Origin of the sequence: Streptomyces sp. NPDC048496 (assembly GCF_043200055.1) — a bacterium.
Classification (GTDB): Bacteria; Actinomycetota; Actinomycetes; order Streptomycetales; family Streptomycetaceae; genus Streptomyces.
This window is the reverse complement of the sequence record NZ_JBICXB010000008.1, coordinates 113553-170151: the sequence shown is the minus strand read 5'-3', so window position 1 is coordinate 170151 and position 56599 is coordinate 113553. Positions and strand designations below refer to the sequence as shown.

The window sequence follows — 56599 nt, the reverse complement described above, 5'->3', positions numbered from 1 at the left end:
TTGCCTCACGGCACGAGGGGTTTTTTGTTGCACCGGCACACCCCAAAACCCCGCAAAAACCCTCAGCTTCGAGAAGAGAATGCCGATGACCGAGCAGGCCACCGGGGCCCACCATCCGCAGCCGCGGGCCCGTAGCGGCGGATCGTCCCCCGCCACCGTTGAGCACGTCACGGGTGCGCAGTCCCTCATCCGGTCTCTTGAGGAGGTGGGGGCCGACACGGTATTCGGCATTCCCGGCGGCGCCATCCTTCCGGCGTACGACCCGATGATGGACTCCACCCGGGTCCGTCATGTGCTGGTCCGCCACGAGCAGGGTGCGGGCCACGCCGCCACCGGCTACGCGCAGGCCACGGGCAAGGTCGGTGTCTGCATGGCCACCTCGGGTCCCGGCGCCACCAACCTGGTCACCCCGATCGCCGACGCGCACATGGACTCCGTCCCGCTGGTCGCGATCACCGGCCAGGTCGCCTCGAAGGCCATCGGTACGGACGCCTTCCAGGAGGCCGACATCTGCGGCATCACGATGCCGGTCACCAAGCACAACTTCCTGGTCACCCGCGCCGAGGACATCCCGCACACGATCGCCGAGGCCTTCCACATCGCCTCCACCGGCCGTCCGGGCCCCGTCCTCGTCGACATCGCCAAGGACGCCCTGCAGGCACAGACCACGTTCAGCTGGCCGCCGACCCAGGACCTGCCCGGCTACCGCCCGGTCACCAAGCCGCACGCCAAGCAGATCCGCGAGGCTGCCCGGCTCATCACCCAGGCCAAGCGTCCCGTGCTGTACGTCGGCGGCGGCGTCATGAAGGCCGGCGCCACCGCCGAACTGAAGGTGCTCGCCGAGCTCACCGGAGCGCCCGTCACCACCACCCTGATGGCGCTCGGTTCGTTCCCCGACAGCCACCCGCTGCACGTGGGAATGCCGGGCATGCACGGTTCGGTCACCGCCGTCACCGCGCTGCAGAAGGCCGACCTGATCGTCGCCCTCGGAGCCCGTTTCGACGACCGCGTCACCGGCAAGCTGGACAGCTTCGCCCCGTACGCCAAGATCGTCCACGCCGACATCGACCCGGCGGAGATCGGCAAGAACCGCGCCGCCGACGTGCCGATCGTCGGGGACGCCCGCGAGGTCATCGCCGACCTCGTCCAGGCGGTCCAGGCCGAGCACACCGACGGTCACGTCGGCGACTACTCCGCCTGGTGGAAGGACCTCAACCGCTGGCGCGAGACCTATCCCGTCGGCTACGACCTGCCGGAGGACGGCAGCCTCTCGCCGCAGCAGGTCATCCAGCGCATCGGCGAGCTGGCCCCCGAGGACACGATCTTCGCGGCGGGCGTCGGCCAGCACCAGATGTGGGCCTCGCACTTCATCCGGTACGAGAAGCCCGCCACCTGGCTGAACTCCGGCGGCGCCGGAACGATGGGCTACGCGGTCCCGGCCGCGATGGGCGCGAAGGCCGGCATGCCGGACCGTACGGTCTGGGCGATCGACGGCGACGGCTGCTTCCAGATGACCAACCAGGAACTGACCACCTGCGCGCTCAACAACATCCCGATCAAGGTCGCGATCATCAACAACGGCGCGCTCGGGATGGTCCGCCAGTGGCAGACCCTGTTTTACAACCAGCGGTACTCCAACACCGTGCTGCACTCCGGCGCCGACACCGAGGGCACCCCGGCGAAGGGCACCCGGGTCCCGGACTTCGTCAAGCTGTCCGAGGCCATGGGCTGCTACGCGATCCGCTGCGAGGACCCGGCCGACCTGGACAAGGTCATCGCCGAGGCCAACTCCATCAACGACCGCCCCGTCGTGATCGACTTCATCGTCCACGAGGACGCGATGGTCTGGCCGATGGTCGCCGCCGGCACCTCCAACGACGAGGTCATGGCCGCCCGCGGTGTCCGCCCCGACTTCGGCGACAACGAAGACGACTGAGAGACAGAGAGAGACCGACTCCATGTCCAGCAAGCACACGCTCTCCGTCCTGGTCGAGAACAAGCCCGGTGTCCTCGCCCGGATCACGGCCCTGTTCTCCCGCCGCGGCTTCAATATCGACTCGCTCGCGGTCGGTACCACCGAGCATCCCGACATCTCCCGCATCACCATCGTCGTGAGTGTCGAGGACCTGCCTCTCGAGCAGGTGACCAAGCAGCTCAACAAGCTGGTCAACGTACTGAAGATCGTCGAACTCGAGCCCTCCGCTGCGATCCAGCGTGAGCTCGTCCTGGTGAAGGTCCGCGCCGACAACGAGACCCGCTCCCAGATCGTCGAGATCGTTCAGCTGTTCCGCGCCAAGACCGTGGACGTCTCTCCGGAGGCCGTCACGATCGAGGCGACCGGCGGCGCCGACAAGCTGGAGGCCATGCTCAAGATGCTGGAGCAGTACGGCATCAAGGAGCTCGTCCAGTCCGGCACCATCGCCATAGGGCGCGGCGCGCGCTCGATCACCGACCGTTCCCTGCGCGCACTCGACCGTACGGCCTAGCCGCCACCCCCCTCGCCGCTCGCATGGCGAGACCCGAAAACGTTTCTGACGCACCCCGCCGTACGGTGGGACGCAACACCTGCACACCAAGGAGAAGACCCAGTGGCCGAGCTGTTCTACGACGACGATGCCGACCTGTCCATCATCCAGGGCCGCAAGGTCGCGGTCATCGGCTACGGCAGCCAGGGCCACGCCCACGCGCTGTCGCTGCGTGACTCGGGTGTCGACGTCCGTGTGGGTCTGCACGAGGGCTCCAAGTCCAAGGCCAAGGCCGAGGAGCAGGGCCTGCGCGTGGTGACCCCGTCTCAGGCCGCCGCCGAGGCCGACGTCATCATGATCCTCGTCCCGGACCCGATCCAGGCCCAGGTCTACGAGGAGTCCATCAAGGACAACCTCAAGGACGGCGACGCGCTGTTCTTCGGCCACGGTCTGAACATCCGGTTCGACTTCATCAAGCCGCCGGCCAACGTCGACGTCTGCATGGTCGCCCCGAAGGGACCGGGCCACCTGGTCCGCCGTCAGTACGAGGAGGGCCGCGGTGTTCCGTGCATCGTGGCCGTCGAGCAGGACGCCTCGGGCAACGGCCTGGCGCTCGCCCTCTCGTACGCGAAGGGCATCGGCGGTACCCGCGCCGGCGTCATCAAGACGACCTTCACCGAGGAGACCGAGACCGACCTGTTCGGTGAGCAGGCCGTCCTCTGCGGTGGCACCGCCGCTCTGGTCAAGGCCGGTTTCGAGACCCTGACCGAGGCCGGCTACCAGCCGGAGATCGCGTACTTCGAGTGCCTCCACGAGCTGAAGCTCATCGTCGACCTCATGTATGAGGGCGGCCTGGAGAAGATGCGCTGGTCCATCTCGGAGACCGCCGAGTGGGGCGACTACGTCACCGGCCCGCGCATCATCACGGACGCCACCAAGGCCGAGATGAAGAAGGTCCTCGCCGAGATCCAGGACGGCACCTTCGCCAAGAACTGGATGGCCGAGTACCACAACGGTCTGCCCAAGTACAACGAGTACAAGAAGGCCGACAGCGACCACCTGCTGGAGACCACCGGCCGTGAGCTGCGCAAGCTCATGAGCTGGGTCAACGACGAGGACGCGTAAGTCCTTCGCCGCGGGGCGGGTCTTCGGACCCGCCCCGCGGCGTATCCATCGCAACACCGCTGGAAGAGGCGGCGTCGTACGTGTGTACAAGTCGTCCAGCCCCGTGTGGGTGATCCTTCCAACGGGGCGCAGAATGCGCCCTCGCGCATGACTACACTTCTGCACATACACGCGTCAGGCCCACAGTGTCGTGCGTCTTCCACGCGGCAAGCACCTCCACCGCCTTCGGCCGTCGGGACGGCCGTCCGCACTGGACCTGTGAGGACTCACGTGAGCTCGAAACCTGTCGTACTCATCGCTGAAGAGCTGTCGCCTGCCACGGTTGACGCGCTGGGCCCGGACTTCGACATCCGGCACTGCAACGGCGCGGACCGCGCCGAGCTCCTCCCCGCGATCGCCGATGTCGACGCCATCCTGGTGCGTTCCGCCACCAAGGTCGACGCCGAGGCCATTGCCGTCGCGAAGAAGCTGAAGGTCGTCGCCCGCGCGGGCGTCGGTCTGGACAATGTCGACGTGTCCGCGGCCACCAAGGCCGGCGTGATGGTCGTCAACGCCCCGACCTCCAACATCGTCACCGCCGCCGAGCTGGCCTGCGGTCTGCTGGTCGCCACCGCGCGCAACATCCCCCAGGCCAACACCGCCCTCAAGAAGGGCGAGTGGAAGCGCTCCAAGTACACCGGCGTCGAGTTGAGCGAGAAGACCCTCGGTGTCGTCGGCCTCGGCCGCATCGGTGTCCTGGTCGCGCAGCGCATGTCGGCCTTCGGCATGAAGATCGTCGCGTACGACCCCTACGTGCAGCCGGCCCGCGCCGCGCAGATGGGCGTCAAGCTCCTCCCGCTGGACGAGCTGCTCGGCGTCTCCGACTTCATCACCGTGCACCTGCCCAAAACCCCTGAGACGCTCGGCCTGATCGGCGACGAGGCGCTGCACAAGGTGAAGCCCTCGGTGCGGATCGTCAACGCCGCGCGCGGTGGCATCGTCGACGAGGAGGCGCTCGCCTCCGCCCTCAAGGAGGGCCGCGTCGCCGGCGCCGGTCTGGACGTGTACACGAAGGAGCCCTGCACGGACTCCCCGCTGTTCCAGTTCGACCAGGTCGTCTGTACCCCGCACCTCGGTGCCTCCACCGACGAGGCCCAGGAGAAGGCGGGCATCGCGGTCGCCAAGTCCGTGCGCCTCGCGCTGGCCGGTGAGCTCGTGCCGGACGCGGTCAACGTCCAGGGCGGCGTCATCGCCGAGGACGTACGTCCCGGGCTGCCCCTCGCCGAGAAGCTCGGCCGTATCTTCACCGCGCTCGCGGGCGAGGTCGCGGCCCGCCTCGACGTCGAGGTGTACGGCGAGATCACCCAGCATGACGTGAAGGTGCTCGAGCTCTCCGCGCTCAAGGGTGTCTTCGAGGACGTCGTCGACGAGACCGTGTCCTACGTCAACGCCCCGCTCTTCGCCCAGGAGCGCGGTGTCGAGGTCCGCCTCACCACCAGCTCCGAGTCGCCGGACCACCGCAATGTGGTGACCGTGCGTGGCACGCTCGCCGACGGCGAGGAGGTCGCGGTCTCCGGCACGCTGGCCGGACCCAAGCACCTGCAGAAGATCGTCGCGATCGGTGAGCACGATGTGGACCTGGCGCTCGCCGACCACATGGTCGTCCTGAGCTACGAGGACCGTCCCGGCGTCGTCGGCACGGTCGGCAGGATCCTCGGCGAGGCCGGGCTGAACATCGCGGGCATGCAGGTCTCACGCGCGGACGTGGGCGGCGAGGCGCTGGTCGTGCTCACCGTCGACGACGACGTCCCGCAGGTGGTGCTCAGCGAGATCGCCGAGGAGATCGGCGCGACCTCGGCCCGTTCGGTGAACCTCACCGACTGATTCCGCCGCCTTCTCAGAGCCTGTCGGGTGACCTTCGATCGGAAAGCGGACGCGGTCTGGTGCGTGCGATTCCAAGGCGCTGGGATGGCCTTGTAGCGGAGCTACTAGGGCATTTTGGCAACGCGGGAAGCGTGCGTGCCAGGGCGTGGCCGCCCGATCAGAGGTCACCCGACAGGCTCTCAGCCGCACCCGGCATACGGGCGTCCTGAACGGACGTCTGTATGCCGGGTGCGCTGCTGTCGTGGGGCGCCGTGAGCGTCCGCGCAGTTCGTCCTGACGCATCGCCGGCAAGGCGCCCAGCGTCAGGGGCGGCGGCGAGTCCGTCCCCACGGGCCTGGCCCGGTCATGCGTGGGACCGGTCAGACGGAGGGCGGCGGAAGGGCCCGGCACAGTGCCTCCAGGGCCGCGGGGTACGCATGGTCCGGCGGCGTCGCATAGCCCACGACCAGGCCGTCCTCGGCGGGCATCGTGGCGGCCTGATGCCGGAAGTCGGCGAGCGGGTCCAGAGCGAGTCCCTGCCAGGCCGCGGCCTTGACGGTGGAGCGCTCGGTGCCGGGCGGCAGCCGCAGAACGGCGTGCAGACCTGCCGCGACGCCGGTGGGCGTGATGTGCGGGGCGTGTTCGGCGAGCGCGGCGACCAGCTGGTCGCGGCGGCGCCGGTAGCGCTGCCGCATCCGGCGGATGTGCCGGTCGTAGTGGCCGGACTCGATGAACTCGGCGAGCGCGAGCTGGTCCAGGACGCTCGCCCAGCCCTCGCGTTCGCCCTTGGCGGCCAGTACGGCGTCGACGAGCTGCCCGGGAAGCACCATCCAGCCCAGCCGGACCGCGGGGGAGAGGCTCTTGCTGACGGAGCCGAGGTGGACGACGCGGTCCGGGTCGAGGCCCTGGAGGGCGCCGACCGGTTCGCGGTCGTAGCGGAACTCCCCGTCGTAGTCGTCCTCCAGGACCAGCCCGCCTCGGGTGCGCGCCCAGTCGACGGTGGCCGTGCGCCGCTGCGGGTGCAGTGGACCGCCCGTCGGGAACTGGTGGGCCGGGGTGAGCAGCACACTCCGTACGCCCGGCAGTGCGGTCAACTCGCCGGTGCGTGCCCCGTGTTCGTCGAGCGTCAGCGGGACCGTACGCACCGAGGCGGCAGCCAGCAGGGAGCGGTGGAAACCGAGCCCGTACGACTCCACCGCCAGCGGTCCGCGCAGCACCCCGCCGCCGAACAGCAGTCGCAGCGCGTGCGCGAAGCCGGAGCAGATCACGATCCGTTCGGGTGCACAGCGCACCCCTCGGGCGCGTGCCAGATAGCCGGCCAGCGCATGGCGCAGCTCGATCCGGCCCTGCGGATCACCGGGCCCGAAGGCGTCGTTCGGTGCCGCGTTCACGGCGCGGCGGGAGGCGGCCAGCCAGGATGTACGAGGGAAGGAGCCCGCGTCCGGCTGGCCCTGCCGGAGGTTGTGCACGGGAGGGGCCGGGCGGGTCGGCGCCCTTTTCGGCACGCGGATCGGGGCCACCGGGGCAGCGCGGTGCGCGACCCGGGTGCCGGAGCCCTGCCGGGCAGTCAGCCAGCCCTCGGCGACCAGCTCGGTATAGGCGTCGGCAACGGTGTTGCGGGCCAGGCCGAGGTCGGCGGCGAGCGAGCGGTAGGGCGGCAGCCGGGTGCCCGGGGTCAGCCTGCCCTCCCGTACGGCGTCCCGCAGCGCACGGATGAGAACGGTCCGGCGACTGCCGGGACCGGTCAGCTCCAGCAGCAGGTCGCTGCCGATCCGCTCCGCCGAATTGACCCACGATTCCGCCATGAAAATGCACCCTACGCGAGGTCGCCCGGCTCCGTAGCGTAGTGGTCATGACGAACAACGACGCAGTCGCCCGCACCCCTCGGATCAACTTCGCCAAGGCCGCGCCGAAGGCGTTCAAGGCCCTCATCGGCTTCGACGCCGCCGCCCGCCAGGACCTGGACCCCGCACTCGTCGAGCTGGTCCAGATCAGGTCCTCCCAGCTCAACGGATGCGCGTACTGCCTCCATATGCACACCACGGACGCCCGCAAGGCCGGTGAGAGCGAGGAGCGGCTGCACATGGTCGCCGTCTGGCCGGAGGCCGCGCACTTCTTCACGGAGAAGGAGCAGGCGGCGCTCGCCCTCACCGAGGCCGTCACTCTGGTCTCCAGAGGCGGCGTCCCGGACGAGGTCTACGCCCGCGCGGCCGCCCACTTCGGGGAGGCCGAACTGGCCGGGCTGCTCGCCCTGATCTTCACGATCAACACCTGGAACCGCATCGCGCTGAGCACGGCCAAGGTGGCCGGCGCGGACGAGCGGGTGGCGCACTGAGCGCGGCCGGGGCATACGGCCTCCCCCACGATAGGGAGAGGGCTCCCGACGCCCTGCGACCCCGCTTGCGGCGTTGTCGTCGGTCACCGACGCTCCGCGTCGACTCCCTCCTCCGCCTTGCAGTCGAAGCCGCACGACTCCGCTCGCCGATCCACTCCCTATCGCGGGGGGAGGCCGTTAGAGCCGGGCACCCTTCAGCGCCATGTGCAGCAGCAGCCGGTCCTCGCCGTCGTTGAGGTCCAGGCCGGTGAGCTGCTCGACCCGGGACAGCCGGTAGTAGAGCGTCTGACGGTGGATGCCCAGCTCGGCCGCCGTCCGGCTCGCCTGGCCCGCGCAGTCGAGGAACACCTCGGCGGTGCGGGCCAGCTCCGCGTGGGGCGGGGTGAGCAGCGTCCGGACGGTGAGGTCCGGGGCGGTGTCCGTGGTCGGCGGGAGGGAGGTCAGCAGACGGTACGGGCCGATGGCCGACCATTCGGCGACCGGGCCGAGGCGGGACTCCGCGGCCGCCGCGCGGGCCGAGGCCGCGGCCTCGTGCCAGGCCGAGGCCAGCTCCGGCAGGCCTCGGCGGGGGATTCCGATTCCGGCGGTCGCCGAGCGGCCCGCGGTGGTCCGCAGCCGGTCCGCGGCCGTGACAGCCGGGTCGAGCACGTCGGAGGAGCGCAGCCGGACCAGCGCGGCCAGCGACAGGGTGCCCGCCCGCGCCGGTGACGGGACGGTGGACAGCGCCGCAGCCGACGGCACCGTACGGGCCGACGGGGTCTCGTCCGGCCACGGCGTCACGCAGACCACCGTGTGCAGGCCGTCCGCGTCCGGGCCCAGCGCCTCCCGGAGCGCGGCGACCGCCATGTCGCGCTGCCAGCCCCGCCCGGCGGTGAGCACCGCGCCGAACTCCCGGGACAGGTCCGTGCCGGCCCGTGCCTCGTCGGAGAGCAGCGCCCCGATCCGGGCCGCCACGTCCATGGCCGAGGTCAGCTGCTCATCGGTCGGCCCGGGGTCCGCGTCGAGCAGCCATACGTAACCGAGCACGACACCCCGATGGCGTACCGGCAGACAGATCCGGCCCCGGAACACACCCGCCTCCGGGGCGGCGGGGATCCGGACCGGGCCGGTGGCGCGGGCGATACCGAAGCCCTCGAACCACGCGCGGACCGCAGGCGTGGAGCGCCGGGTCAGGATCGACCGGGTGCGGACCGGATCCATCGCCGTGTCGTCGTCGCTGTCGTGCGCCCCGAAGGCGACCAGACCGAAGTCCCGGTTCTCCAGCGTGGCGGGGACGCCGAGCAGCGCGGAGATCTCGTCGACCAGCTCCTGGTAATCGCCCTTCACCCGGCCATTCTCGCACCCACTTCAGACATATGTCTGAGATCCAGTGCATGGATGCGTGACAGCTGTCGATGGCACAGGATCGGGGAGATCCTTAGATTTCACGGTGGTTCTCCGTGCTGTACCGGTCTGATTCAGTTCCTGCCGGTACGGCCCTCGTACATACCTTTCCGTTGGAGGTGCCCCGTGCTGGCTCCCGTGATTCTCGCTGCGTCGCGCAGTGACAAGATGCGCCGATTCATTTCGGCCGCCCCGGGGACCAAGCAGGTCGTCGACCGGTTCATCGCCGGTGAGACGGTCGAGCAGGTCGTCCCGATCATCAAGGACGCCACCGGGAAGGGCCTGGAGGTCACCCTCGACGTCGTGGGTGAGGACATCACCACGCCGGAGCAGGCCACCGCCGCGCGCGACGCCTACCTGGAGCTGATCGACCGCCTCAAGGACCTCGGCCTGGGCACCAGGGCCGAGATGTCCGTCAAGCTGTCGATGTTCGGCCAAGCGCTGGAGGGCGGCCACGAGATGGCGCTCGCCAACGTCCGCCCCGTCGTCGAGGCCGCCGCGGCGATCGGCACCACGGTCACTCTGGACGCCGAGGACCACACCACCCTCGACTCGATGTTCGCCATCCACGAGGAGCTGCGGAAGGACTACCCGCAGACCGGCTGTGTCATCCAGGCGTACCTGTTCCGCACCGAGGAGGACGCCCGCCGCCTCGCCGCCGCAGGCAGCCGCGTCCGCATCGTGAAGGGCGCCTACAAGGAGCCCGCCTCCGTCGCGTACCAGGACAAGGCCGAGATCGACAAGGCGTACGTCCGCATCCTGAAGATCCTGATGGACGGCGAGGGCTACCCGATGATCGGGTCCCACGACCCGCGGCTGATCGCCATCAGCCAGGAGCTGGCACGCAAGGCCGGGCGCAAACTGGACGAGTACGAGTTCCAGATGCTGTACGGGATCCGCAGCGACGAGCACGTCCGGCTCGCGGCCGAGGGGCACCGGATGCGCGTCTACACCGCGTACGGCACCGACTGGTACGGCTACTTCATGCGCCGCCTCGCGGAGAAGCCGGCCAACCTGCTGTTCTTCGCCCGCTCCATCCTCACCAAGGGCTGAGCCCCCCTTCCCCCTACCTAAGGAGCCACGGAACCCATGGACGCTGTGACCCAGGTCCCCGCGCCGGTCAACGAGCCGGTCCACTCCTACGCCCCGGGCTCCCCGGAGCGTGCCCGCCTGGAGGTGAAGCTCAAGGAGCTCGCCGAGAACCCGATCGACCTGCCGATGACCATCGGCGGCGAGAAGCGGATGGGCGGCGGCGAGCGCTTCGACGTCGTGCAGCCGCACAACCACAAGGCCGTCATCGGTACCTTCGCCGGCGCCACCGAGCAGGACGCCCAGGACGCGATCGACGCCGCCCTCGCCGCCGCCCCGGCGTGGCGCGCGATGTCCTTCGACGACCGCGCCGCGATCATTCTGCGCGCCGCCGAGCTGCTGTCCGGCCCCTGGCGCGAGACGCTGGCCGCGTCCACGATGCTCGGCCAGTCGAAGACCGCCCAGCAGGCCGAGATCGACACCCCCTGTGAGCTCGTCGACTTCTGGCGCTTCAACGTGCACTACGCGCGCCAGATCCTCGCCGAGCAGCCCCCGGCCAACTCCCCGGGTGTGTGGAACCGCATGGACCACCGCCCGCTGGAGGGCTTCGTCTACGCGATCACGCCGTTCAACTTCACGGCCATCGCGGGCAACCTGCCCACCGCCCCCGCCCTCATGGGCAACGTCGTGGTGTGGAAGCCGTCCCCGACGCAGACCCACTCCGCGGTGCTGCTCATGCAGCTCCTGGAGGAGGCCGGTCTGCCCAAGGGCGTCATCAACCTGGTGACCGGTGACGGCATCGCCGTCTCCGAGGTGGCCCTGAACCACCGCGACCTGGCCGGTATCCACTTCACCGGTTCGACCCCCACCTTCCAGCACCTGTGGAAGACGGTCGGCACCAACATCGCCAACTACCGCACCTACCCGCGGCTCGTCGGCGAGACCGGCGGCAAGGACTTCGTCGTCGCCCACCCGTCGGCCGACCACGCCGTCCTGAAGACCGCGCTGACCCGTGGCTCCTTCGAGTTCCAGGGCCAGAAGTGCTCGGCCTCCTCCCGCGCGTACGTTCCGGCCTCCATCTGGAACTCCGGCTTCAAGGAGAAGTTCGCGGCCGAGGTCGACTCCATCACCATGGGTGACGTCACCGACCTGTCGAACTTCATCGGTGCCGTCATCGACGAGCGCTCGTTCGCCAAGAACAAGGCTGCGATCGACCGCGCCAAGTCCGACCCGTCCTGCACGATCATCGCGGGCGGCACGTATGACGACTCGGTGGGCTACTTCGTCCGTCCGACCGTCATCGAGTGCAGCGACCCTTCGAACGAGGTCTTCACGACCGAGTACTTCGGCCCGATCCTCGCCGTGCACGTCTACGAGGACGACGCGTACGACGAGATGCTGGAGCAGATGGAGTCGGTCTCCGACTACGCGCTGACCGGTTCCGTCATCGCGAACGACCGCGCCGCGGCCGCGCACACGATGGAGAAGCTGCGGTACGCCGCGGGCAACTTCTACATCAACGACAAGTCGACCGGTGCCGTCGTCGGCCAGCAGCCCTTCGGCGGCGGCCGTGCCTCGGGTACGAACGACAAGGCGGGCGCCCCGCAGAACCTGCAGCGCTGGACCCTGACCCGGGCCATCAAGGAGACGCTGGTTCCGCCGACCGAGTACACCTACCCCCACCAGGGCTGACACCCCCGGGGCGCCGCCCCACCGGCGTCCCGCCCTGATTTCCGCCTCCCGCCCGGTTCCCCTGCCGGCCGGGAGGCGGTTTCCATTTCGGCCCCTCCGGCCGCACGGCCGCTCAGTACAGGAACCGCTTCACCACCGCGTCGACCGAATCCGCGGCCCGCTCGTAGGAGTCCAGCACCCGACGGTGGTGGTGGGCGAAGACATCGCGGACCTCGGGCTCCGGCGGACCCCGGTGCGCGGCGACGCCACCGGCGGCGCGCCGCAGCGTAGAGGCCGTTCATGGGGTCAACTCTTTTTCGGCGCACAACTCTTCGACACGTGGCAGCTACTCGGATGCGTCCTGCGTCCCTGGTGGCACAGGTGCCTGAGAGGCTGGGGGACATGACTGAGCCGTTGTGGCACATCGCGCACACCTACGAGCTGACCCCGACCGCCCGCGACGGGATCCGCGCCTTCCTCGACACCGCTTTCGAGGGCGACTTCAGCGACGACGACTGGGACCACACCCTGGGCGGCATCCACGCCTACGCACGCGACAGCGGCGGTGTCCTCGCCCACGGCAGCGTCGTTCAGCGCCGGGTGATCCACGCCCACCGCTCGTACCGCATCGGCTATGTCGAGGGCGTGGCCGTCCGCGCCGACCGGCGCCGCGAGGGGCTCGGCGGCCGGGTGATGGCTGCGCTGGAACGCGTCATCGACGGGGCGTACGTGTTCGGCGCGCTGTCCGCCTCCGCCACCGGGGCCGGCCTGTACGCGGCGCGTGGCTGGCAGGTGTGGCAGGGGCGGATCGGCGTGCAGGGGCTGAGCCGGGTGGAGCTGCTGCCGGACGAGGAGGGCAGCACATACGTCAGGGCGGCGCGCAGCCGCCCACTGCCCTCCCCGTCCCGGAAGCTGATCTTCGACTGGCGCGACGGCGACGTGCTCTGATCCCTACAGGGCCCCCGCGGCCCGCGCCGTCCACACCGACGGATACAGCGGCCGGAAGCCCAGCTCGTCCCGGGCCCGCAGCGTCGACATGATTCCGTACCACGGGTCGGGGTCGACCCGGTCCGCCGACTCGGCCGGCAACGCGACGTCGTTGAGCTGGTGCAGCTCCACCGCCGTCACCGGCGCGTCGTCCGAGAAGTTGTAGCGGCGGCCCGCCAGGCCCGGTGCGTGCAGCAGCCGCAGCAGTCCCTGCGCGACATCCGCGTGGTGCACCATCGCGAGCCGCTGCGTGGCAGCCCACTGCCCGGCCCAGGCCATCGACTGCGCGAGGTGCGGGTCGCCCTCGCCGTACACAAAGGCCAGGACGGCGATCCGGACATCGAGCCCGTGGTCGCGGTGGAGCGCGAGCAGGCCCTCCTCGGCCGCCGCCTTGGACTCGGTGTACGCACCCCACAGCTGCCCGCCCGGCACCGGGGCGTCGTCCTCCGTCAGCGGCCTGCCGCGTCCCGCGCCGTACGAGAGGTTCGTGCCGATCTGCACGAACCGCTGCGTGCCCGCCTCCACGGCCGCCCGGCCCAGCGCCACCGCGGCGGCGTGGTTGACCGCCCACGCCTCCTCGTCCGGCACCCCGCGGAACGCCGCCGCGATGTTCACGACCGCGTCCGTTCCGGCCAGCGCCTTCCGTACGTCCTCCGGGTCCCGCAGGTCACCGACGACGACCTCGGCCCCCAGCGCCGCGAAGGGCGCACCCCGCTCCTCGTCCCGCACGATCACCCGCACCGTGTCACCGGCGGCGGCCCGCCGCAGCAGCCGCGGTACGAAACGTCGGCCGATCTCACCCGTGGCACCCGTCACCAGAAACAGCATCATCGGTTCCTCTCGTCGCTTCCGATGTCCATCACCCTGCGACGGTTCGCCGGCCGGCGGGAGAGACGCGGTTATCCGGGGACCGGCACTCCCTGGATACGGCTCCGCGCACAAGCCATGCTGAGGACGTGGACCTCGACCGATCGGAACTCGCCGACTTTCTGCGCCGCTGCCGCGCCCGCCTCGAACCGGCCGACGTGGGGCTGACCGCCGGCTCCCGGCGACGCACCCCGGGGCTGCGGCGGGAGGAGGTCGCCCATCTCGCCGGTGCCTCCGTGGACCACTACACGCGCCTGGAGCAGGGCCGCGGCTCACGCCCCTCGCGTCAGATGCTCTCCGCGGTGGCCAGGGCGTTGCGGCTGAGCGAGGACGAGCGCGACCACCTTTTCCGGCTGGCCGGGGAGGAGCCGCCGAGCGACCGCCACGGCCCCACCCAGCATGTGCGCCCCGGGCTGTTGATGGTCCTCGACCGGCTGCACGACGCACCCGCCCAGGTCCTGAGCGACCGCGGGGAGGTCCTCGCCCAGAACGCCATGGCCGTGGCGCTGACCGGTGAGCACCAGCCGGGGTACAACATCATCCGGTCCTGGTTCACCGCCCCCGAGGGGCGGGCGCTCTTCCCGGCCGAGGACCACGAGGCGCACTCCCGCACCCATGTGGGTCAGCTCCGCGCGGTGCTCGCCGCCCGCCCCGATGATGTCGCGCTCGTCGCCCTCGTCGACGAACTGCGTGCGGCGAGCGAGGAGTTCGATCTGCTGTGGGCCGAGCACGTGGTCGCCGTGCGGCGCGCCGAGCACAAGCGGTTCGTGCACCCGGTCGTCGGGGAGCTGGACCTGGAGTGCGAGGCGCTGCTCAGCGCCGACCACGGACAGGTGCTGGTCATCCACACGGCCCGGCCCGGCACGGACGCGTACGAACGGCTGCAGCTGCTGCGTGTGGTGGGCCTTCAGGACCTGACCGTCGGGCCCTGATCCGGAGACTGCGGGCAGCAGGCCGTAAACCCCCGTCTCAGATAGTAGGAAGTCCGAGTAATCGTGGAGACAGACCGGCCGAGCTGTCCTAGCTTTGTAGAAGCCGAACGTCTCGCTAGATCCAGCGACTGGCGGTCGTGAGCGCGTGCCCTCATGCAGGCAACCCCTGCGGCATCCGCTCCCCGCCTCTTCCGGCGCCTCGAAATCCCGATCTCGAAATCACGCTCACGTTTTTTCGATCTCGAAATCCTCGCGATCTCAAGGAGTCGATCCACCATGGCCGAGACGACTGTCCGCCGCGTCCGACACACCCACCGCCCGACCGAGTCGGAGCGCCAGAATGCCGCCGCCGCCCTGCAGCGAGCCCTCGACCGCAGGGACAACGGCGGCTCCACCGGCCATTGAGGCCGGTCCGTCCGGCAGTGCTCAGCCGCGGCTGATCCCGAAGTGGTCGATGCGCTCGCCCGACTCGGCGAGCGCGGTGACCTTCATCCGCGCGCGCCGTCCGGGCTGGACCTCCACCGCGAGGAACGAGAAGCCGGTGCAGCGCACCCGCGACCACTCCACGGCCGCGGTCGCCACGCTCGTGCGCAGCACGCCGCGCCGGGTCAGCCGGCGGGTGCGCAGACAGTCGTGCTGCTCCGCCATGGTCATACGGTCGGCGAGCTTCTCGGGGATGCCGAAGCGGGGGATGTCCATGGCCAGAACATCCACCCGTGTGCTGACGCCGCCCCATCGGATGGGTGAACGACACACATACAACTCCCCATGCGTCCGTATAGTGGACGTGAAATGTCATTAGATGGGACGGGCAGTAGGGTGCCGACATGACTCGCAGCATCAATCTCGCAGTGGTCCCCGGTGACGGTATCGGCCAGGAGGTCGTGGCTCAGGGCCTCAAGGTCCTCCACGCCGTTCTCCCGCAGGATGTGAAGCTGGAGACCAAGGATTACGACTTCGGTGCCAAGCGTTACCACGCGACCGGTGAGACCCTCACCGACGCCGATGTCCAGGCGCTCAAGCAGCACGACGCGATCCTGCTCGGCGCGATCGGTGACCCCTCGGTCCCGTCCGGAGTCCTGGAGCGCGGCTTCCTGCTGAAGCTCCGTTTCCTCTTCGACCACCATGTGAACCTGCGGCCGTCGAAACTCCTCCCGGGTGTCGCGACCCCGCTCAAGGGGCAGCCGGAGATCGACTTCGTCGTGGTCCGCGAGGGCACCGAGGGTCCGTACACCGGCAACGGCGGCTCGATCCGCACCGGCACCCCGCACGAGGTCGCCACCGAGGTCTCGGTCAACACCGCCTTCGGTGTCGAGCGCGTGATCCGTGACGCCTTCGCCCGCGCCCAGGCCCGCCCGCGCAAGAAGCTGACGCTGGTCCACAAGAACAACGTGCTGGCCTACGCCGGGCACCTGTGGACCAACATCTTCAACAAGGTCGCGGCCGAGTTCCCGGACGTCGCCACCGATTACCTGCACGTGGACGCGGCGACGATCTTCCTCGTCACGCAGCCCGAGCGCTTCGACGTGATCGTCACCGACAACCTCTTCGGCGACATCATCACCGACCTCGCCGCGGCCGTCTCCGGCGGCATCGGCGTCGCGGCCTCGGGGAACATCAACCCGAGCGGCGAGTTCCCCTCGATGTTCGAGCCGGTCCACGGATCCGCCCCGGACATCGCGGGGCAGGGCAAGGCCGACCCCACGGCCACGGTGCTCTCCGTCGCCCTCCTGCTGCGCCACCTGGGCTACGAGGCCGAGGCCGTGCGCATCGAGGAGGCCGTCTCCGCCGACCTCGCGGAGCGCGGTGACACCCCTCGTACGACTTCGGAAATCGGTGACGCGCTCGCGGTACGCGTAGCGAGCTGACCCGACGACTCCACTTCGAAGCCGCCGGGTCGCCACCGCACCCGGCGGCTTCTCCTGTGTGGTCCCGGGTGCCACCATCGAACCCTGGACCGCATTCACGTCATTTCGTGCACGGGTCCCCGCGAGAGATAATCGAGCGGGCCGTGGCTTGCGGTAAAGCTCGGACATCCCAGCACCTGTCTGACAGGAGCCGGCGTGAGCGCGGTCCATCACACACAAAACCGGTGAAGGACACGCACTCATGACGACGCCCACGATCGAGCTCAAGCCCTCTTCGACCCCGCTGTCCGACGCGGAGCGCAAGGCGATGCTGGCCAACCCCGGATTCGGCCGCTACTTCACCGATCACATGGTGATCATCAAGTGGACCGAAGGCCGCGGCTGGCACGACGGCCAGCTCGTTCCCTACGGCCCGCTGTCGATCGACCCCGCCACCAACGTCCTGCACTACGCGCAGGAGATCTTCGAGGGGCTCAAGGCCTACCGCCAGCCCGACGGCTCGGTGGCCACCTTCCGTCCCGAGGCCAACGCCAAGCGCTTCCAGCGTTCCGCACACCGGCTCGCCATGCCGGAGCTCCCGGTCGAGACGTTCATCGAGGCGTGCGACGTGCTGGTCCAGCAGGACAAGGCGTGGGTTCCGGCCCACGGCGGCGAGGAGTCGCTCTACCTGCGCCCGTTCATGATCGCGTCCGAGGTCGGCCTCGGTGTGAAGCCCGCCAACGAGTACCTCTTCATCGTCATCGCCTCGCCCGCCGGCGCGTACTTCGCCGGTGGCGTCAAGCCGGTCTCGATCTGGCTCTCCGAGGACCGCGTCCGCGCCGTCCCCGGCGGCATGGGCGACGCCAAGACCGGCGGCAACTACGCGGCGTCCCTCCTCGCCCAGGCCGAGGCGTCCGCGAAGGGCTGCGACCAGGTCGCCTACCTCGACGCCGTGGAGCACAAGTGGGTCGAGGAACTCGGCGGCATGAACCTGTACTTCGTGTACGGGAACAAGATCATCACCCCGTCCCTGACCGGCTCCCTGCTCGCCGGCGTCACCCGTGACTCGCTGCTCCAGGTCGCCCGCGACCTCGGCTACGAGTCCGAGGAAGGCCGCGTCTCCATCGACCAGTGGCGCGCCGACACCGAGAACGGCACCCTCACCGAGGTCTTCGCCTGCGGCACCGCCGCCGTCATCACCCCTGTCGGCATCGTCAAGTCCGCGGGCGGCGAGTGGACCCAGAGCGAGGGCGAGCCCGGCGAGGTCACGCTGAAGCTGCGCGAGCGTCTGCTGGACATCCAGCGCGGCGTCGCCGAGGACACGCACGGCTGGATGCACCCGCTCGGCTGAGCCACGGTCCCGTACAGCGACGTCCCGTACCGCGACGCCCGCCCCGGCAGCAGCCGGGGCGGGCGTCGTCGTTCCTGTTCAGGACTTGGCGGACGGCTGTGCCTCCGTCTCGGCCGACACCGCGGGCTCCGTGCGCCTGCCGCGCGTCAGCGCCGTGTACGCGACAGCCGGTCACGGTGGCGGCGGCGAGCAGGGCGTACACGACCGCGTACGAGAGACCCCCGGTCGGCAGCCCGAAGAGGCGATGCATGGCGCCCACTATCGCGTCGCCGCCGATCCAGACGGTCAGCGCCGTGTAGCCGAGGGCGAGCAGCAGGCCGACGATCGAGCCGACCAGGCGGCCGCGCACACCGAACTGGGCACCGGAGGACGTGGAGAGGTTGGTTCCGGTGCGCAGCGAGACCAGGGCGAGCGGCGCCGTCAGCAGGGTGCCGAGCAGGGTGCCCGCGACGATCGAGCTCACCGAGGCCCACCAGCCCAGGCCGAATGAGACCGGGAGCCAGCCGAAGACGATCACGCCCAGGCAGAGGTTGGATCCCAGCAGGATCGAGACGAGGTCGCGCGGGGCGCTGGTGCGCTCCGCCTCCGGGATGGTGTCGACTCCGCGCTGTTCTATCGGCATGAGGCCGCCCCTGACGTTCGACATTTTGAGTGCCGCTCTATGTGAGCCTAAGCGCAGCTCCAGTCAATGGTTCTCAGGCGGGTAATTTTTGATTAGAGTCGTGTTCAAATTGGAGGTGTGCTGACGTGCGACTTACCCCTACCGAGCGAGATCGGCTCCTGCTCTTCGGTGCCGCCGAACTGGCACGGGCGCGCCGTGCTCGCGGGCTGAAGCTCAATGTCCCCGAGGCGACCGCTCTCATCGCGGACACCGTCTGCGAGGCGGCCCGCGACGGCCGTCGGCTCGCCGAGGCCATCGAGGCGGCCCGCAACGTGCTCGGCCCCGACGACGTGCTGCCCGGTGTGGCGGACGTGGTGACCGAGGTGATGGTCGAGGCCGTGTTCGACGACGGCTCCCGGCTCGCGGTCGTCTCCGACCCGATCGGCGGAGGCTTCCTCGGTGACGCCGCCCCTGGCGCGGTGCTGCCCGGACCGGCTCACGAGGAGCCGGAGCCGGAGGTGCGCCTCGTCGTGCGGAACACCGCGGCCGTCCCGGTCAGCGTCACCTCGCACTTCCACTTCTTCGAGTCCAACCCCCGCCTCGACTTCGACCGTGCCGCTGCCTACGGCATGCGGCTGAGCATCCCGGCCGGCTCCTCCGCCCGCTTCGACGCGGGCGGCGAGGCCGAGGTCGGCCTCGTGCCGATCGGCGGCGAGCGCGTCGCCATCGGCTTCGCCGGCCTCGTCGACGGCCCGCTGGACGCGCCGGGCGCCAAGGAGGAGGCCCTGCGCAGGGCGGTGGCCTGCGGATACCTGGGTGCCGACCAGTCCGACCGGAAAGGAGCTGAGGGATGACCACCATCGACCCTCGTGACTACGCAGCCGTACACGGCCCCCGTGCCGGTGACCGGGTCGTCCTCGGCGACTCCGGCCTCGTCGTACGCGTCGAGTCCGACGCCCAGAAGCCCGGCGAGGAGTTCCTGGCCGGTTTCGGCAAGACCGCCCGCGACGGACTGCACCTGAAGGCCGCCGCAGTCCGCGAGACCTGCGACGTCGTCATCAGCAACGTCCTGGTGATCGACGCGGTGCAGGGCATCCGCAAGGTGTCCATCGGCATCCGGGAAGGCCGCATCCACGCGATCGGCCGGGCCGGCAACCCCGACACCCTCGACGGCGTCGACGTCGTCGTCGGCACCGGCACCTCGATCGTCTCCGGCGAGGGCATGATCGCCACCGCCGGCGCCATCGACACCCATGTGCATGTGCTGTCGCCGCGCATCATGGAGGCGTCGCTCAGCTCCGGCGTCACCACGATCATCGGCCAGGAGTTCGGCCCGGTCTGGGGCGTCGGCGTTAACTCGCCCTGGGCCCTGAACCACGCCTTCAACGCCTTCGACGTCTGGCCCGTCAACATCGGCTTCCTCGGCCGAGGCTCCTCCTCGCACGGCGCGCCCCTGGTCGAGGCCCTCGCCGAGGGCGGCGCCCTGGGCTTCAAGGTCCACGAGGACATGGGCGCGCACACCCGTGCCCTGGACACCGCCCTGCGGGTCGCCGAGGAGCACGACGTCCAGGTCGCCCTGCACAGCGACGGCCTCAACGAGTGCCTCTCGGTCGAGGACACCCTGCGCGTCCTCGACGGCCGTACGATCCACGCCTTCCACATCGAGGGCTGCGGCGGCGGTCACGTACCGAACGTGCTCAAGATGGCGGGCGTGCCGAACGTCATCGGCTCGTCCACCAACCCCACCCTGCCCTTTGGCCGGGACGCGGTCGCCGAGCACTACGGAATGATCGTCTCCGTCCACGACCTGAAGACGGACCTGCCCGGCGACGCCGCCATGGCCCGCGACCGTATCCGCGCGGGCACGATGGGCGCCGAGGACGTCCTGCACGACCTGGGCGCGATCGGCATCACGTCCTCCGACGCCCAGGGCATGGGCCGCGCCGGCGAGACCGTGCGCCGCACCTTCGCCATGGCCGGAAAGATGAAGTCCGAGCTCGGCCCCCTGGCCGGCGACGGCGAGCACGACGACAACGCACGTGTGCTGCGCTACATGGCCAAGCTCACCATCAACCCGGCCATCGCCCACGGCCTCTCCCACGAGATCGGCTCGATCGAGGCCGGCAAGCTCGCCGACATCGTGCTGTGGCGTCCGGAGTACTTCGGCGCCAAGCCGCAGCTGGTGCTGAAGTCCGGCTTCCCCGCCTGGGGCGTCACCGGCGACCCCAACGCCGCCACCGACACCTGCGAGCCGCTCGTCCTCGGCCCGCAGCTCGGCGGCCACGGCGCCACCGCCGCCGACATCTCGGTCGCGTTCGTCGCCGGCGCCGCACTCGAGCAGGGCAACGACCGGATGCCCACGCGCCGCCGTCGGGTCGCTGTCCGCGGCACCCGTGGCATCGGCCCCGCCGACCTGATGCTCAACTCCCGCATCGGAGACGTCCAGGTCGACGGCCGCACCGGCCTCGTCTGCCTCGACGGCGACCCGATCCGCTCCGAGCCCGCCGAATCCGTCTCCCTCAACCGCCTGTACTTCCTGTGAGGACCCCCCGCATGAGCAGCACCCCCGTCGCCGACGGCTTCCGCATGCCCGCCGAGTGGGCTCCGCACGAGCGCACCTGGATGGCCTGGCCCAGCCTCAACGCCACCTTCACCGACGCCGAGGAACTGGACTCGGCCCGCACCGCCTGGGCCGAGGCCGCCCGCACCATCCGCCGCTTCGAGCCGGTCACCGTGGTCGTCGGCCCCGGCGCGACCGACAACGCCCGTACGTACCTCGGTGACGGGATCGACATCGTCGAGCGCGAGCTGAACGACGCCTGGATGCGCGACATCGGCCCCACCTTCGTCACCGACGGCACCGAACTGCGCGCGGTCGACTGGATCTTCAACGGCTGGGGCGCCCAGGACTGGGCCGACTGGGAGCACGACTCCAAGATCGCCGCGTATGTCGCCGACCGGGCGGGCGTGGCCTCGTACGCTTCCGAGCTCGTCAACGAGGGCGGCGGCATCCATGTCGACGGCGAGGGCACGGTCCTGCTGACCGAGACCGTCCAGCTCGGCCCCGAGCGCAACCCGCACTGGACCAAGGAGGAGGTCGAGGCCGAGATCCACGCCCACCTCGGCACCACCGAGGCCATCTGGCTGCCGCGCGGCCTGGCCGCGGACTACGGCACATACGGCACCCTGGGCCACGTCGACATCGTCGCCTCCTTCGCTCGTCCCGGTACGGTCCTGGTCCACACCCAGCCCGACCCGGCCCACCCCGACCACGAGGTCTGCAAGGAGATCGCCGCCTTCCTGCGCACCCGGACGGACGCCAAGGGCCGCACCCTGGAGGTCATCGAGGTGGCCGCACCGACCGTCCTGAAGGAGGACGGCGACTGGGTCGACTACTCGTACATCAACCACTACATCTGCAACGGCGGCGTGGTGCTGTGCGGCTTCGGCGACGCCGAGCGCGACGAGAACGCGGCGGCGATCTTCCGCGGCCTCTTCCCGGACCGTGAGGTGACGTCGGTCGACGCCCGCCCGATCTTCGCCAACGGCGGCGGCATCCACTGCATCACCCAGCAGCAGCCGCGCGTCTGACACCGCGCACCACCCCCACGGCACGCCGCCGGGGCCGGGCGGGGTCCTCACCGTCCGGCCCCGGCGGTGCTGTACCACCTGCCCGTATGCTGAGATCCCCGCCGACCACGGAGAATCCCATGTCCGAGCCCGCCCGCACCACGCGACGGCGGAACGCCGCCCCGCCGCGGGAAACCGTGCTGGCCGCCGCGATGGAGAACATCGCCCAGCACGGGCTGGAGAAGCTCACCATGGCGGGCCTCGGCCGCGAGGTCGGCATGAGCAGCGGGCACCTGCTCTACTACTTCCGCACCAAGGACGAGCTGCTGCTCCAGACCCTGGAGTGGAGCGAGGAACAGCTCGGGGTGCAGCGCCGCTCCGCCCTCGCCCGCCAGGTCCCGGTCCGGATACGTCTCGACTCGTACATCGATCTGTACGTCGCGGACGGCCCCCGCGATCCGCACTGGACGCTCTGGCTGGAGCTGTGGAACCGGGCCCACGGGGTCGACGAGGAGTCCCGCAACCGCCTCCTCGACCTCGAGCTCTCCTGGCACCGCGACCTGGTCGCCCTCCTTGTCGAGGGAGCCTCCCGCGGCGAGCTGCGCGCGGTCGACGCGGACGGGTACGCCACCCGGATACGGGCCCTGCTGGACGGCTTCAGCACCCATGTGGCGATGGGTCTCCCCGGTTCCGACCGCTCCCAAGTCCTCGCCCACATCAGCGAGTTCATCGACGAGACGCTCGGTTGAATTTCGGACGGGCGGACGGAGCCGGCCGGAGCCACGAGCGTCACGCCCGCATCCTGAGACGGCCGAGGGCCCGGGGGCAGCGCTGTGCGAGACTGCCTCCGTGTCCTCGTTCGTCATGATTATTGGCAACAGGCGCGCCGGTCCGCAGTGACCGTCCCGTACCACCAGATACGGAGCGGCCACCGTGCCCCAGACCCGCGCGCAGACCTCTCGCACCCGCGAGGGGTTTTTTCGTTTTCCGGCCCTCACCTCGGCCGGGGCGATGCGCGCGGGATGATGGGGGCAAGTGGAGCCCAATCTTCCGGATCCACTCATCCGACAGGAGTCAGACCAGCATGACCACCAAGGCCAAGCCCACCGACGACAGCTTCCATGTCTTCGACACCACACTGCGCGACGGTGCACAGCGTGAAGGCATCAACCTGACGGTCGCGGACAAGCTGACCATTGCCCGGCACCTGGACGACTTCGGCGTGGGCTTCATCGAGGGCGGCTGGCCCGGCGCCAACCCCCGCGACACGGAGTTCTTCGCCCGGGCCCAGCAGGAGATCGAGTTCAAGAACGCCGAGCTGGTCGCCTTCGGCGCGACCCGCAGGGCCGGGGCCAAGGCGTCGGAGGACCCCCAGGTCAAAGCGCTGCTGGAGTCCGGAGCCCCGGTGATCACGCTGGTCGCCAAGTCGCACGACCGGCATGTGGAACTCGCCCTGCGCACCACCCTCGAAGAGAACCTGGAGATGGTCCGCGACACCGTCTCCCACCTGCGCGAACAGGGCCGCCGGGTCTTCGTCGACTGCGAGCACTTCTTCGACGGCTACCGCGCCAACCCCGAGTACACCAAGGACGTCGTCCGGGCCGCCCACGAGGCCGGCGCCGATGTCGTCATCCTCTGCGACACCAACGGCGGGATGCTCCCCGCCCAGGTCCAGGCCGTCGTCTCCACCGTCCTCGCGGACACCGGCGCCCGGCTCGGCATCCACGCCCAGGACGACACCGGCTGCGCCGTCGCCAACACCCTGGCCGCCGTCGACGCGGGCGCCACGCACGTCCAGTGCACCGCCAACGGGTACGGCGAGCGGGTCGGCAACGCCAACCTCTTTCCCGTTGTCGCCGCCCTGGAACTCAAGTACGGCAAGAGCGTCCTCCCCGAGGGCGCACTCGCCGAAATGACCCGTATCTCGCACGCCATCGCCGAGGTCGTCAACCTCACGCCCTCCACCCACCAGCCCTATGTGGGTGTTTCCGCCTTCGCCCACAAGGCCGGACTGCACGCCTCCGCCATCAAGGTCGACCCCGACCTCTACCAGCACATCGATCCGGCGCTCGTCGGCAACACCATGCGGATGCTCGTCTCCGACATGGCGGGCCGCGCCTCCATCGAGCTCAAGGGCAAGGAGCTCGGCATCGACCTCGGGGGCGACCGCGAGCTCGTCGGCCGGGTCGTGGAGCGGGTCAAGGAGCGTGAGCTCAAGGGCTACACGTACGAAGCCGCGGACGCCTCCTTCGAACTGCTGCTGCGCGCCGAGGCCGAGGGCCGGGTACGCCGCTACTTCCGTACGGAGTCCTGGCGCGCGATCGTCGAGGACCGACCCGACGGCACGCACGCCAACGAGGCGACCGTGAAGCTCTGGGCGAAGGGCGAGCGGATCGTCGCCACCGCCGAGGGCAACGGCCCGGTCAACGCCCTCGACCGAGCGCTGCGCGTCGGCCTGGAGCGGATCTACCCGCAGCTCGCCAAGCTGGAGCTGGTCGACTACAAGGTCCGTATCCTGGAGGGCCGCACCGGCACCGAGTCCACCACCCGCGTGCTGATCACCACGGGCGACGGCACCGGTGACTGGGCGACCGTCGGCGTCGCGGAGAACGTCATCGCCGCGTCCTGGCAGGCGCTGGAGGACGCGTACACCTACGGTCTGCTGCGGGCCGGGGTCGAGCCCACGGAGTAGTCGCGCGGTCGACCGCACGATCGTCCCGGCGGGGGATTCGCGAGGGCCGCGGCCGATGCTCGCGCCTTCCTGGACGGACACGGTGCCTTGGAGAGGCCAACTGCGATGTGCCGGCCTTCCCGGGCGGTCATCCCCCTATGTGTCCTCGGGAATTCGGCGGAAACCAGGCCGACCCGGGTGGGCAGAGCGATTGTCGCCCACCTGGGTTAGCTTCGAGATATGCGGAACAGGCTGTTCCCGACATTGCTGGCCGGCCTGCTGCTGATTCTGTCGGCAGCCGTGATGGCCATGGCCCCGGCTGCGCCGAACGCCACGACGATCAACGATGTGGCCCAGGCCCTCCGCCAGGGACCGGTGTACGTCGACCCGGCAGCGGCGGACCAGCTGTCCGCGAGACAGGCCGACGCCCTGACCAAGAAGATCAAGGATGCCGACAAGCCGGTCTTCGTGGCGGTGCTGCCGAGGGCCTCCGCGTTCCCCGAGGCCACGGTGTTGCGGACGCTGCGCAACGACACCGGGATCACCGGCGTCTACGGAATCCGCCTCGGCGACACGTTCAAGCTGGGCGCGGACCGGTCGGTCATGTCCGTCGCGGCCCGCCAGAACCTCTCCGCGGCGATGCAGGCCCCCGGCACGAACACCGACGCCACGACGCAGCTCACCGCCTTCGTCGACCAGGCCGCCGCCCAGGCACGCGGCCACGCCCCCGCCTCCTGGAGCGGCGGCTCGAACGGCACGGGCTCCGCCGCGACCGGACTGATCGCGGTCGGCGCGATCGCCGTGATCGGCGGCGGGGCCGCGTACGCGATCGTCCGCCGCAACCGCCGCCGCAAGGCGGAGGAGGAACGGGCAGCGCTCGACAAGCTCCGGGTCGTCGTGGACGAGGACATCACCGCATACGGCGAGACCCTCGACCGGCTGGACTTCCACCCGGCGGAGGCGGGCGCCGACGACGCGATGCGCGCGGACTACGAGCGGGCACTCGACTCGTACGAGAGTGCCAAGTCGGCCATGGACAAGGCACGGCACCCGTCCGACGTGCGCGCCGTCACCCAGGCCCTGGAGGACGGCCGCTTCTCCCTTGCCCTCCTGGAAGCCCGCCGCACGGGGCGCGCACTCCCGGACCGTCGCCCGCCGTGCTTCTTCGACCCGCGCCACGGCCCTTCGGTGGCCGACGCGATCTGGACCCCGTCCGGCGGCGCGCCGCGCGAAGTCCCGGTCTGCGCGGTCGACAGGGTCCGGCTGCGCGACGGCGAGGACCCGCTGAGCCGCACGGTCGACACGGGCGACGGCCACCGCCGCCCGTACTGGGAGGCGGGCCCGGCTTATGGCCCCTGGGCAGGCGGCTACTTCGGCGGCGGCATCCTTCCCGGCCTGCTGGTGGGCACCCTGCTCGGCTCGATGCTCTCGTCCCCGGCCTACGCGGCGGACTACGGCGGCGGCGACTTCGGCGGTGGCGATTACTCGGGCGGCGACTACTCCGGCTCCGACTTCGACGCGTCCGACTTCGGCGGCGGGGGAGACGGCGGAGGGTTCGGTGGGGGTGGTGATTTCGGCGGTGGCGGCGATTTCGGTGGTGGCGGCTTCTGAGAGTCGTTGCTGCCCGCCCGCCGGCTCCGTCGGCCACCGCGCAGCAGTGAGGGCGCCCGCACACCGCTTTGCCGCGGTTGCGGGCGCCCCTGTACTCCCTGGATCAGCGTCCTGCCCGAGCCCGGCCTACGGGGGGCAGGGGCAGCGGATCAGCGGGGGAGTTGTTGCTACAGGTTCTGGTCGATCTGCATCTCCCGGACCTTGTCGTCACGGTGCGTCTTGTCGTTCTTGATGGTGTACGTCGTCGACGGGCCGGTGCCGCTGACCTTGGTGATCTCGCCCTGGCACTTCTTGTTCTCAGCGTCCCGGTACTCCACGCGCTGACCCTCGTTGTGCTGCATTGACTTCTCCACTTCTCGATCTCGACCGGCAAGGGCCGCCCCGGCTCTTCAGCCCGGGCTGCCCCGTCCGGCGCCCGCTTCTCGTCGCGGTGCGCTATGTCAGATCACACTGTGTCCGGGCAACCAGCGACTCCAGAGAGCCCAATGGGGTCAATTTCCGGGCAAATTCCGTGTCATCCCCCGTGTCCCCTTGCGAGACTGGAAGGCGGGCGCGCTCGGGCCGGAGAACTTCCGGGGATCAGGCCTGCGGGGCGGCCTTGATCGCGGAGATGTCGAAGTTCAGCCTGACCTTGTCGCTGACCATCACGCCGCCGGTCTCCAGCGCCGCGTTCCAGGTCAGGCCCCAGTCGGAACGGAGGATGTCCGCGCTGCCCTCGAAGCCGACGCGCTCGTTGCCGTAGACATCGGTGGCGGAGCCGTTGAACTCCAGGTCGATGGCGAGCGGGCGCGTGACGTCCTTGATGGTGAGGTCGCCGGTGATCCGGTACTTGTCGCCGCCGAGCTGCTCGGCCTGCGTGGAGCGGAACGTCATGAGGGGGAACTTCTCGGCGTCGAAGAAGTCGCCGCTGACCAGGTGGCCGTCACGGTCGGCGATGCCGGTGTCGACGCTGGCGATCTTGACGTCGATGGAGGCGGCCGAGTTCGCGGGGTTGTGACCGTCCAGCTTCAGGCTGCCCTCGTGCTCCCCGAAGGAGCCACGCACATTGGTGACCATGGCGTGTCGCACGGTGAACCCGATGCTGCTGTGGGCCGGGTCGATGGCGTACTCGCCGGTCAGGGCGGCGAGGGCCGGGTCCACGGCGACGGTGGCGGTGGCGGTGGCGGACGGGGTGGCGGTGGACTTGCGGTTGAACAGAGCCATGGCTCCTCCTCGGGGGACGTGATCGAGCGGCCGTCGAAGTGAATGTTTAACCTTCAACGAGATTGACTGTAGACGCATCTTGTTCAAAGTTCAACATCAAGGAGCCGATTCGTTTCCGGAAGAGCGACGTTCATCTCGTGGTCACGCGAGGCCCTCTGGCGGACGCGCGTAGAACTCGGGCACTATCTCCCTGCCAAGTTGTCATGAGCAGGAGGAGTCCCCCATGGTGTCCCGTATGACCCTGCGCCCCGTCCTGACCGCCCTCGCCCTCGTCCTCGGCGTCCTCTTCGCCCCCGGAGTCGGCGCCCTCGGAAGCGGCGCCACCGAGGCGCACGCCGTCAGCAAGCTCACGCACGCGCAGGCGACGTCGATGTTCCGCGCGTCGGGCATCACCTGGTCGTCCTCGGGCGGCTGCTCCGACCGGAACAACTCCACCTGCACCTCGTTCGAACAGCTGAACCTGGCCACCGCCCAGGGCGCCCAGACCCTCAAGGGCGCCACGGGCTGCGCCCTCAACATCACCGGCGGCACCGAGACCGGGCACGCCAGCGGCACGTATTCGCACTGGAACGGCTACAAGCTCGACTTCGGCAAGTCCACCTGTCTCACCAACTACGTCCACGGTGTCTTCAGCTACATAGGGCTCCGCGGTGACGGCGCCCCCCAGTACAAGTCCGCCTCCGGCAACATCTACGCGGACGAGGGCAACCACTGGGACGTGACGTACTACAACTGCGGCGGCTGCTGACCTCCGCACGCATCGACCCGCACGGGGTGTCCCTGTCCGCCGGACAGGGACACCCCGTGCCGCTGTCTCACACCACGTCGGCCGCGCCGGGCCTCGACGAGGGGCACCGCCTCGTCGATCCGAATATGTGACGGATTAGCATGGTCAACTGCCGAGGTCCTGACCCGAACTGACCGATGCGGCGTACCGCCGGATCGGTCAATAACCGGATTTGGCACGTCAGTCGCGCCAGCCATCGCGATCACCAGAAGGGTTCATGTCCTTCGAAGAAGAGTGGGCCGGCCTCAAGGCGAATGCCGCCGCCCGTATGCAGCTGAACGGCGCGCCGACGGCGGACCCGCGCTTGGCGCCGTCCGACGGGGACCTCGTCATCTACGACGACGAACTGGGTAAGATAGGCCATTTCGCTTACCAGTTGCACAACAACCTGAAGGCCGACGGCAAGCACGCCCGGACCACGACCGAGGCCGCCGGTACGAGCCTGGCATCGGACGGATTCGAGATGGGCAAGGCGCTGACCGCCGCATCCAAGGCGTGGGACAAGCAGGTCGGGACACTGGTCGATTCCTGCGCGCACATTTCCAATCATCTCGACTTCACGAAGGCGTCGAAGAAAAAGGACGACGATTGGGTCGCCACCCAGGTCAGCGCGTCCAAGATTTCCGATTACTACGACGTCCCCGAAGAAGACACCAAGCCCTCGATACCGAAGGCTCAGGGGCCCATCATCTGATCCGGCCTCCTCCGACTATTCATCCACCTTCCTCCTTACTTCCCTTCTTTTCCCACCCAGGCGAGGTGCCCGGTGCTGGTTTTCCAGCAGCTTCTCAACCTGAAGACCAAGCCACTCGATTCGGCGATCGACGACTGGGTTGCCATGGTCAAAAAACTCAAGGAACTCGCCAAGGGCGCAGGGGACATGAGTTCCTATGCGGAAGGGGCGGCCTGGAAGGGCGAGAACGCTTCCGTCACCAAGCCGTTCGTCACGAGGGCGGCAGCAGAGTTCCGCGATGCGGTGACCCAGGCCGAGAGCATCACCAACATACTCAAGGACGCCTACGGTGAGTTGACGAAAGCCAAGGCCGATCTCGAAACGATTTACGACAATCCGCCGCACGGCCTCAGAATCGCCCCGGACGGAGTCATCACGCACCCGGAGGGCTCCCACGCGACCCAGGGTGACGTCGACGCACTCGTCGATCGACTGGAGGCCATTCTCCAGCGTGCGGTCGACGCCGACGCACTCTTTGCCTGGGGTTTGAGGGATCTCACCAAGGACCCGCACGAGTTCAGCAGCATGCACTACGGCTCGCTGAAGGATGCGAAGACGGGCATGGTGCAAGAACAACGAACAAAGCTGGACAAGACGGAGTACGAGCCCCCCAAGAAGTGGGGCAGCGGCACCATCAAGCCGATTGCCGAGTTCCTCAGTTACCGATCCTGGATGGGCGGCGGTGAGGCACTCCTGCACGGAGACATCAACGGCGCGGTGCAGGGGTTCATCGGCGGCACGCCCGCCTACGCGGCCGGCGAGGCCAGCAAGCATCTTGAGAAGGGATCGATCCTGAGCGATGTAAAGGGGAAACACCACCGCCCCACGTTCATCAACACGATCGGCAAGTTCGGGGGGAAGATATTCGGTGCGCCGGTCGCCGTGGTGGCGACGGGAATCGACTTCTACTACACCCCGTCGAAGAAGGAACCCGGTGACACCCATGTGGAAGCCCCGGCAGAACCAGGAAAGGTGAGGTACCGGTGAAGCACTCCGCAGGCCCGCCGCCGCCTGGTCGCCGCCGTCCGAACTTGTGGCACTGGCTGCGCCCCCGGAGTTCACGGGCGTTCGTCCTCGGCATCTGCATGGCCGTCGGCGGGCTCGCCGGCGGGGTGCGCTCCGTGGTGGACGGAAAGGGGATCTGGACGGCCTTCGGCATCTTCGGCGTGGGGGTTCTCGGAGTTGTTCTCACCATTGCGTGGATCGTGACGTACACGCGGGAGCGCTGAGGAGAGGGCTCGGGCACAGCGGCCGGGTCGCGGGCGCCGTCCGGATGTAGAAATGAGCCGGCCTGCCAAGCAGTTCGGGCGAGGCGGCCGGTCGCGATCCTGCCGTCGCCCACATCACGCGACAGCTACACGCGGACGGTCATGGTCACGGTCACCTCGTCACCTGCCGAGAGTCCCTGCGGCTTGCGGACCGCGTTCTTGAGCGGCAGCAGGTAGCTGCCGTCCTTGGGGAAGAGCGACGTGGTGAAAGCGGTCTCGCCGATGTACGCGTCCACGGGGACCGCGCCCCAGCCGTACGTGGCCAGCGCAGCCACCTCGCGGATGTCGGCGGCCTGTTCGCCGGGCACGGCGGCGAAGTAGAACGGTGAAGGCCCCCGCCACTCGATGACGCGGCCGATGAATACAACGTGCACGAGGTCGATCCGTTCATCGAGGGAGCCGAATGCCGGGCATCGTACATGCGGGCTCACTCGGCACAAGAGGTGGCGGTCGCCCACCTGCGGGAGGCGACCGCCACCCGAGGACGGACACGGCGTCGACCGGTCGCGTTACCGCGAGCCCGCTGACGAGCACGACCACGACGATGGTGACCGCCAGGATGCTGAGCAGTGACGCACGCAGTGGTAGCCGGGACACCGCGAGTAGCAGCAACCCCGCCCACCCTGCCGTGAGCACCGCCGCGCCGGCCACGAATCCGGCCGACACCTCTGCCGTACGGCTCTCGTGCTACAGCGGCGCCGGGTTCACCGACGGCCTGTGGAATGCGCAGGCCAGGGGCGAAGTCGTCCTCGTGGATCTGCGGCGGCTGTACGCGGCGGAGTGAACGCCGGGCGGATCCTGAACGTCTGGCCGGGGCACGGTCTGTGAAGTGGCGTCAGCCGATGGACGCGCACCGTCCACTTGGACTTACGCAACGCGGTTGTTGGACTGGAGCACCCCGAGTCGCCGCAGCTCATTGACGGTGTCCGGACAGCGGGACTACTCAGGGAACATGTCGCGAAGATTCACTTCGGCGGGCGCTGTCGCCGCCGCCTCAGCCGCCGTCCTGGCGCTGGTGGGGACCGCGCTCCCCGCCACAGCCGCCACCCTGTCACCCGCCGCAGTCGGCACGGCCGTCCCCGCGGACGCCGCCATCATCGGATCGCCGCAGCTCTCGGTCGCTGTCGCCGACGACTTCCCGCGGGTCCTGTCGTACACCGACCGGGCCAGCGGCAACCAGCTGTCCGGCTCCACGGAGCCGGTCACCGAGGTCACCCTCAACGGCACCGCGCACGCCGTGAAGCTCAAGGCCGCGCCCGAGGTCACCGACACGACCGCCCGGTACACGCTGACCTTCCCCGATCTGCCCGGCATCGAGATCGACGCCTCGCTCTCGGTCTCCGGGCGCGCCACCACCTTCAAGGTGACGGCCGTCCGCGACACCGAGGCGTTCCGGGTCGGCACCATCGACATCCCCGGCCACGACCTGGTGTCCGTCGGTTCCACGGACACCAGTGCCGCCACCGCCTTCACGCGGCTGGACAACGACTCGACGAAGACCGCCGACGTCTTCGCCAAGGTCACCGCGGACACCGCCGCCGACAAGGCGCCGGTCGGTGCCTCGTACGCGATCGTCAACACCGGCTCGCTCGCGGCGGCCATCGAGTCCAACTCTTCGTACGACAAGCCGTCCGGTGCCACCGGCGGCGACGACGCCCGGTTCTGGCACCAGGCCCGCAAGGCCGACGACGGCAGCGTCCGGGTCGGTGTCTGGTCCGGGCAGTGGACCTACCGCGGCGAGGGCGCACCACAGCCGGAGAGCGGGGACAACCTTCCCTGGGCGAAGGTCGTCGTCACGCCCGACGCCAACGGCGACAAGACCGTCGACTGGCAGGACGGCGCCGTCGCGTTCCGCACCATCGGCGTGCTCGCACCCGGCAGCGACGACACCGCGGACCGGGTCATCACCCACATCCCGTTCAACTTCGCCAGCCAGGCCACCCACCCCTTCCTGCGGACCCTCGACGACGTCAAGCGGGTCTCGCTGTCCACGGACGGCCTGGGGCAGAGGGCGATCCTCAAGGGCTACGCCTCCGAGGGCCACGACTCCGCCCACCCCGACTACGGCGGCAACTACAACAAGCGTGCCGGCGGGTTGAAGGACCTCAACGAGCTCCTCAAGGACGGCAAGAAGTGGGGAGCCACCTTCGGCGTCCACGTCAACGCCACCGAGGCGTACGCGGAAGCCAACGCCTTCGACGAGAAGCTCGTCGACAAGACCAGGCCCGGCTGGAACTGGCTCGGCCAGAGCTACTACATCGACCAGCGCCGCGACATCAACAGCGGCGACCTGGCCAAGCGCTTCCAGCAACTGCGCGACGAGACCGACCGCAACCTGAGCTTCCTCTACATCGACGTCTACTACACGCACGGGTGGATCGCCGACAAGACCCTCCAGACCTTGCAGAAGCAGGGCTGGAACGTCGGCAGCGAGTGGTCCGACAAGTTCGAGCGCGGCACGCTCTGGTCGCACTGGGCCAACGACCTCGACTACGGCGGCGCCACCAACAAGGGCCTCAACTCGCAGATCATCCGGTTCATCCGGAACAGCGAGAAGGACGTCTGGAACAACAACCCGGTCCTCGGCCAGACCGCCATCAGCGAATTCGAGGGCTGGACCGGCGAGACCGACTGGAACGCCTTCTACGACAACATCTGGCAGCGCAACCTGCCCGCCAAGTACCTCCAGCACCAGAAGATCACCCGCTGGGACGGCAACGACATCACCTTCACCGGTGATGTCCGGGGCACCGTCGAGGACGGCAAGCGGACCTTCTACGACCACGGCCGCAAGGTGCTGAGCGGCACCGACTACCTGCTTCCGTGGGACGGCGGGAAGAAGCTCTACCACTACAGCAGGTCCGGTGGTACGAGCAGCTGGGCCGTGCCGTCCACGGGGACGTACACCGTCTACAAGCTCACCGACAACGGCCGGGTCAAGGCCGGCACGGTCAAGCCCGTCGACGGCAGGATCACGCTGACGGCCGAGGCCGGTCAGCCGTACGTCCTCTACCCGGACCAGGCGCCGAAGGCCGCCGACACCAAGTGGGGCGAGGGCACCCCGGTCGATGACCCGGGCTTCAACGACGACGGGCTGACCGCGTGGTCGAAGACCGGCACCGTCGCCCGCGACACCGACGGCCAGGGCCGCAACAGCGCCAAGCTCTCCGGCACCGGCACGGCGGCACTCTCGCAGCGCATCTCCGGCCTCACGCCCGGCAAGCGCTACACCGCGTCCGCGCTCATCGAGGTCCAGCCCGGAAAGACCCGGCACACGACGCTCACGGCCGGCGGGAAGTCCGTCGTCGTGGACCGCTCCACCGCCGAGGACTACGTCGCCGCGTCTGACTGGCACGGCACGTACTTCCAGCGCGCCGAGGTGAACTTCACCGCGCCCGCGAGCGGCCGCACCACGTTCCGCATCGAAGCGGCCGGGGGAAGCGCCGCCACCGTGCGGGCCGATGACGTACGCATCGTCGGCAACGCCCCGGCGACGAAGAAGAACACCGTCGTGTACGAGGACTTCGAGGACGTCGACCAGGGCTGGGGCCCCTTCCTCAAGGGCGACGCGGGCGGTTCCACCGACCCCCGCACCGTCATCTCCCAGCTGCACGCCCCGTACACCCAGGCCGGCTGGAACGGGAAGCTCGTCGACGACGTGATCGGCGGCAAGGAGTCCCTCAAGGCACACGAGGAGAACGGCGGGCTCGTCTACCGGACCGCGCCCTGGACCGTACCGATGGCCGACGGCCACCGCTACCAGGTCGAGTACGACTACCAGTCCAGCCACACCGGCGCCTACGAGTGGGTCGACGGATACGACCGGATCACGGCCGACGGCACCCCCGACTCGGTCGAGACCCGCACCACGGCGATCGGTCAGCGGCGCACCACGGGACACTTCTCCGAGACCGTCACGGCAGGCTGCGGTGACACCTGGACCGGGCTGCGCAAGCGTGACGACGCACCCGACGGTGCCGACTTCGTCCTGGACGGGTTCACCGTGACCGACCTCGGCGCCACCCCGGCCGGCGAGATGGCCGCCTGCGGAACGCTCAGCGTCGACCCGGCCGCGGAGACCCTGGAGCCGGGCGTCGCCGGCGTCGTCGAGGCGAGCTTCACCAACTACGAGGCCACGCCGGTCACCGGCGTCTCGGTGAGCCTCACCGTCCCGGACGGCTGGACGGCGGAGCCCGTGGGCGCGGTCACCTTCGACTCGGTCGCGGCGGGCGCCAAGGCCACCGCCGGCTGGCGGGTCACTCCGCCGGTGGACGCCAAGTATCAGACGTACAACCTGAGTTCCGAGGTGTCCTACACGGTCGGCGGCGCGAAGCGGACCCTCGGCGCGCAGACGTCCGTACGGACGCTGCCGCCGCCGCCCACCACGGACAGCTGGGCCAGCGACCTGGACTGGACTGCTGCCAGCAACGGCTGGGGACCGGTCGAGCGTGACATGTCCAACGGTGAGACGGGCGCCGGCGACGGCTCCCCGCTGACGATCGGCGGCACCGTCTACGCCAAGGGCCTGGGCAGCCACGCCCCCGCGAAGATCCGCTACTACCTGGGCGGCCAGTGCACCTCGTTCACCGCCGAGGTCGGCGTGGACGATGTCCAGAAGAGCGCGGGCAGCGTGCAGTTCAGCGTCACGGCCGACGGCACGGAGAAGGTGAAGTCACCGGTGCTCAAGGCGGCCGACACCGCCTGGTCGCTCACGGCGGACGTCACCGGAGCGAAGTACGTCGAGCTGGTCGTCGGGGACGGCGGCGACGGCAACGGAAACGACCACGCGGACTGGGGCAACGCACGGTTCCACTGCGGGAGTTGACCGAGCGATCGGTGAGCACTGAGCAATAAGCGGTGTGCGGGGCGGGGCCGGTCTCGGTCCCGCCCCCTTCCCGTCGGCAGCCCACGCCTCCTCATGGACCACCGTCGTCGTCCTCCACGACCACCTCACCGGGGAACAGCGGCAGATCTGCTGATGCCGGCGCCTCCCGCCGCACGCTCTCCGCCCGCGCGGCGGACCGGCAGTGGCTGACCGTCCTGGCCGGCACCGCGGACCGGCAGGGCGTCGCCGTCCGTTCGCCGGGGCTGACCGGAGCGGGACGCCCGTGGACGTGGTGTGGGAGCGTCCGGTGCGCGAGGTCGTCTCCACCGACCGGGGATCGAGGTGCGCGCCACCGGCCGCCGCCCGGTCCTGCGGGTCGCGCCGGGTACGGCAGGCGCTAGTGCCCCTCCCGGCAAGCTTTGCCCCGTCGCGTCGTCCAGCACGCCCGCTCGCCGCGTTGGCCAAAAGCCCTGGTAGCTCCTTCCCCAAGCTCTCAACTCCGTTCGAGCAGGGGAGACCCCATCCAAGGACTTCCGGCCGCCTTGCGATCGCACGCACTGGACGACGCTCCTCACGGGGCAAACATTGCCGGTCACGGCACTAGCCTTCGCTGTGCGGTCCTCAGCACCCCCCAGGGCCTTTCCTCCGGATCCTGCCGGGCTCCCTGATCCGGAAAGATCCGAAAGATCGGCGCGACAGGCCCTGGGCCGGCGGGTCCGGACGGCCACTCCTACGTGCGGTACGCACAAACGGCCCACACGCCCAGGGTGACGGGCTTGTGCGGTACACCACAGTCCCGCTTTGTAGAGATCCCATAAAGCGGGACCGCATTCCCCTGGTGGTTCGCCTGCATGAGGCAACGGTTCTGTTCGGCTCCGCCAGGAAACGGGTCAGGAGACTGTACGGAGTCGACGGCAGGATTTTCTTGCCCGGGTTCGTAGGGTCGATACATGACCGTTGTGGACGAAACCCCGGGCGAGCCGAGTGACACCCGTGGCCGGGTGGCCGAACTGCTGGCGCTGCGCGAGCAGGCCCGGCGCGGACCGAGCGACCGGGCGACCGAGGCCCAGCACGCCAAGGGCAAGCTGACGGCGCGCGAGCGCATCGAGCTGCTCCTGGACCCGGATTCGTTCAAGGAGGTCGAGCAGCTGCGCCGACACCGGGCGACCGGGTTCGGCCTGGAGGAGAAGAAGCCGTACACCGACGGTGTCATCACCGGCTGGGGCACGGTCGAGGGCCGCACGGTCTTCGTCTACGCACACGACTTCCGGATCTTCGGCGGCGCGCTGGGCGAGGCCCACGCCACCAAGATCCACAAGATCATGGACATGGCGATCTCGGCGGGCGCCCCGCTGGTCTCGCTGAACGACGGCGCCGGCGCCCGCATCCAGGAGGGCGTCAGCGCGCTCGCCGGATACGGCGGCATCTTCCAGCGCAACACGCGCGCCTCCGGCGTCATCCCGCAGATCTCCGTGATGCTTGGCCCGTGCGCGGGCGGCGCGGCCTACAGCCCCGCCCTCACCGACTTCGTCTTCATGGTCCGCGAGACCTCCCAGATGTTCATCACCGGACCGGACGTCGTGAAGGCGGTCACCGGTGAGGAGATCTCGCAGAACGGCCTCGGCGGCGCCGATGTGCACGCCGAGACCTCGGGCGTCGCGCACTTCGCGTACGACGACGAGGAGACCTGTATCGCCGAGGTGCGGTACCTGCTGTCGATGCTCCCGTCCAACAACCGGGAGAACCCGCCCACCGTGGCGAGCGACGACCCGGCCGACCGGCGCGGCGACGTCCTGCTCGACCTGGTACCTGCCGACGGCAACCGCCCGTACGACATGCACAAGGTCATCGAGGAGCTCGTCGACGACGGCGACTACCTGGAGATCCACGAGCGCTGGGCCCGCAACATCATCTGCGCCCTGGCCCGGCTCGACGGTCAGGTCGTCGGCATCGTGGCCAACCAGCCGCAGTCCCTCGCCGGTGTCCTGGACATCGAGGCGTCGGAGAAGGCGGCCCGTTTCGTCCAGATGTGTGATGCATTCAACATTCCCATCATCACTCTTTTGGACGTACCCGGCTTCCTGCCCGGCGTCGATCAGGAGCACGGTGGAATCATTCGGCACGGTGCGAAGCTGCTCTACGCGTACTGCAACGCCACGGTGCCGAGGATCTCGCTGATCCTGCGCAAGGCGTACGGCGGTGCGTACATCGTGATGGACAGCCAGTCCATCGGTGCGGACCTGACCTACGCCTGGCCCACCAACGAGATCGCCGTGATGGGCGCCGAAGGTGCCGCCAACGTCATCTTCCGTCGGCAGATCGCCGACGCCGAGGACCCGGAGGCCATGCGGATCCGCATGGTCAAGGAATACAAGGCCGAACTGATGCATCCGTACTACGCCGCCGAGCGCGGCCTGGTCGACGACGTCATCGACCCCGCCGAGACCCGCGAGGTACTGATCGCCTCGCTCGCGATGCTCCGGTCCAAGCACGCCGATCTGCCGTCCCGCAAGCACGGGAACCCCCCGCAGTAACCGCGGCTGCCGCACCACCCCGCCACGTACTGCCGAAAAGACGGAGACACATCCATGAGCGCTGTTCCTGCCGATTCCGTGCTGCGCGTCGAGAAGGGTCTTGCCGACCCCGAGGAGCTGGCCGCCATAACCGCGGTCCTGCTCGCCCGCGCCGCAGCCACGTCCGCCGCCCCGGCCCACCGGGGCCGTACCTCCGCGGGCTGGCGCCGTCTGGAGCGCACCCCGGGCTTCCGCGCCCCGCACTCCTGGCAGGGCTGAGACCCTCTGTCCTCGATCGCCGGACGGGCTTGGTACCAAGCCCGTCCGGCGATTCGTTCCGGCCCGTGCGGTGACCGAGGACGCAGCGTGGCCGAAGCCCCGCAACCGCGGAAGGCCCCGCACTCCCGAAGGAGTGCGGGGCCTTCCGCATGGTTGGCGGAGGCTACCGCAGGCGGGCCATCAGCGCATGCTCGACCAGGGTGATGAGCGCGCTCTTGGCATCCGCACGGTGGCGGGCGTCCGTGGTCAGGATCGGGGTGTCGGGGCCGATCTGCAGGGCCTCGCGCACCTCGTCCGGTGTGTACGGCTGGTGTCCGTCGAAGCCGTTGAGGGCGATGACGAAGGGCAGGCCGCTGTTCTCGAAGTAGTCGACGGCCGGGAAGCAGTCGGCGAGACGCCGGGTGTCTACCAGGACGACGGCGCCGATCGCGCCGCGGACCAGGTCGTCCCACATGAACCAGAAGCGGTCCTGACCGGGGGTACCGAAGAGGTACAGGATCAGGTCCTGGTCCAGGGTGATGCGGCCGAAGTCCATGGCCACCGTCGTGGTGGTCTTGTCCCCGGTGTGGGTCAGATCGTCGATGCCCGCGGACGCGGACGTCATCACGGCTTCGGTACGCAGCGGGTTGATCTCCGAAACGGCACCGACGAACGTGGTCTTACCCACGCCGAAGCCCCCTGCCACCACGATCTTCGCGGAGGTAGTGGAGCGGGCTGCTCCGCCGCTAGAGCTTGCGAAGTCCACTGAGCACCCTTTCGAGCAGTGTCACATCTGGCTGACCGCCGGCGGACTCGTCGCCGCCGGGCTGATGGATAGCGACGAGTCCGGCCTCGGCCAGGTCGGCTACGAGGATCCGGGCAACGCCGAGGGGGATCGAGAGAAGCGCCGAGATCTCGGCGACCGACTTGATCTCGAAGCACAGCCGGCAGATCCGCTGGTGCTCGGGCAACTGCCCTTGCAGCCGGGACGGATCGGCTGTGGTACTGACCAACGCCTCAATGGCGAGCTGGTATCGCGGTCGGGTCCGGCCGCCGGTCATGGCGTACGGACGGACCAGCGGGTTGTGCGCATCCGGTGCGGCGGGCTCGGCGGCCCGCCGCGGCTGCACCGGCTGAATCCGGGGCTGCTGGGGCGCGTCCAACCGGTGCGGCCGCTGAGGGTGCTGCGGCTGCTGGGGCCACCCACCGTCCTGGGCCTGCGGCCACCCGCCCCCCTGTGCCTTTCGGGGCGGATACGGCTGCTGAGGCGGCTGATAGGGCTGCTGCGAGCCCTGTCTGCTGGGCGTGGAGGGGAAGTTGTAACGGTTGTCCCCGTGCTCACCCGGTACCTGCTGACCACCGTCGTACTGGTGTCCGCTTGGGGGTGTTGCCACGTTTCCTCCTCCGACTGCCGGTCCTGGTCCCAGTGGGGCCGCGCCACCGCACCTTATGGCGCGGTGGCGCGAAACGCACCGCCTGTCTATTAGTTAAGAAGACTTCCCTGCAGTTCGGCACGGAGATCGGGTGTGAGGACACTGCCCGCACGGTCGACCAGAAGTGCCATTTCGTACCCAACCAGACCGATATCGGCGTCCGGATGTGCAAGAACTGCCAGCGAAGATCCGTCAGAGATGGACATGATGAAGAGGAATCCGCGCTCCATCTCCACAACGGTCTGGTTCACGGCGCCGCCCTCGAAGATCCGCGAGGCGCCCGCGGTCAGCGAGGTCAGACCGGAAGCGACGGCCGCCAGCTGGTCGGCACGGTCGCGCGGGAATCCTTCGGACATGGCCAGCAGGAGTCCGTCGGCGGAGACCACCACCGTGTGCGACACCCCAGGGGTGTTGTCCACGAAGTTGGTGATCAACCAGTTGAGATTCTGCGCCGCCTGGCTCATCGGGCTCACACTAACGCTCCTGGTTGTAGGTAGTACTTGCGTCCGAACCAGCGTTACGTCCCCGCTGAATGCCGCGGCGCAGGTTGCTCAACCTGCCCCGGACGTCCTCAGGGGCGCGGGAGACCTGAGGGCCGCCCTGCTGGGTCTGCTCCGCCGTGCCCTCGACCAGATTGGCCTTGGGCACCCGCCGCGGAAGTCCGGACGGGGTGACCCCGCCCGCCTTCGGCTCCCGGAGCTTCTCGGCCCGCTCCCAGCGCTCGTCGTTCGTCGAGCGCCAGTCGTCGGAGCCGTTCCCGTCCTGCTGCGCGGGCGACGGCCGCTGCGGCAACTCCTGCTGCTGCGGCGGCTGCTGCTCGGCTGAGACGGGCTGGTCGTTTCCGCGGCCGGTGGGCTGCCAGTGCTGCTGACCGCCCCGGCGCGGCAGACCGGCATCGGTCAGCTCGTGGCCGGCGTTCGGGGTGGGACCCGGACGGTCGAAGCCTACGCGCTCCTGCGGCTCCGCGGGAGCGCTGGGGACAGATTCCGGTTCGGCCTGCGGTGTGGGCTCGTACGCGTCCTGGTACGTGCCCTGATCTGCCCACTCTTCCTGGTGTGGCTGGGCCGCGAACTGTTCCTCGTAACCCTGCTGAGCGCTCTCCGGGGTGGCATATGCGGCCTCCGGATAGCCGTCCTGCGGTGCGTAGTCGGAGTGCTCCGAATAGCCGGTGTCGCCGCGGTACGGGTCGTAGGAACTCTCGTACGAGGTCTGCGCGTACTGCTCCTGCCGCTGACCCTGCTGCGGCTCCTGTGCGTACGGGTCCTGCGCGTACGTGGCCTCGGTGTACGAGGCGTCCGCGAACTGCGGGCGCTCACCGGCCGTCTGGGCCTCCAGCGCCGCCCGGCGCTCCTCACGTATCAGCGAGCGGCCCACCGGGTCCAGTTGCGCGGCGTCGGCCGGCTGCTCGTACCGGGAGTCGTCGAAGCCGAGCTCGGCCGCCGTACGCAGCCGGGGCTGCTGCGGCTCCGGCTCGAACGACGACTGCTGCGGGATGATCGAGGAGACGGTGAAGTCGTCCTGAGCGTCCGCGGAGCCGAGGGTCTCGCCCCCGCCGCCGTGGGTGATCGCGTCCGGCAGCATGACCAGCGAGGTGGTTCCGGCCTGTTCGCCCGAGGGGCGCAGCTGGACCCGGATGCCGTGCCGGTCGGCGAGCCGGCCGACCACGAAGAGCCCCATCCGCTGGGAGACCGCGGCGTCCACGGTCGGCGGGTTGGCCAGCTTGTGGTTGATGTCCGCGAAGTCCTCGGCGGTGAGGCCGATGCCCTTGTCGTGGATCTCGATCATCACGCGGCTGTCCGGCAGCCGGGTGGCGGTGACGCGGACCTTGGTCTGGGGCGAGGAGAACGTGGTGGCGTTCTCCAGCAGTTCGGCAAGCAGGTGCACGAGGTCGGTGACGGCCTGACCGTGGATCTCGGTCTCCGTGACACCGGAGAGCTCGATGCGCTCGTACGATTCCACCTCGGAGGAGGCGGCCCGCAGGACGTCGACCAGCGGAACCGGCTGGTTCCAGCGGCGGCCCGGCTCCTCGCCGGCGAGGACGAGGAGGTTCTCGCCGTTGCGGCGCATACGGGTCGCGAGGTGGTCGAGCCGGAAGAGGCTCTCCAGCTGGTCCGGGTCGGCCTCGTTGTTCTCCAGGTCGGTGATGAGGGTCAGCTGGCCCTCGATCAGCGACTGGTTGCGGCGCGACAGGTTGGTGAAGATCGCGTTGACGTTGCCCCGCAGCATGGCCTGCTCGGCCGCGAGCCGCACCGCCTCGCGGTGCACCTGGTCGAAGGCGCGGGCGACCTCGCCGATCTCGTCCCGGCTGGTGATCGGAATCGGCTGGACCCGGGTGTCGACCCGGCCCGGCTCGGTCCGCGACAGCTGGTCGACCAGCATCGGCAGCCGCTGCTCGGCGATCCCGAAGGCGGCGGTACGCAGCTGGCGCATCGAGCGGCTCATCTGGCGGGCCATGAGCCCGGCCAGGAAGAACGCGGCCAGCAGGGCGACCAGCACGATCGCGGCGTTGACGATGGCGTCGGTCCTGGCGCTGGACGAGATGCCCGCGGCCTCGGTCACCGCCTTGTCGACGAGCTCGTCCTCGACCGTGGTGTAACCGTCGAACTTGGCGGTCGCGGCGGCCATCCAGGTCTCGGGCGTGATGCCCTTGGCGGCCAGCTTCTCGCGCGACTTGCCCTGACCGATCTGCTGGGCCATCCCGGCGAAGACCGAGCCGTCGATGCTGGGCGGCGCGACGAACGGCACACCGGCCGCGTCGGCCTGCTCCTTGGCGGTCTTCAGCTTCTTCGCTCCCTCGGCCGCCTTGACGACCATGACCTGCTTCAGCCGCGCGGAGTCGGCCTCCGTACCACCGGAGACGAACTCGCCGAGGGCGATCTGCTCCAGGTAGTTGTACGAGCCGAACGCCTTGACCTGGGCGTCGTACTTGGGGCCCTCCTGGCTCGGGCGTACCAGTAGGTGCATGCCGATGGAGCGCTGAAGCGATTCTGCTGCCTTGGCCAGCTCGATCGCGTAGACCGTACGGCCGTAGCTGGTGATGTTGCCGGTGCCGAGTCCGAGTTCGTTGCAGAACTCCATCAGGGAGTGCTGAACCTTGACGTAGCCCTCTTCCGTCTTCACCGGGTCCATGGCCTCGGCGTAGGCGGCCTTGCGCAGGTCGGGGAGCTTGGGCTCCTCCTGCTTGAACAGCTGGAGACGGCGCTCCAGGCCCTGCGTCTTCGGCATGTTCTGCACGGCGTTGTCGAACTTGGCGGCGGCGGCGTCGGTGGTGGCACGCACCTCGGAGACGACCGAGGCGTCACGCTTGTTCGACAACAGGGACTGCGCGGAGAGGTCACGCTCGTTGAGCAGTGCCTGCCCGTACTCCGAGGCCGCGCGGACGATCAGCGCGGTCTTCTCGGCGTCCTCGGCCTCTTTCCACGTGTCGATCGACCCCTTCACCTGGAAGCCGCCCATGATGAGGCCGACCAGTACAGGGATCAGAAGGATGGCGTTCAGCCGGGTGGGCACCCGCCAGTTGCGGGGGGACAGCCGGCTGGTGCTGCCACCGGCCGGTGCCTGTTCGGACACATCGGCGGGTGACGCCGCGGTGCGCGGCGGCGGGGTGAAATTGTCCCGCTCCGGCTGAACTGCGGAGCCCTTGTTGCTACGCCTCACTCGACCAACAACCTCTCGGCGTCGGCACCTACGCTGTGCCGTTTTTCGTTCAGGGCCGTACTACTCGGGAGTTCGTCGAATTGCAGCACGGGGACCGGCCGCGTTCCAAACACTCGGAATGAGCCATTCCGAGTGGTCCAAGCCTCAGATAAAACGGGCATAAAGAGCGAGCCCCGTCAAAAGGCGGGGCTCATGTGAGCACAGTGATACCGGCCGAACGCATCGGGTGTCGAAGCCCGGGCAATTCTCTGTCGAAACGTTATGAACACGGGGGCGGATCGTGTCACAGGACACAGTCCACCCCCGTGCGAGTACGGCAACTGCCGTATGCCCATACCGACTTGCGGCGAGCTTTCGGCTACTTCAGCCGGGCCATCAGCGCGTGCTCCACGAGCGTGATCAGACCGCTCTTCGCATCGCCGCGGTGGCGGGCATCCGTCGTGATGATCGGGGTGTCGGGGCCGATCTGCAGGGCCTCGCGCACCTCGTCCGGTGTGTACGGCTGGTGTCCGTCGAAGCCGTTGAGGGCGATGACGAAGGGCAGGCCGCTGTTCTCGAAGTAGTCGACGGCCGGGAAGCAGTCGGCGAGACGCCGGGTGTCTACCAGGACGACGGCGCCGATCGCGCCGCGGACCAGGTCGTCCCACATGAACCAGAAGCGGTCCTGACCGGGGGTACCGAAGAGGTACAGGATCAGGTCCTGGTCCAGGGTGATGCGGCCGAAGTCCATGGCCACCGTCGTGGTGGTCTTGCCGCCGGTGTGGGTCAGATCGTCGATGCCCGCGGACGCGGACGTCATCACGGCTTCGGTACGCAGCGGGTTGATCTCCGAAACGGCACCGACGAACGTGGTCTTACCCACGCCGAAACCGCCCGCCACCACGATCTTCGCCGAGGTGGTGGCCCGGGCCGCACCGCCGCTAGAGCTTGCGAAGTCCACTGAGCACCCTTTCGAGCAGTGTCACATCCGGCGCGCCGCCGGTCTCTCCGTTGCCCGGCTGGTGGATGGCCACCATGCCGGCTTCCGCCAGATCCGCGACGAGAATCCGGGCCACACCGAGCGGCATCGACAGCAGCGCCGATACCTCGGCCACCGACTTGACCTCACGGCAGAGGTGGCAGATCCGCTGGTGCTCCGGGAGCAGCGTCGCCAGATGCGCCGGGTCGGCCGTGGTGGAGACCAGGGCTTCTATGGCGAGTTGGTAGCGCGGCCGGGTCCGGCCGCCGGTCATGGCATAGGGACGGACCAGCGGCTGGTCGCCTTCACCCTCGTACGACGCGTGGTGCAGTGCGCCGTACGGATCGGGTGAGGCGGGTGGCGGGGTCATGAATCCTCCGGGCGTGACAGCAAGGGGTCGGCTTGCCGTCTGAAGGGGCCGGTGGGGGGTTGAAACGGCCGGACGGGCGAGGGTTGGAGTGCGGTACCTGGGGCAGTCGTGTCGGTCACCGGTTCATCGCCGCCTAGTGGAGCAGGCTGCCCTGGAGTTCGGCGCGGAGGTCCGGGGTGAGGACCGTTCCCGCGCGGTCGACCAGGAGGGCCATCTCGTACCCGACCAGACCGATGTCGGCGTCCGGATGGGCGAGCACGGCCAGTGACGAGCCGTCCGAGATGGACATCAGGAAGAGGAACCCGCGTTCCATCTCCACCACGGTCTGGCTGACAGCGCCGCCCTCGAAGATCCGGGAGGCGCCCGCGGTCAGCGAGGTGAGCCCGGAGGCGACCGCCGCCAGCTGGTCGGCGCGGTCGCGCGGGAATCCTTCGGACATCGCCAGCAGCAGGCCGTCTGCGGAGACCACCACCGTGTGCGACACCCCAGGGGTGTTGTCCACGAAGTTGGTGATCAACCAGTTCAGATTCTGCGCGGCCTGACTCATCGGGCTCAACTAACGCTCCTGCTGGTGAGTGGGGCCGAGTGGGAAACTGCCGGTCGACGGGTCGTTGTTGGCCTGCCGACCCTGTTGGATACCCCGGCGGAGATTGGTCAGGCGCCCGCGCACATCATCGGGCGCACGCGAAACCTGAGGACCGGACTGGTGGTTCTGCTGCTGGGCAGTGCCCGGCACCAGATTGGCACGCGGCACCCGGCGAGGCAGTCCGGAAGTGGTGATTCCGCCTGCTGCGGGCTTCTTGGCCCGCTCTGCCTGCCGTACGAGTTCGTCGTTCGGCGAGGCACGCCAGGAGCTGGTGGTGCCGGTGTCGCCCGCGCCGCGGCGCGGCATGGGGGGAGCGGGACGCTCAGGGGCGGACTGCTGAGGGGCGCCCGGCGCCTGCGGCTCGGCGGACGGCTGCTGGCCGCCCTGCTGCGGGCCGTGGAACCAGTTCGTCTCCAGCGTGTCGTACAGCGGAGTACGACCGTCCCCGAGACCTGCCGGAGGCAGAGCCTCGGGCTGGGGCTGGGGCGGCAGCACCGGGCGGTACTGCGCCTCGGGGGCGGGAGGGGCGGCCGGACGCGGCGCGCCGAAGTCCTCGGCGTCCAGGCCGCGTTGACGCGGCCCAGGCATCCCCTGGTCCTGGGAGGACTGCGGGACACCGAAGTCCGGGCGGGCGAACTGCGCGGTGCTCGCGGGGTCCTGGTGCTGCGGGGCCGGGGCCGAGAAGTCCGGGCGGGCGAACTCGGCGGTGGAGCCGGGCCCCTGCCAGTCGTCCATCGGCGGGCGCCGGTCCATGGACGGATTCATCGGCCGCTGGAACTGGCTGGTGGACTCGGGCTCCTCGTGACCGCGCGGGGCATCGAGCGGAGAACGCCGCGGGACCGACGGGTCCTCGGTGCCCCAGCTGGTGGTCTGCGGGCGCTGCGGCTGCGGGTTGCCACCGGGCAGCTCGGCACGCGGACCGCCGACGGGCGGCAGCTGACGGCCGGGGTTGCCCGGACCGCCGGGCTGCTGGAAGCCGCCCTGGTCGTCGGGAGCGTTGTACCGGGGCTGCTGCGGGGCCTGTCGGGCGCCCGGACCGTTCTGCTGACCGGGCTGACCGGGCTGACCGGGCTGACCGGGCTGACCGGGCTGGCCCGGCCGGTTGTGAGCGAACAGGTTGACCTGACCCGACTCCGTACGACCGGAATCGCCCTGGTCGCCGATCCGGGCACCGCCGCCGAAGGCGCCGGAGAGCCCGCCGCCCTGACGCGGCGGCTCCTGCCGCGACATGTCCTGAGGGCCGGTGTTCGACAGCCCGTCGTTCTGGAAACCGGCGTTCTGGAAACCGGCGTTCTGGAAACCGGCGTTCTGCTGGCCCTGGTGGTTCGGCTGGCCCTGCTGAGGCTGCTGGTTCGGCTGCTGGCGAGGACCGTTGTCGCGCGCCGGCAGCGCCGCACGCGGACCGGAGCCCGCACCGACCTGCCCGCGCTGTCCACCGGGAGCCGTGCCGAGACCACGCGCCGGGGCGGCCGGAGCACCGCCGGGACCCGGACGGTTGCCGTTGCCCGCGCCGTTGCCGCCGGCGAGCAGACCGCCCGGGGCGGACTGCTGCTGACCCGGCGTCTGCTTCGAAACCGGCTGCTTGCCGCCGTGCGCGACATCGACGGGGAGCATGACCAGTGCGGTCGTGCCACCGGAGTCGGACGGACGCAGCTGGATCCGGATGCCGTGACGCAGGGACAGCCGGCCGACCACGAACAGACCCATGCGGCGGGAGACGGAGACGTCCACCGTGGGCGGCGACGCGAGCCGTTCGTTGATCGCCGCGAGGTCCTCGGGGGAGAGGCCGATGCCGGTGTCGTGGATTTCCACGAGCACCCGGCCGTCGGGCAGCGCGTGACCGGTGACCCGGACCTTCGTCTGCGGCGAGGAGAACGACGTGGCGTTCTCCAGGAGCTCGGCGAGCAGGTGTACGAGGTCGTTGACCACGCGGCCGGCCACCTCGGTGGCGGGCACCGCGGCCAGTTCGATGCGCTCGTACTGCTCCACCTCGGAGGCGGCGGCACGGAGCACGTCGACCAGCGGGACGGGGCGGGTCCACCGACGGCCCGGCTCCTCGCCCGCGAGGACGAGGAGGTTTTCGCCGTTACGGCGCATGCGGGTCGCGAGGTGGTCGAGCTTGAAGAGCGAGGACAGCTGGTCTGGGTCGGCCTCACGCGACTCCAGCTCGGAGATGAGCGAGAGCTGACGCTGGATGAGACCCTGCGAACGCCGCGAGAGGTTGGTGAACATCGCGTTGACGTTGCCCCGCAGGAGGGCCTGTTCGGCGGCGAGGCGGACGGCCTCGCGGTGCACGTCGTCGAAGGCCGAGGCCACCTGGCCGATCTCGTCCCGGGAGTGCACACCGACCGACTCGACCGAGGTGTCGACGTCCTGCGGGTCCGACTCGGAGAGCTGCTTGACGAGTTCGGGCAGCCGGTCCTGGGCGACCCGGGTCGCGGTGTCCTGCAGCCGCCGCAGCGAGCGGATCATGGACCGGGCGACGACGAAGGCACCGACCAGGGAGACACCGAGCACGAGCAGGATGAGCGCACCGCTGATGATGGCTTCGCGCTTCGATGCGTCGCGGAGCTCGCGGGCCTTGCCCTCCATGTCGCTGAGGAGGGTCCCCTCGATTCTCTTCATCTCCTGAATCTTGGTGGAGCTCTGTTCGTACCAGTCCAGGTACGAACGCCGCGGCCCCGTCATGCCGTTGGGGCTCTCGAGCACCTTCGAGGCGTAGTCGTCGGCGGCCTTGATCTCCGGGTTGCCGTTCTTCAGCGACGCCGTCAGCTGCGCGGCGTTCTGACCGCTGGCCGCGTAGGTCGAACCGAACGCCTCCATGGCCTGCCTCTCCTTGCGGAGGGCGGCACGGCCGAACTGCCTGTCGTTCTCGTCGAGGTGCATTTCCTTCAGGGTGCCACCCCCGCCGGGCAGGGCCGCGGCGATGATCGCCCGCTCGACCGACGCGTACTCCTTGGCGGAGGAGAAGGCCGCCAGGGCACGGGTCCGCTTGATCATCTCCGGGTTGCTGGTCGCCTGCGCCATGTCCTGCGAGAGGCTCAGCAGCGAGGTGATCAGCTGGCTGTACTGGTCGACGGTCTGGAGACTCGGGCTGCCCTTCGCGTACGCCGTCTTGCGGATGTCCTTGATCCGGCCGAGCTGGACGGCGATCTGGTTGACGCTCGCATGGATCGACTGCAGGGCGTCGTCGCCCTGGGCGTCGCCGATATCGTTCGTCCCCTGCAGGAAGGCGGTCTTCGCCCGGTCGGTCCTCTTGCGCGGCTCGGTGACCTTGAAGTCGTCGGCCTTCACGCCGTTGGACAGCGGACCCGCCGACCGGTCGCGCTCCTCCTGGAGCGCCTGGGCGAGCGTGGTCGCCTGCTTGGTCATCTCGGTGAGCAGCTGCATGTGGTCCAGCTGCTGCATCTCGTTCATGGAGTCGTTGATGCGCAGACCACCCAGCGTGGTCGCGGCGACTACCGGAAGAGCGAGCAGGGAGACCAGGCGCGTACTGATGCGCCAGTTGCGCAGAGCCACACGCGAACCCGTGCTGACGGGCCCCCGGGGCTGGAGCGGGGCGACCGGGTCGGCTCCGCTGTTCGCCGTGGCACCTGAGCGCGGAGCGCGGTCGCCGTTGTCGCCGGCCGCGGCCGGTCCCGGGTTCTGGGCGTGCTGGGGCGAGGAACCGCGGTCGGTCCCGCCGCGCGGCTCCTGTTCCGCCGCAGCGCTGCCATCCCTCTTGAAACGTCCCTGCACTAGCGTCGCAACCTCTGGACCAGGCGTCCCTCCGCGTGGACGCGCGGGACGGTGTCGGCGTCGTGGGGCGTTGTACCCGCCCCATGGTGGTCGTGAGTGACCGGCGCTCTTCCCCTTCCCGCCGCCACTCGGCGCTGCGTTGCGCCCCCTGCGCGCCGGCCTGAAACCTGCGGCGGTGCGTGGAATTCCAGCACAGTGCCGGATCTCCAACAAGGCCCGCGTACCGGGCTGTGACCTGGGTGACACGTTGTGATGGCCAGGTCACCAACCGTGGAGAGTGTTCATGGTCAAAGCGGGCGATAGGGAGTGAAACAGGTGGGGGCGGGGAGTGTCCCAGTCGAGACGATCGGGAGCGGAATGATTCATTCAGTGGTGCAATGTCCGTTTCTCCGACCTGGATCGACCGCCCGAAATGAGGCAATTGTCGACGCAGTCGTGAGCAAACTCACATCATGATCGCCGTCTCCTCCGGGGATCCGGAGGGAATTGAATGTTTAGCCTGGCGCTTTACAGGGATGGCAAATCCGACAACCGGCGCCCCTCCGGGCGGCGCCCGTACCGACAGGGTCCGAACGGCAGATGAAGACGACGATGATGTTCCGCAACATTGCCAACCCCCGGCGCACCACGCTGGCGCACCTCAAGGACGCCGAAGCGCTGCAGACGCCGGAGCAGCCGGAGCACGCCGTCGACCTGCCGACACAGACGGCCAACCCGCGTCGCACCGTCCTCATGGTGGCCCCGGCGGCAGCAGCCGCCTCGACCGCCGGCTAATGGGCGCGGTTGTCCCCCTCACCCGCGTTAGCCTGGAGCGTCAGTCTTCAGCCAGCCAGCAAGTGAGGGGCGACAGCATCCCGTGCGCATCGCCAGGTTCTCCATCGACGGCAATGTCGCCTTCGGCGCGGTCGAGGGCGACGGCACCGTCGGCTCCGGTGGCCTCGTCCTCGACATCATCAAGGGCATTCCGTACGCCGACTTCGAGCTCTCCGGCACCAAGGTCCCGCTGAGCAAGGTCCGGCTTCTGCCGCCCGTGCTCCCCAACAAGGTCGTGGCCATCGGCCGCAACTACGCGGAGCACGCCGCCGAACTCGGCAACGAGGTCCCGGACGTACCGGTCGCCTTCTTCAAGCCCACCACCTCGGTGATCGGCTCCGGGGACGCCATCGAGTACCCCTCCTTCTCCAACGAAGTGCACTACGAGGCCGAGCTGGCCGTCGTCATCGGCCGTATGTGCCGCGAAGTGCCGCGTGAGCGGGTCAAGGACGTCATCTTCGGTTACACCTGCGCCAACGACGTCACCGCCCGCGATGCCCAGAAGCGTGAGAAGCAGTGGGCCCGGGCCAAGGGCTTCGACACGTCCTGCCCCCTCGGCCCCTGGGTGGAGACCGACCTCGACCCCAGCGACCTCGCCATCCAGGCCACGGTCAACGGCGAGCAACGCCAACTGGGCCGTACGAGCGAAATGATCCGCTCCATCGAGGACCTGGTCGTCCACATCACGGAGGCGATGACGCTGCTCCCGGGCGACGTGATCCTCACCGGCACCCCGGCAGGGGTCGGGCCCCTGCACGTCGGCGACGAGGTCGCCGTCACCATCGAAGGCATCGGCACTCTCACCAACAAGGTGATCAAGCGTGGCTAACACCAACTCCCCCAAGCTCTCGGCTCCGCTCGAGCAGGGGGTACCCCCTCGCGTACGTTTCTGTCCCTCCCCGACCGGCAACCCCCACGTGGGCCTGGTCCGCACAGCCCTGTTCAACTGGGCGTTCGCCCGGCACCACGGCGGCACCCTGGTCTTCCGCATCGAGGACACCGACGCGGCGCGCGACTCAGAGGAGTCGTACAACCAGCTGCTCGACTCGATGCGCTGGCTCGGCTTCGACTGGGACGAGGGTCCCGAGGTCGGCGGCCCGCACGCCCCGTACCGGCAGTCGCAGCGCATGGACATCTACAAGGATGTCGCCGAGAAGCTCCTGGCCGGCGGGTACGCGTACCACTGCTACTGCACCACCGAGGAGCTCGACGCCCGCCGCGACGCCGCCCGCGCCGCCGGCAGGCCGTCCGGCTACGACGGTCACTGCCGCGACCTGAGCGCCGAGCAGACCGCCGCGTACGAGGCCGAGGGCCGGACGTCCATCGTCCGCTTCCGGATGCCCGACGAGGCGCTCACCTTCACGGACCTGGTCCGCGGTGAGCTGACCTTCCAGCCGGAGAACGTGCCGGACTACGGCATCGTCCGGGCCAACGGCGCCCCGCTCTACACGCTCGTCAACCCGGTCGACGACGCGCTGATGGAGATCACCCACGTCCTGCGCGGTGAGGACCTGCTCTCCTCCACCCCGCGCCAGCTCGCGCTCTACAAGGCGCTGATCGAGCTCGGCATCGCCAAGGACACCCCCGCGTTCGGCCACCTCCCGTACGTCATGGGCGAGGGCAACAAGAAGCTGTCCAAGCGCGACCCGCAGGCCTCGCTCAATCTCTACCGTGAGCGCGGCTTCGTCCCCGAGGGGCTGCTCAACTACCTCTCGCTGCTCGGCTGGTCGATCGCCGAGGACCGCGACATCTTCTCCGTCGAGGAGATGGTGGCCGCGTTCGACATCAAGGACGTCAACGCCAACCCGGCGCGCTTCGACCTGAAGAAGTGCGAGCACATCAACGCCGAGCACATCCGCATGCTCGACGTGAAGACCTTCACCGAGGCGTGCGGCCCCTGGCTGAAGGCGCCGTTCGCCCCGTGGGCCCCGGAGGCCTTCGACGCCGCGCAGTTCGAGGCCATCGCCCCGCACGCCCAGACCCGCGTCACCGTCCTCTCGGACATCACGGTCAACGTCGACTTCCTCTTCCTCGACGAGCCGGTCGAGGACGAGGCGTCCTGGAACAAGGCGATGAAGGAGGGCTCCGACGCCCTCCTCACCACGGCCCGCGCCAAGCTGATCGACGCCGAGTGGAACGCCGAGGCCCTGAAGAACGCGATCCTCGCCGCGGGCGAGGAGCACGGCCTGAAGCTCGGCAAGGCCCAGGCCCCGGTCCGCGTCGCCGTCACCGGCCGCACGATCGGTCTGCCGCTCTTCGAGTCCCTGGAGATCCTGGGCCGCGAGAAGACGATCGCCCGGATCGACGCGGCAATGGCGAAGCTGGCCGCGTAAGCGTCTCCCGTACGCCCGATGGGGCGGTCACCGGTACGTACCGGTGACCGCCCCATCTGCATGCCTCGGGCGGTCTCGTCGAGGTCCCGCGCGTAGTGCTCGAGGGCCCCGCCGGTACCGCTGCACATACGCGTCCTGACTGGTCGTGGCGATCAGCCTCAGTAGGATCTGCATGGCCACGCATTGTCACAGGCCAGTCATCGCGGACGGGGTTCAGGGCATTTCCCGGCCCCCTCGCGGGGCGGACGGTAGCGTGGCCGTATGCCGATCCGAGCCGTGCTCTGGGACATCGACGACACGATCTTCGACTACACGTGCGCCGACCGCGTCGGCCTGCAGAAGCATCTGGAGAGCGAGGGCCTGCCCGGCGGATACGGATCCGCCACGCAGGCCCTCGATGCCTGGCGGGCGATCACCGACGTCCACTGGGCGCGCTTCGCCGCCGGGGAGACCGACTTCCAGGGGCAGCGCCGGGACCGGGTCCGTTCGTTCCTCGGGCGGCCGCTCACGGACGCGGAGGCCGACGAGTGGTTTGCCCGGCACCTCGCGCACTACGAGGCCGCCTGGACGCTCTTCCCGGACGCCCTGCGGGTCCTGGATGTGCTGGCCGGCCGCTACCGGCAGGCCGTCCTGTCGAACTCCAGCATCGTCAATCAGGACCGCAAGCTGCGCATCCTCGGGGTGCGGGACCGTTTCGAGGCCGTGGTGTGTGCCGTGGAGCTCGGCATCTCCAAGCCCGAGGCCGGCGCGTTCCATGCCGCCTGTGAGGCGCTCGGGCTGGAGCCGCAGGACGTCGTGTACGTCGGAGATCACCCGGACATCGACGCAGCCGGGGCGGTGGCGGCGGGGCTGAAGGGGGTCTGGCTGGACCGGGGAGGGCGCGGCGGACGGCCTGAACTGGAGCGCATCACCGGTCTCGATCAGCTCCCCGGACTACTGGCGGGCGATACCCGTTTTGGAGCGCCGGACACCTTCGGGTAATGTTCTTTCTGCGCCGCCCGAGCGGGCCGGAAGATCCGGTCGGGAAGCGCACGCCGAACAAAATCCCTTCTGGGGGTTGAGTTTTGGTGGGCTATGGTGTAATTGGCAACACTACGGTTTCTGGTACCGTCATTCTAGGTTCGAGTCCTGGTAGCCCAGCGCAAGATGCAGTACAACACGCCCCCGTTGTGTAGCGGCCTAGCACGCTGCCCTCTCACGGCAGTAGCGCCGGTTCAAATCCGGTCGGGGGTACAGATCCTTCCCGCGAGATCGTCTGGGTCGCACCCACGATTTCGATGCAGGATCGCTAGGGCCCCCGTTGTGTAGCGGCCTAGCACGCTGCCCTCTCACGGCAGTAGCGCCGGTTCGAATCCGGTCGGGGGTACGGGTTTCACCATGGGCTATGGTGTAATTGGCAACACTACGGTTTCTGGTACCGTCATTCTAGGTTCGAGTCCTGGTAGCCCAGCGCAAGATGCAGTACAACACGCCCCCGTTGTGTAGCGGCCTAGCACGCTGCCCTCTCACGGCAGTAGCGCCGGTTCGAATCCGGTCGGGGGTACAACAGAGCAAGAAATTAAGGGCCCTTCACTTCGGTGAGGGGCCCTTGGTCGTGCGCCCGGGCCCGTTGCGCACGGGCCCGTCGGGCTCAGAGTCCGTACCGCCGGCTCGACTCCTCCTCCTGGGCCAGCCGGCGCAGCGACAGCAACAGCGGTTCGTACAGCACGACCGAGGCCACCGCCATCTCCACCTGCTCCGCTCCTGCCGGATAGGACTCCATCATGTCCAGGTCGCGGACCGCGACTTGCTCCATGAGGCGGGCCTGCTCGGTCAAGTACTCGATGTCGCAGGGGTAGCCGAGCCGGATGAGTGTGGCCATCGAGGCGACCAGTGAGCGGTACATGGGGTCCAGGGAACCGAGTTCCTGCACGAACGCCCAGCCGAGCCGGTCGAGAAGCCGGTCGGTCTCCCGGCGCGCTGATTCCGTCTCCGGGGCGCCCTCGTCCGGCTCGGGGCCGTGCGGCAGCGACCAGAGGGCGGCGCCCAGCCGGATCGTACGGCCGAGGGATTCGTCGTCGACATGGGTCAGCACCTCGCGGGCCGTTGCCACCGGGAGGCGGCCCACCTGGATCAGTGCCCGCACCAGACGCAGCCGGCGCAGGTGGCTCTCGTCGTACTCGGCCTGGGTCGCGCTGATGCGTTCACCGGGCGGCAACAGCCCCTCACGCAGGTAGTACTTGATCGTCGCCGTCGAGATACCGCTCTGCTTGCTCAGTTCCGAGAGCCGCATGTTCTGTGCCTTCCCTTGCGCCGCCCCTCGGGCAGTGCCACTATCCAACCATTGGATAGCTTCACTCTCCAATAATGATCAGGGGGGCATGACATGCGTGTGAAGCCGATACCGGGGCGGTCGACCGCAGCAGCCGAGGGGGACGTGGTCGTTCTGCTCATCGGGATGCGCATCAATCACTTCTGGGGCGTCCACCACTGGCTGCCGGCCTTGGTGGCAATGCCGCGCATGCTGCGGGAGTTGAGCCGGGACAAGAGCCGCGGGCTGCTCGGCTACACCCTGCTGTCCGGATCGCCGAGGACGTACTACGTCGTCCAGTACTGGGAGTCCAAGGAGAAGCTCTACGCGTACGCCGCCGCGCCCGACATGTTGCACCGCAAGGCCTGGGCGATGATGAACCGCAAGGAGAAGAAGTCCCGGCAGCACGTGGGGCTGTGGCACGAGACATACATCGCGCCCGAGGGGGCGTACGAATCGATCTACGCCGACATGCCGCCGTACGGGCTGGCTGCGGCGACGGGCGTGGTGCCGATCGAGGAGCGGGGACGCCGGGCGGCGGACCGTCTCGCGCACCGCTCGTCCAGGGAGCGGAAGGGCTGAGGGGGCCGTCACGACGCTGGGACGGCCGGGAAACGATTTCTTGCTGGACCGGGTCCCTGCGCTGGGCTTGTGCGGCAGGCGGGTCCGAGTGCCGTGCCGGCAGGTGATCCGTACGTCAGCCGGTGCGGCGCAGGGCCTCGCTCAGCCGGGCCGCCGAGTCGATGACGGCCTGGGCGTGCATCCGGCCCGGGTGACGGGTCAGCCGCTCGATCGGTCCGGAGACCGAGACCGCGGCGACCACCCGGTTCGACGGCCCGCGTACCGGCGCCGAGACCGAGGCGACGCCCGGCTCCCGCTCACCGATCGACTGGGCCCAGCCCCGGCGGCGCACGCCTGAGAGCGCCGTCGCTGTGAAGCGGGCGCCCTGGAGGCCGCGGTGCAGGCGCTCCGGCTCCTCCCAGGCCATCAGGATCTGGGCCGAGGAACCCGCCTTCATGGTCAGCGTGGAGCCCACCGGCACGGTGTCCCGCAGTCCGGACAGCCGCTCCGCCGCGGCCACGCAGATCCGCATGTCGCCCTGCCGACGGTAGAGCTGCGCGCTCTCGCCGGTGATGTCACGCAGATGTGTGAGCACCGGGCCCGCCGTCGCCAGCAGGCGGTCCTCGCCTGCCGCGGCCGCGAGCTCCGCCAGTCGGGGGCCGAGGATGAATCGGCCCTGCATGTCCCTCGCCACCATCCGGTGGTGTTCCAGTGCCACAGCCAGTCGATGAGCCGTGGGGCGTGCGAGCCCGGTCGCCGCGACCAGCCCGGCGAGGGTGGCCGGGCCGGACTCCAGGGCGCTCAATACCAGAGCCGCCTTGTCGAGAACGCCGACGCCGCTAGAGTTGTCCATACGACGATACTTGCGTCTCACTCTGTGAAACGCAAGTTCAATTTCCGGCGGAAGTTGCGAACCTGTAGGGGCGGCCGCACAACGGCCCGTAGCCACCGCCCCCCACGGGGGTCCGGACGGCGGTGCACCGAAATCTCTAGTTGGGCCGGCGAAGACGCCGGTCGGAGGGAAAGCGATGGGTAGGACACTCGCGGAGAAGGTCTGGGACGACCACGTCGTCCGGCGCGCGGACGGCGAGCCCGATCTTCTCTTCATCGATCTGCACCTGCTGCACGAGGTGACCAGCCCCCAGGCCTTCGACGGCCTCCGGCAGGCCGGACGCCGGGTGCGGCGCGTCGACCTCACCATCGCCACCGAGGATCACAACACCCCGACCCTCGACATCGACAAGCCGATCGCCGACCCGGTCTCCCGCGCCCAGTTGGAGACCCTGCGCAAGAACTGTGCGGAGTTCGGCGTACGGCTGCACCCGCTGGGCGACGTCGAGCAGGGCGTCGTGCACGTGGTCGGCCCGCAGCTGGGTCTGACCCAGCCCGGCACCACGGTCGTCTGCGGGGACTCCCACACCTCCACGCACGGCGCTTTCGGCGCGCTGGCGTTCGGTATCGGCACCAGCCAGGTCGAGCACGTCCTGGCCACGCAGACGCTGCCACTGGCCCGCCCGAAGACCATGGCGATCACCATCGACGGCGAACTGCCCGACGGTGTCACGGCCAAGGACCTGATCCTCGCGATCATCGCGCGGATCGGCACCGGCGGCGGCCAGGGCTACATCCTCGAATATCGCGGCTCCGCCATCGAGAAGCTCTCGATGGAAGCCCGGATGACCATCTGCAACATGTCGATCGAGGCAGGCGCCCGGGCCGGCATGATCGCCCCGGACGAGACCACGTTCGACTACCTGAAGGGCCGCGACCACGCCCCGCAGGGTGAGGGCTGGGACGCCGCCGTCGCGTACTGGAAGACGCTGCGCACGGACGACGACGCGGTCTTCGACGCCGAGGTCGTCATCGACGCCGCCGAACTGGCGCCGTTCGTCACCTGGGGCACCAACCCCGGCCAGGGTGCGCCCCTGTCGACCAACGTCCCCGACCCGGCTTCGTACGAGGACGCCTCGGAGCGGAACGCCGCCG

At 69.3% G+C, this 56599-nt stretch carries 49 protein-coding genes, 5 tRNA genes and 1 pseudogene (1 of these 55 running past the window's edge); 37 read left to right on the top strand and 18 right to left on the bottom strand.

The features are described 5' to 3' along the window. The first annotated feature begins 79 nt into the window (after nt 1-79). From ACGFSA_RS11890 to serA, 4 genes are all read left to right on the top strand, one after another. The gene (locus ACGFSA_RS11890) at nt 80-1936 is read left to right on the top strand and encodes an acetolactate synthase large subunit (protein WP_393303087.1); all 1857 of its coding nucleotides are present in this window, start codon (nt 80-82) and stop codon (nt 1934-1936) included. A gap of 22 nt (nt 1937-1958) precedes the next feature. After that, on the top strand, nt 1959-2486 hold the full coding sequence (gene ilvN / locus ACGFSA_RS11885) for an acetolactate synthase small subunit (RefSeq protein ID WP_037690027.1): 528 nt from the start codon (nt 1959-1961) through the stop codon (nt 2484-2486). A gap of 102 nt (nt 2487-2588) precedes the next feature. Further along, nucleotides 2589-3590 carry a ketol-acid reductoisomerase gene (ilvC, locus tag ACGFSA_RS11880; RefSeq protein ID WP_393303084.1) on the top strand — a complete coding sequence of 334 codons (1002 nt, stop codon included), beginning with the start codon at nt 2589-2591 and terminating at the stop codon, nt 3588-3590. A 270-nt stretch (nt 3591-3860) separates the two neighbouring features. After that, nucleotides 3861-5453 (top strand): phosphoglycerate dehydrogenase, encoded by a 1593-nt coding sequence (gene serA, locus ACGFSA_RS11875; RefSeq protein ID WP_393303082.1) that lies wholly within the window; start codon nt 3861-3863, stop codon nt 5451-5453. Nucleotides 5454-5812: 359 nt separating this feature from the next. Here the strand turns inward: serA and ACGFSA_RS11870 are convergent, their stop codons facing one another. Beyond that, nucleotides 5813-7237 (bottom strand): PLP-dependent aminotransferase family protein, encoded by a 1425-nt coding sequence (locus tag ACGFSA_RS11870; RefSeq protein WP_393303080.1) that lies wholly within the window; start codon nt 7235-7237, stop codon nt 5813-5815. Nucleotides 7238-7284: 47 nt separating this feature from the next. Between ACGFSA_RS11870 and ACGFSA_RS11865 the strand changes: the two genes are divergently transcribed. Further along, a complete protein-coding gene (locus ACGFSA_RS11865) occupies nt 7285-7767 on the top strand; it encodes a carboxymuconolactone decarboxylase family protein (RefSeq protein WP_393303078.1) in 483 nt (160 codons plus the stop codon). A 177-nt stretch (nt 7768-7944) separates the two neighbouring features. Here the strand turns inward: ACGFSA_RS11865 and ACGFSA_RS11860 are convergent, their stop codons facing one another. Continuing rightward, nucleotides 7945-9093, bottom strand: coding sequence for a PucR family transcriptional regulator (locus tag ACGFSA_RS11860; protein WP_393303076.1), 1149 nt, complete (start codon nt 9091-9093; stop codon nt 7945-7947). Nucleotides 9094-9276: 183 nt separating this feature from the next. Here ACGFSA_RS11860 and ACGFSA_RS11855 point away from each other — a divergent pair, with 183 nt between their 5' ends. The 3 genes from ACGFSA_RS11855 to ACGFSA_RS11845 all read left to right on the top strand — a co-directional run bounded on the left by ACGFSA_RS11855 (nt 9277) and on the right by ACGFSA_RS11845 (nt 12798). Then, nucleotides 9277-10203, top strand: a complete 927-nt coding sequence (locus ACGFSA_RS11855) for a proline dehydrogenase family protein (protein ID WP_327244201.1) — start codon at nt 9277-9279, stop codon at nt 10201-10203. Between the two features lie 36 nt (nt 10204-10239). Continuing rightward, nucleotides 10240-11871 (top strand): L-glutamate gamma-semialdehyde dehydrogenase, encoded by a 1632-nt coding sequence (pruA, locus tag ACGFSA_RS11850; protein ID WP_393303074.1) that lies wholly within the window; start codon nt 10240-10242, stop codon nt 11869-11871. Nucleotides 11872-12252: 381 nt separating this feature from the next. After that, nucleotides 12253-12798: a GNAT family N-acetyltransferase gene (locus tag ACGFSA_RS11845; protein ID WP_393303072.1), complete on the top strand. Its 546-nt coding sequence runs from the start codon at nt 12253-12255 to the stop codon at nt 12796-12798. 3 nt (nt 12799-12801) lie between these two features. On the opposite strand, the gene ACGFSA_RS11840 is transcribed toward ACGFSA_RS11845, so the two are convergent. Continuing rightward, nucleotides 12802-13665, bottom strand: coding sequence for an NAD-dependent epimerase/dehydratase family protein (locus ACGFSA_RS11840; RefSeq protein WP_393303183.1), 864 nt, complete (start codon nt 13663-13665; stop codon nt 12802-12804). Between the two features lie 128 nt (nt 13666-13793). On the opposite strand from ACGFSA_RS11840, the gene ACGFSA_RS11835 reads away from it, so the two are divergent. Then, complete coding sequence (locus tag ACGFSA_RS11835; RefSeq protein WP_393303070.1) at nt 13794-14636, top strand: helix-turn-helix transcriptional regulator; 843 nt, start codon at nt 13794-13796, stop codon at nt 14634-14636. Nucleotides 14637-14912: 276 nt separating this feature from the next. Further along, on the top strand, nt 14913-15041 hold the full coding sequence (locus tag ACGFSA_RS11830; protein ID WP_093772350.1) for a hypothetical protein: 129 nt from the start codon (nt 14913-14915) through the stop codon (nt 15039-15041). 21 nt (nt 15042-15062) lie between these two features. On the opposite strand, the gene ACGFSA_RS11825 is transcribed toward ACGFSA_RS11830, so the two are convergent. After that, the gene (locus tag ACGFSA_RS11825) at nt 15063-15335 is read right to left on the bottom strand and encodes a hypothetical protein (RefSeq protein WP_393303189.1); all 273 of its coding nucleotides are present in this window, start codon (nt 15333-15335) and stop codon (nt 15063-15065) included. Nucleotides 15336-15463: 128 nt separating this feature from the next. Between ACGFSA_RS11825 and ACGFSA_RS11820 the strand changes: the two genes are divergently transcribed. Together ACGFSA_RS11820 and ACGFSA_RS11815 are read left to right on the top strand one after the other, a co-directional pair. Further along, nucleotides 15464-16504, top strand: a complete 1041-nt coding sequence (locus tag ACGFSA_RS11820) for a 3-isopropylmalate dehydrogenase (RefSeq protein WP_393303068.1) — start codon at nt 15464-15466, stop codon at nt 16502-16504. A gap of 241 nt (nt 16505-16745) precedes the next feature. Next, nucleotides 16746-17834, top strand: coding sequence for a branched-chain amino acid aminotransferase (locus ACGFSA_RS11815; protein WP_393303066.1), 1089 nt, complete (start codon nt 16746-16748; stop codon nt 17832-17834). A 166-nt stretch (nt 17835-18000) separates the two neighbouring features. Here ACGFSA_RS11815 and ACGFSA_RS11810 read toward each other — a convergent pair. Next, nucleotides 18001-18456 (bottom strand): annotated as a pseudogene (locus ACGFSA_RS11810) (cytosine permease); the annotation flags it as partial. Nucleotides 18457-18581: 125 nt separating this feature from the next. Between ACGFSA_RS11810 and ureA the strand changes: the two are divergent. The 6 genes from ureA to ACGFSA_RS11780 all read left to right on the top strand — a co-directional run bounded on the left by ureA (nt 18582) and on the right by ACGFSA_RS11780 (nt 26287). Further along, entirely contained in the window at nt 18582-19289 is a 708-nt protein-coding gene (gene ureA, locus ACGFSA_RS11805; RefSeq protein ID WP_393303064.1) for an urease subunit gamma, read from the top strand. Further along, complete coding sequence (locus ACGFSA_RS11800; protein ID WP_393303062.1) at nt 19286-20977, top strand: urease subunit alpha; 1692 nt, start codon at nt 19286-19288, stop codon at nt 20975-20977. Before ureA ends, ACGFSA_RS11800 begins: the two co-directional genes overlap by 4 nt. Nucleotides 20978-20988: 11 nt before the next feature. Further along, complete coding sequence (locus ACGFSA_RS11795; protein ID WP_393303060.1) at nt 20989-22026, top strand: agmatine/peptidylarginine deiminase; 1038 nt, start codon at nt 20989-20991, stop codon at nt 22024-22026. Between the two features lie 119 nt (nt 22027-22145). After that, the gene (locus ACGFSA_RS11790) at nt 22146-22754 is read left to right on the top strand and encodes a TetR/AcrR family transcriptional regulator (protein WP_393303058.1); all 609 of its coding nucleotides are present in this window, start codon (nt 22146-22148) and stop codon (nt 22752-22754) included. 335 nt (nt 22755-23089) lie between these two features. Then, nucleotides 23090-24697 carry a citramalate synthase gene (gene cimA, locus ACGFSA_RS11785; protein ID WP_393303056.1) on the top strand — a complete coding sequence of 536 codons (1608 nt, stop codon included), beginning with the start codon at nt 23090-23092 and terminating at the stop codon, nt 24695-24697. A 219-nt stretch (nt 24698-24916) separates the two neighbouring features. Further along, nucleotides 24917-26287, top strand: a complete 1371-nt coding sequence (locus tag ACGFSA_RS11780; RefSeq protein WP_393303054.1) for a hypothetical protein — start codon at nt 24917-24919, stop codon at nt 26285-26287. Nucleotides 26288-26454: 167 nt separating this feature from the next. On the opposite strand, the gene ACGFSA_RS11775 is transcribed toward ACGFSA_RS11780, so the two are convergent. Together ACGFSA_RS11775 and ACGFSA_RS11770 are read right to left on the bottom strand one after the other, a co-directional pair. After that, nucleotides 26455-26628: a hypothetical protein gene (locus ACGFSA_RS11775; RefSeq protein WP_393303052.1), complete on the bottom strand. Its 174-nt coding sequence runs from the start codon at nt 26626-26628 to the stop codon at nt 26455-26457. Between the two features lie 238 nt (nt 26629-26866). After that, on the bottom strand, nt 26867-27490 hold the full coding sequence (locus ACGFSA_RS11770; protein ID WP_393303050.1) for a YceI family protein: 624 nt from the start codon (nt 27488-27490) through the stop codon (nt 26867-26869). Between the two features lie 223 nt (nt 27491-27713). Here ACGFSA_RS11770 and ACGFSA_RS11765 point away from each other — a divergent pair, with 223 nt between their 5' ends. The 4 genes from ACGFSA_RS11765 (at nt 27714) to ACGFSA_RS11750 (ending at nt 30239) form a co-directional block, all read left to right on the top strand. Next, entirely contained in the window at nt 27714-28238 is a 525-nt protein-coding gene (locus ACGFSA_RS11765) for a hypothetical protein (protein ID WP_393303048.1), read from the top strand. A gap of 256 nt (nt 28239-28494) precedes the next feature. Beyond that, entirely contained in the window at nt 28495-28971 is a 477-nt protein-coding gene (locus ACGFSA_RS11760; protein WP_393303046.1) for a hypothetical protein, read from the top strand. A 72-nt stretch (nt 28972-29043) separates the two neighbouring features. Further along, nucleotides 29044-29997, top strand: coding sequence for a hypothetical protein (locus tag ACGFSA_RS11755; RefSeq protein ID WP_393303044.1), 954 nt, complete (start codon nt 29044-29046; stop codon nt 29995-29997). Further along, nucleotides 29994-30239, top strand: a complete 246-nt coding sequence (locus tag ACGFSA_RS11750; protein WP_393303042.1) for a hypothetical protein — start codon at nt 29994-29996, stop codon at nt 30237-30239. Before ACGFSA_RS11755 ends, ACGFSA_RS11750 begins: the two co-directional genes overlap by 4 nt. A gap of 125 nt (nt 30240-30364) precedes the next feature. Here ACGFSA_RS11750 and ACGFSA_RS11745 read toward each other — a convergent pair whose 3' ends face one another. Continuing rightward, nucleotides 30365-30652, bottom strand: a complete 288-nt coding sequence (locus ACGFSA_RS11745; RefSeq protein ID WP_393303041.1) for a DUF1905 domain-containing protein — start codon at nt 30650-30652, stop codon at nt 30365-30367. Nucleotides 30653-30822: 170 nt separating this feature from the next. Here ACGFSA_RS11745 and ACGFSA_RS11740 point away from each other — a divergent pair, with 170 nt between their 5' ends. From ACGFSA_RS11740 to ACGFSA_RS11725, 4 genes are all read left to right on the top strand, one after another. Beyond that, nucleotides 30823-31062 carry a hypothetical protein gene (locus ACGFSA_RS11740; RefSeq protein ID WP_393303039.1) on the top strand — a complete coding sequence of 80 codons (240 nt, stop codon included), beginning with the start codon at nt 30823-30825 and terminating at the stop codon, nt 31060-31062. A gap of 168 nt (nt 31063-31230) precedes the next feature. Beyond that, nucleotides 31231-35103, top strand: a complete 3873-nt coding sequence (locus tag ACGFSA_RS11735) for an endo-alpha-N-acetylgalactosaminidase family protein (protein WP_393303037.1) — start codon at nt 31231-31233, stop codon at nt 35101-35103. Nucleotides 35104-36053: 950 nt separating this feature from the next. Continuing rightward, the gene (locus ACGFSA_RS11730) at nt 36054-37637 is read left to right on the top strand and encodes an acyl-CoA carboxylase subunit beta (protein ID WP_393303035.1); all 1584 of its coding nucleotides are present in this window, start codon (nt 36054-36056) and stop codon (nt 37635-37637) included. A 54-nt stretch (nt 37638-37691) separates the two neighbouring features. Then, nucleotides 37692-37895: an acyl-CoA carboxylase subunit epsilon gene (locus ACGFSA_RS11725; RefSeq protein ID WP_393303033.1), complete on the top strand. Its 204-nt coding sequence runs from the start codon at nt 37692-37694 to the stop codon at nt 37893-37895. A 163-nt stretch (nt 37896-38058) separates the two neighbouring features. Here the strand turns inward: ACGFSA_RS11725 and ACGFSA_RS11720 are convergent, their stop codons facing one another. From ACGFSA_RS11720 to ACGFSA_RS11685, 8 genes are all read right to left on the bottom strand, one after another. Next, on the bottom strand, nt 38059-38640 hold the full coding sequence (locus ACGFSA_RS11720; protein ID WP_014048542.1) for an ATP/GTP-binding protein: 582 nt from the start codon (nt 38638-38640) through the stop codon (nt 38059-38061). Beyond that, complete coding sequence (locus tag ACGFSA_RS11715) at nt 38621-39268, bottom strand: DUF742 domain-containing protein (protein WP_393303031.1); 648 nt, start codon at nt 39266-39268, stop codon at nt 38621-38623. The genes ACGFSA_RS11720 and ACGFSA_RS11715 overlap by 20 nt, the downstream gene beginning before the upstream one ends. A gap of 89 nt (nt 39269-39357) precedes the next feature. Continuing rightward, nucleotides 39358-39771, bottom strand: a complete 414-nt coding sequence (locus tag ACGFSA_RS11710; protein WP_006127847.1) for a roadblock/LC7 domain-containing protein — start codon at nt 39769-39771, stop codon at nt 39358-39360. Between the two features lie 10 nt (nt 39772-39781). Beyond that, the gene (locus ACGFSA_RS11705; protein ID WP_393303028.1) at nt 39782-42964 is read right to left on the bottom strand and encodes a nitrate- and nitrite sensing domain-containing protein; all 3183 of its coding nucleotides are present in this window, start codon (nt 42962-42964) and stop codon (nt 39782-39784) included. 358 nt (nt 42965-43322) lie between these two features. Next, nucleotides 43323-43904, bottom strand: a complete 582-nt coding sequence (locus tag ACGFSA_RS11700; RefSeq protein ID WP_073738725.1) for an ATP/GTP-binding protein — start codon at nt 43902-43904, stop codon at nt 43323-43325. Beyond that, a complete protein-coding gene (locus ACGFSA_RS11695; RefSeq protein ID WP_393303026.1) occupies nt 43885-44292 on the bottom strand; it encodes a DUF742 domain-containing protein in 408 nt (135 codons plus the stop codon). The genes ACGFSA_RS11700 and ACGFSA_RS11695 overlap by 20 nt, the downstream gene beginning before the upstream one ends. A 133-nt stretch (nt 44293-44425) precedes the next feature. Next, nucleotides 44426-44839 (bottom strand): roadblock/LC7 domain-containing protein, encoded by a 414-nt coding sequence (locus ACGFSA_RS11690; protein ID WP_006127850.1) that lies wholly within the window; start codon nt 44837-44839, stop codon nt 44426-44428. Between the two features lie 9 nt (nt 44840-44848). Continuing rightward, the gene (locus ACGFSA_RS11685; RefSeq protein ID WP_393303024.1) at nt 44849-48616 is read right to left on the bottom strand and encodes a nitrate- and nitrite sensing domain-containing protein; all 3768 of its coding nucleotides are present in this window, start codon (nt 48614-48616) and stop codon (nt 44849-44851) included. Nucleotides 48617-49195: 579 nt separating this feature from the next. Between ACGFSA_RS11685 and ACGFSA_RS11680 the strand changes: the two genes are divergently transcribed. The 9 genes from ACGFSA_RS11680 to ACGFSA_RS11640 all read left to right on the top strand — a co-directional run bounded on the left by ACGFSA_RS11680 (nt 49196) and on the right by ACGFSA_RS11640 (nt 53305). After that, nucleotides 49196-49390 (top strand): hypothetical protein, encoded by a 195-nt coding sequence (locus ACGFSA_RS11680; protein WP_327244164.1) that lies wholly within the window; start codon nt 49196-49198, stop codon nt 49388-49390. Between the two features lie 82 nt (nt 49391-49472). Then, on the top strand, nt 49473-50258 hold the full coding sequence (locus ACGFSA_RS11675) for a fumarylacetoacetate hydrolase family protein (protein WP_393303022.1): 786 nt from the start codon (nt 49473-49475) through the stop codon (nt 50256-50258). Continuing rightward, nucleotides 50251-51762 (top strand): glutamate--tRNA ligase, encoded by a 1512-nt coding sequence (gltX, locus tag ACGFSA_RS11670; protein WP_393303020.1) that lies wholly within the window; start codon nt 50251-50253, stop codon nt 51760-51762. Before ACGFSA_RS11675 ends, gltX begins: the two co-directional genes overlap by 8 nt. 261 nt (nt 51763-52023) lie before the next feature. Continuing rightward, a complete protein-coding gene (locus ACGFSA_RS11665) occupies nt 52024-52743 on the top strand; it encodes an HAD family hydrolase (protein ID WP_393303018.1) in 720 nt (239 codons plus the stop codon). Between the two features lie 87 nt (nt 52744-52830). Continuing rightward, nucleotides 52831-52902 (top strand) — tRNA-Gln (locus ACGFSA_RS11660). Between the two features lie 20 nt (nt 52903-52922). Then, nucleotides 52923-52995: transfer RNA gene (locus tag ACGFSA_RS11655), tRNA-Glu, on the top strand. Nucleotides 52996-53055: 60 nt separating this feature from the next. Next, nucleotides 53056-53128, top strand: a tRNA-Glu gene (locus tag ACGFSA_RS11650). A 12-nt stretch (nt 53129-53140) separates the two neighbouring features. After that, nucleotides 53141-53212: transfer RNA gene (locus ACGFSA_RS11645), tRNA-Gln, on the top strand. A 20-nt stretch (nt 53213-53232) separates the two neighbouring features. Next, nucleotides 53233-53305, top strand: a tRNA-Glu gene (locus ACGFSA_RS11640). An 87-nt stretch (nt 53306-53392) separates the two neighbouring features. Here ACGFSA_RS11640 and ACGFSA_RS11635 read toward each other — a convergent pair. Beyond that, on the bottom strand, nt 53393-54034 hold the full coding sequence (locus ACGFSA_RS11635; protein WP_393303016.1) for a MerR family transcriptional regulator: 642 nt from the start codon (nt 54032-54034) through the stop codon (nt 53393-53395). Nucleotides 54035-54127: 93 nt separating this feature from the next. Here ACGFSA_RS11635 and ACGFSA_RS11630 point away from each other — a divergent pair, with 93 nt between their 5' ends. Further along, nucleotides 54128-54634, top strand: a complete 507-nt coding sequence (locus tag ACGFSA_RS11630; protein WP_393303014.1) for a DUF4188 domain-containing protein — start codon at nt 54128-54130, stop codon at nt 54632-54634. A 115-nt stretch (nt 54635-54749) separates the two neighbouring features. Here the strand turns inward: ACGFSA_RS11630 and ndgR are convergent, their stop codons facing one another. Further along, nucleotides 54750-55466 (bottom strand): IclR family transcriptional regulator NdgR, encoded by a 717-nt coding sequence (gene ndgR / locus ACGFSA_RS11625; protein ID WP_014048551.1) that lies wholly within the window; start codon nt 55464-55466, stop codon nt 54750-54752. 175 nt (nt 55467-55641) lie between these two features. On the opposite strand from ndgR, the gene leuC reads away from it, so the two are divergent. After that, on the top strand, nt 55642-56599 hold the 5' portion of the coding sequence (leuC, locus tag ACGFSA_RS11620; RefSeq protein WP_393303012.1) for a 3-isopropylmalate dehydratase large subunit. 467 nt of this gene lie beyond the right edge of the window; the window shows 958 of its 1425 coding nt (coding positions 1-958); its start codon is at nt 55642-55644; its stop codon lies off the right edge, out of view.

What these genes read in the sequence shown, in the direction of transcription:
- ACGFSA_RS11735 (WP_393303037.1), top strand. Translation starts at nt 31,231, where the DNA reads ATGTCGCGAAGATTCACTTCGGCGGGCGCTGTCGCCGCCGCCTCAGCC.
- ACGFSA_RS11765 (WP_393303048.1), top strand. Translation starts at nt 27,714, where the DNA reads ATGGTGTCCCGTATGACCCTGCGCCCCGTCCTGACCGCCCTCGCCCTC.
- ACGFSA_RS11760 (WP_393303046.1), top strand. Translation starts at nt 28,495, where the DNA reads ATGTCCTTCGAAGAAGAGTGGGCCGGCCTCAAGGCGAATGCCGCCGCC.
- ACGFSA_RS11630 (WP_393303014.1), top strand. Translation starts at nt 54,128, where the DNA reads ATGCGTGTGAAGCCGATACCGGGGCGGTCGACCGCAGCAGCCGAGGGG.
- ACGFSA_RS11635 (WP_393303016.1), bottom strand. Translation starts at nt 54,034, where the DNA reads ATGCGGCTCTCGGAACTGAGCAAGCAGAGCGGTATCTCGACGGCGACG.
- ACGFSA_RS11710 (WP_006127847.1), bottom strand. Translation starts at nt 39,771, where the DNA reads ATGAGCCAGGCGGCGCAGAATCTCAACTGGTTGATCACCAACTTCGTG.
- ACGFSA_RS11690 (WP_006127850.1), bottom strand. Translation starts at nt 44,839, where the DNA reads ATGAGTCAGGCCGCGCAGAATCTGAACTGGTTGATCACCAACTTCGTG.
- ACGFSA_RS11730 (WP_393303035.1), top strand. Translation starts at nt 36,054, where the DNA reads ATGACCGTTGTGGACGAAACCCCGGGCGAGCCGAGTGACACCCGTGGC.
- ACGFSA_RS11770 (WP_393303050.1), bottom strand. Translation starts at nt 27,490, where the DNA reads ATGGCTCTGTTCAACCGCAAGTCCACCGCCACCCCGTCCGCCACCGCC.
- ACGFSA_RS11840 (WP_393303183.1), bottom strand. Translation starts at nt 13,665, where the DNA reads ATGCTGTTTCTGGTGACGGGTGCCACGGGTGAGATCGGCCGACGTTTC.
- ACGFSA_RS11870 (WP_393303080.1), bottom strand. Translation starts at nt 7,237, where the DNA reads ATGGCGGAATCGTGGGTCAATTCGGCGGAGCGGATCGGCAGCGACCTG.
- ndgR (WP_014048551.1), bottom strand. Translation starts at nt 55,466, where the DNA reads ATGGACAACTCTAGCGGCGTCGGCGTTCTCGACAAGGCGGCTCTGGTA.
- ACGFSA_RS11665 (WP_393303018.1), top strand. Translation starts at nt 52,024, where the DNA reads ATGCCGATCCGAGCCGTGCTCTGGGACATCGACGACACGATCTTCGAC.
- pruA (WP_393303074.1), top strand. Translation starts at nt 10,240, where the DNA reads ATGGACGCTGTGACCCAGGTCCCCGCGCCGGTCAACGAGCCGGTCCAC.
- ACGFSA_RS11780 (WP_393303054.1), top strand. Translation starts at nt 24,917, where the DNA reads ATGCGGAACAGGCTGTTCCCGACATTGCTGGCCGGCCTGCTGCTGATT.
- cimA (WP_393303056.1), top strand. Translation starts at nt 23,090, where the DNA reads ATGACCACCAAGGCCAAGCCCACCGACGACAGCTTCCATGTCTTCGAC.
- ACGFSA_RS11725 (WP_393303033.1), top strand. Translation starts at nt 37,692, where the DNA reads ATGAGCGCTGTTCCTGCCGATTCCGTGCTGCGCGTCGAGAAGGGTCTT.
- ACGFSA_RS11890 (WP_393303087.1), top strand. Translation starts at nt 80, where the DNA reads ATGCCGATGACCGAGCAGGCCACCGGGGCCCACCATCCGCAGCCGCGG.
- ACGFSA_RS11845 (WP_393303072.1), top strand. Translation starts at nt 12,253, where the DNA reads ATGACTGAGCCGTTGTGGCACATCGCGCACACCTACGAGCTGACCCCG.
- ACGFSA_RS11790 (WP_393303058.1), top strand. Translation starts at nt 22,146, where the DNA reads ATGTCCGAGCCCGCCCGCACCACGCGACGGCGGAACGCCGCCCCGCCG.
- ACGFSA_RS11825 (WP_393303189.1), bottom strand. Translation starts at nt 15,335, where the DNA reads ATGGACATCCCCCGCTTCGGCATCCCCGAGAAGCTCGCCGACCGTATG.
- ACGFSA_RS11815 (WP_393303066.1), top strand. Translation starts at nt 16,746, where the DNA reads ATGACGACGCCCACGATCGAGCTCAAGCCCTCTTCGACCCCGCTGTCC.
- ACGFSA_RS11795 (WP_393303060.1), top strand. Translation starts at nt 20,989, where the DNA reads ATGAGCAGCACCCCCGTCGCCGACGGCTTCCGCATGCCCGCCGAGTGG.
- ACGFSA_RS11775 (WP_393303052.1), bottom strand. Translation starts at nt 26,628, where the DNA reads ATGCAGCACAACGAGGGTCAGCGCGTGGAGTACCGGGACGCTGAGAAC.
- ACGFSA_RS11820 (WP_393303068.1), top strand. Translation starts at nt 15,464, where the DNA reads ATGACTCGCAGCATCAATCTCGCAGTGGTCCCCGGTGACGGTATCGGC.
- ACGFSA_RS11830 (WP_093772350.1), top strand. Translation starts at nt 14,913, where the DNA reads ATGGCCGAGACGACTGTCCGCCGCGTCCGACACACCCACCGCCCGACC.
- ACGFSA_RS11695 (WP_393303026.1), bottom strand. Translation starts at nt 44,292, where the DNA reads ATGACCCCGCCACCCGCCTCACCCGATCCGTACGGCGCACTGCACCAC.
- ACGFSA_RS11740 (WP_393303039.1), top strand. Translation starts at nt 30,823, where the DNA reads ATGGTGACCGCCAGGATGCTGAGCAGTGACGCACGCAGTGGTAGCCGG.
- ilvN (WP_037690027.1), top strand. Translation starts at nt 1,959, where the DNA reads ATGTCCAGCAAGCACACGCTCTCCGTCCTGGTCGAGAACAAGCCCGGT.
- ACGFSA_RS11680 (WP_327244164.1), top strand. Translation starts at nt 49,196, where the DNA reads ATGAAGACGACGATGATGTTCCGCAACATTGCCAACCCCCGGCGCACC.
- ACGFSA_RS11865 (WP_393303078.1), top strand. Translation starts at nt 7,285, where the DNA reads ATGACGAACAACGACGCAGTCGCCCGCACCCCTCGGATCAACTTCGCC.
- ACGFSA_RS11800 (WP_393303062.1), top strand. Translation starts at nt 19,286, where the DNA reads ATGACCACCATCGACCCTCGTGACTACGCAGCCGTACACGGCCCCCGT.